Origin of the sequence: Pontibacter sp. HSC-36F09 (assembly GCF_024171605.1) — a bacterium.
Lineage (GTDB): Bacteria > Bacteroidota > Bacteroidia > Cytophagales > Hymenobacteraceae > Pontibacter.
Genome location: NZ_JALKAA010000009.1, coordinates 57,672 through 115,342, shown reverse-complemented (window position 1 = coordinate 115,342; position 57,671 = coordinate 57,672). Strand labels below are relative to the sequence as shown.

General features: G+C 49.0%; 47 protein-coding genes (2 of these 47 cut by a window edge). 27 read left to right on the top strand and 20 right to left on the bottom strand.

The window, feature by feature from the left end:
* Positions 1-611: the 5' end (the start) of a PhoH family protein gene (locus L1278_RS18845; RefSeq protein ID WP_253406575.1), read on the bottom strand. 805 nt of this gene lie to the left of the window's left edge; the window shows 611 of its 1,416 coding nt (coding positions 1-611); it begins with the start codon at positions 609-611; its stop codon lies beyond the left edge, outside the window.
* A gap of 269 nt (positions 612-880) precedes the next feature.
* On the opposite strand from L1278_RS18845, the gene L1278_RS18840 reads away from it, so the two are divergent.
* Positions 881-1,351 carry a hypothetical protein gene (locus tag L1278_RS18840; protein WP_253406574.1) on the top strand — a complete coding sequence of 157 codons (471 nt, stop codon included), beginning with the start codon at positions 881-883 and terminating at the stop codon, positions 1,349-1,351.
* Between the two features lie 548 nt (positions 1,352-1,899).
* On the opposite strand, the gene L1278_RS18835 is transcribed toward L1278_RS18840, so the two are convergent.
* Positions 1,900-2,520 carry an RNA-binding domain-containing protein gene (locus L1278_RS18835; protein ID WP_253406573.1) on the bottom strand — a complete coding sequence of 207 codons (621 nt, stop codon included), beginning with the start codon at positions 2,518-2,520 and terminating at the stop codon, positions 1,900-1,902.
* Positions 2,521-2,673: 153 nt separating this feature from the next.
* Positions 2,674-3,051, bottom strand: a complete 378-nt coding sequence (locus tag L1278_RS18830) for a DUF3127 domain-containing protein (protein WP_116544811.1) — start codon at positions 3,049-3,051, stop codon at positions 2,674-2,676.
* A gap of 169 nt (positions 3,052-3,220) precedes the next feature.
* On the opposite strand from L1278_RS18830, the gene L1278_RS18825 reads away from it, so the two are divergent.
* Positions 3,221-4,147 (top strand): isoaspartyl peptidase/L-asparaginase family protein, encoded by a 927-nt coding sequence (locus L1278_RS18825; protein ID WP_253406572.1) that lies wholly within the window; start codon positions 3,221-3,223, stop codon positions 4,145-4,147.
* Here L1278_RS18825 and L1278_RS18820 read toward each other — a convergent pair.
* Entirely contained in the window at positions 4,144-5,040 is an 897-nt protein-coding gene (locus L1278_RS18820) for a cyanophycinase (RefSeq protein WP_253406571.1), read from the bottom strand. The genes L1278_RS18825 and L1278_RS18820 overlap by 4 nt on opposite strands.
* A 348-nt stretch (positions 5,041-5,388) precedes the next feature.
* Between L1278_RS18820 and L1278_RS18815 the strand changes: the two genes are divergently transcribed.
* Positions 5,389-5,892, top strand: a complete 504-nt coding sequence (locus tag L1278_RS18815) for a ferritin-like domain-containing protein (protein ID WP_253406570.1) — start codon at positions 5,389-5,391, stop codon at positions 5,890-5,892.
* A gap of 144 nt (positions 5,893-6,036) precedes the next feature.
* Here the strand turns inward: L1278_RS18815 and L1278_RS18810 are convergent, their stop codons facing one another.
* The gene (locus L1278_RS18810) at positions 6,037-7,935 is read right to left on the bottom strand and encodes a M1 family metallopeptidase (RefSeq protein ID WP_253406569.1); all 1,899 of its coding nucleotides are present in this window, start codon (positions 7,933-7,935) and stop codon (positions 6,037-6,039) included.
* A gap of 331 nt (positions 7,936-8,266) precedes the next feature.
* Between L1278_RS18810 and L1278_RS18805 the strand changes: the two genes are divergently transcribed.
* The 16 genes from L1278_RS18805 to L1278_RS18730 all read left to right on the top strand — a co-directional run bounded on the left by L1278_RS18805 (position 8,267) and on the right by L1278_RS18730 (position 26,288).
* The gene (locus L1278_RS18805) at positions 8,267-10,006 is read left to right on the top strand and encodes a murein L,D-transpeptidase (RefSeq protein ID WP_253406568.1); all 1,740 of its coding nucleotides are present in this window, start codon (positions 8,267-8,269) and stop codon (positions 10,004-10,006) included.
* Positions 10,007-10,043: 37 nt separating this feature from the next.
* Positions 10,044-10,577, top strand: coding sequence for a plastocyanin/azurin family copper-binding protein (locus L1278_RS18800; RefSeq protein ID WP_253406567.1), 534 nt, complete (start codon positions 10,044-10,046; stop codon positions 10,575-10,577).
* A gap of 170 nt (positions 10,578-10,747) precedes the next feature.
* Positions 10,748-11,452, top strand: a complete 705-nt coding sequence (locus tag L1278_RS18795; protein ID WP_253406566.1) for a Crp/Fnr family transcriptional regulator — start codon at positions 10,748-10,750, stop codon at positions 11,450-11,452.
* A gap of 316 nt (positions 11,453-11,768) precedes the next feature.
* Positions 11,769-14,177: a heavy metal translocating P-type ATPase metal-binding domain-containing protein gene (locus tag L1278_RS18790; protein WP_253406565.1), complete on the top strand. Its 2,409-nt coding sequence runs from the start codon at positions 11,769-11,771 to the stop codon at positions 14,175-14,177.
* A 131-nt stretch (positions 14,178-14,308) separates the two neighbouring features.
* Positions 14,309-14,494: a cbb3-type cytochrome oxidase assembly protein CcoS gene (ccoS, locus tag L1278_RS18785; RefSeq protein ID WP_220627469.1), complete on the top strand. Its 186-nt coding sequence runs from the start codon at positions 14,309-14,311 to the stop codon at positions 14,492-14,494.
* 144 nt (positions 14,495-14,638) lie between these two features.
* Positions 14,639-16,825 carry a cytochrome-c oxidase, cbb3-type subunit I gene (gene ccoN, locus L1278_RS18780; protein WP_253406564.1) on the top strand — a complete coding sequence of 729 codons (2,187 nt, stop codon included), beginning with the start codon at positions 14,639-14,641 and terminating at the stop codon, positions 16,823-16,825.
* A gap of 90 nt (positions 16,826-16,915) precedes the next feature.
* Positions 16,916-17,110 (top strand): hypothetical protein, encoded by a 195-nt coding sequence (locus L1278_RS18775; protein ID WP_220627467.1) that lies wholly within the window; start codon positions 16,916-16,918, stop codon positions 17,108-17,110.
* Between the two features lie 8 nt (positions 17,111-17,118).
* A complete protein-coding gene (locus tag L1278_RS18770) occupies positions 17,119-18,303 on the top strand; it encodes a c-type cytochrome (protein ID WP_253406563.1) in 1,185 nt (394 codons plus the stop codon).
* Between the two features lie 221 nt (positions 18,304-18,524).
* Entirely contained in the window at positions 18,525-19,931 is a 1,407-nt protein-coding gene (gene ccoG / locus L1278_RS18765; protein ID WP_253406562.1) for a cytochrome c oxidase accessory protein CcoG, read from the top strand.
* 41 nt (positions 19,932-19,972) lie between these two features.
* Complete coding sequence (locus L1278_RS18760; protein ID WP_253406561.1) at positions 19,973-20,440, top strand: FixH family protein; 468 nt, start codon at positions 19,973-19,975, stop codon at positions 20,438-20,440.
* A gap of 4 nt (positions 20,441-20,444) precedes the next feature.
* On the top strand, positions 20,445-21,161 hold the full coding sequence (locus L1278_RS18755) for a sulfite exporter TauE/SafE family protein (RefSeq protein ID WP_220627463.1): 717 nt from the start codon (positions 20,445-20,447) through the stop codon (positions 21,159-21,161).
* A gap of 100 nt (positions 21,162-21,261) precedes the next feature.
* Complete coding sequence (locus tag L1278_RS18750; RefSeq protein ID WP_253406559.1) at positions 21,262-22,170, top strand: universal stress protein; 909 nt, start codon at positions 21,262-21,264, stop codon at positions 22,168-22,170.
* Between the two features lie 13 nt (positions 22,171-22,183).
* On the top strand, positions 22,184-22,558 hold the full coding sequence (locus tag L1278_RS18745; protein WP_253406558.1) for a Crp/Fnr family transcriptional regulator: 375 nt from the start codon (positions 22,184-22,186) through the stop codon (positions 22,556-22,558).
* A gap of 113 nt (positions 22,559-22,671) precedes the next feature.
* On the top strand, positions 22,672-24,006 hold the full coding sequence (locus tag L1278_RS18740) for a DUF2254 domain-containing protein (protein ID WP_253406557.1): 1,335 nt from the start codon (positions 22,672-22,674) through the stop codon (positions 24,004-24,006).
* Positions 24,007-24,060: 54 nt separating this feature from the next.
* Positions 24,061-25,449: a TIGR00341 family protein gene (locus L1278_RS18735; RefSeq protein WP_253406556.1), complete on the top strand. Its 1,389-nt coding sequence runs from the start codon at positions 24,061-24,063 to the stop codon at positions 25,447-25,449.
* 8 nt (positions 25,450-25,457) lie between these two features.
* On the top strand, positions 25,458-26,288 hold the full coding sequence (locus L1278_RS18730; RefSeq protein ID WP_253406555.1) for an ion transporter: 831 nt from the start codon (positions 25,458-25,460) through the stop codon (positions 26,286-26,288).
* An 18-nt stretch (positions 26,289-26,306) separates the two neighbouring features.
* Here the strand turns inward: L1278_RS18730 and alr are convergent, their stop codons facing one another.
* From alr to L1278_RS18715, 3 genes are all read right to left on the bottom strand, one after another.
* Entirely contained in the window at positions 26,307-27,458 is a 1,152-nt protein-coding gene (gene alr / locus L1278_RS18725) for an alanine racemase (protein WP_253406554.1), read from the bottom strand.
* 7 nt (positions 27,459-27,465) lie between these two features.
* The gene (locus tag L1278_RS18720; protein WP_253406553.1) at positions 27,466-28,644 is read right to left on the bottom strand and encodes an amidohydrolase; all 1,179 of its coding nucleotides are present in this window, start codon (positions 28,642-28,644) and stop codon (positions 27,466-27,468) included.
* 114 nt (positions 28,645-28,758) lie between these two features.
* The gene (locus tag L1278_RS18715; RefSeq protein ID WP_253406552.1) at positions 28,759-32,721 is read right to left on the bottom strand and encodes a PAS domain-containing hybrid sensor histidine kinase/response regulator; all 3,963 of its coding nucleotides are present in this window, start codon (positions 32,719-32,721) and stop codon (positions 28,759-28,761) included.
* Positions 32,722-33,188: 467 nt separating this feature from the next.
* Between L1278_RS18715 and L1278_RS18710 the strand changes: the two genes are divergently transcribed.
* Positions 33,189-34,286: a PAS domain S-box protein gene (locus L1278_RS18710; RefSeq protein WP_253406551.1), complete on the top strand. Its 1,098-nt coding sequence runs from the start codon at positions 33,189-33,191 to the stop codon at positions 34,284-34,286.
* Positions 34,287-34,346: 60 nt separating this feature from the next.
* Here L1278_RS18710 and L1278_RS18705 read toward each other — a convergent pair whose 3' ends face one another.
* The 3 genes from L1278_RS18705 to L1278_RS18695 form a co-directional block, all read right to left on the bottom strand.
* A complete protein-coding gene (locus tag L1278_RS18705) occupies positions 34,347-35,705 on the bottom strand; it encodes a sigma-54 dependent transcriptional regulator (protein ID WP_253406550.1) in 1,359 nt (452 codons plus the stop codon).
* A 378-nt stretch (positions 35,706-36,083) separates the two neighbouring features.
* On the bottom strand, positions 36,084-36,929 hold the full coding sequence (locus L1278_RS18700) for a DUF1206 domain-containing protein (RefSeq protein WP_253406549.1): 846 nt from the start codon (positions 36,927-36,929) through the stop codon (positions 36,084-36,086).
* A gap of 59 nt (positions 36,930-36,988) precedes the next feature.
* Positions 36,989-38,278: an acetyl-CoA hydrolase/transferase family protein gene (locus L1278_RS18695; RefSeq protein ID WP_253406548.1), complete on the bottom strand. Its 1,290-nt coding sequence runs from the start codon at positions 38,276-38,278 to the stop codon at positions 36,989-36,991.
* A 228-nt stretch (positions 38,279-38,506) separates the two neighbouring features.
* Here L1278_RS18695 and L1278_RS18690 point away from each other — a divergent pair, with 228 nt between their 5' ends.
* A complete protein-coding gene (locus L1278_RS18690; RefSeq protein WP_253406547.1) occupies positions 38,507-39,115 on the top strand; it encodes a DUF4136 domain-containing protein in 609 nt (202 codons plus the stop codon).
* A 40-nt stretch (positions 39,116-39,155) separates the two neighbouring features.
* Here L1278_RS18690 and L1278_RS18685 read toward each other — a convergent pair whose 3' ends face one another.
* Positions 39,156-41,150, bottom strand: a complete 1,995-nt coding sequence (locus L1278_RS18685; protein ID WP_253406546.1) for a monovalent cation:proton antiporter family protein — start codon at positions 41,148-41,150, stop codon at positions 39,156-39,158.
* Between the two features lie 218 nt (positions 41,151-41,368).
* Between L1278_RS18685 and L1278_RS18680 the strand changes: the two genes are divergently transcribed.
* On the top strand, positions 41,369-42,163 hold the full coding sequence (locus L1278_RS18680; RefSeq protein WP_253406545.1) for a thymidylate synthase: 795 nt from the start codon (positions 41,369-41,371) through the stop codon (positions 42,161-42,163).
* Positions 42,164-42,223: 60 nt separating this feature from the next.
* Here the strand turns inward: L1278_RS18680 and L1278_RS18675 are convergent, their stop codons facing one another.
* Both L1278_RS18675 and L1278_RS18670 read right to left on the bottom strand, forming a co-directional pair.
* Complete coding sequence (locus L1278_RS18675; RefSeq protein ID WP_253406544.1) at positions 42,224-42,940, bottom strand: 3-ketoacyl-ACP reductase; 717 nt, start codon at positions 42,938-42,940, stop codon at positions 42,224-42,226.
* A gap of 92 nt (positions 42,941-43,032) precedes the next feature.
* The gene (locus L1278_RS18670) at positions 43,033-44,097 is read right to left on the bottom strand and encodes a Gfo/Idh/MocA family oxidoreductase (protein WP_253406543.1); all 1,065 of its coding nucleotides are present in this window, start codon (positions 44,095-44,097) and stop codon (positions 43,033-43,035) included.
* Positions 44,098-44,223: 126 nt separating this feature from the next.
* Between L1278_RS18670 and L1278_RS18665 the strand changes: the two genes are divergently transcribed.
* Positions 44,224-46,857, top strand: a complete 2,634-nt coding sequence (locus L1278_RS18665; RefSeq protein ID WP_253406542.1) for a SusC/RagA family TonB-linked outer membrane protein — start codon at positions 44,224-44,226, stop codon at positions 46,855-46,857.
* Positions 46,858-46,898: 41 nt separating this feature from the next.
* On the opposite strand, the gene L1278_RS18660 is transcribed toward L1278_RS18665, so the two are convergent.
* From L1278_RS18660 to L1278_RS18650, 3 genes are all read right to left on the bottom strand, one after another.
* The gene (locus tag L1278_RS18660; RefSeq protein WP_253406541.1) at positions 46,899-47,714 is read right to left on the bottom strand and encodes an aminotransferase class IV; all 816 of its coding nucleotides are present in this window, start codon (positions 47,712-47,714) and stop codon (positions 46,899-46,901) included.
* 144 nt (positions 47,715-47,858) lie between these two features.
* Positions 47,859-48,980, bottom strand: coding sequence for a DNA-processing protein DprA (gene dprA, locus L1278_RS18655; protein WP_253406540.1), 1,122 nt, complete (start codon positions 48,978-48,980; stop codon positions 47,859-47,861).
* Positions 48,981-48,998: 18 nt separating this feature from the next.
* Positions 48,999-49,346: a MerR family transcriptional regulator gene (locus tag L1278_RS18650; protein WP_220627447.1), complete on the bottom strand. Its 348-nt coding sequence runs from the start codon at positions 49,344-49,346 to the stop codon at positions 48,999-49,001.
* A gap of 203 nt (positions 49,347-49,549) precedes the next feature.
* Between L1278_RS18650 and alaS the strand changes: the two genes are divergently transcribed.
* The 3 genes from alaS (at position 49,550) to L1278_RS18635 (ending at position 55,304) form a co-directional block, all read left to right on the top strand.
* Positions 49,550-52,183: an alanine--tRNA ligase gene (gene alaS / locus L1278_RS18645; RefSeq protein WP_253406539.1), complete on the top strand. Its 2,634-nt coding sequence runs from the start codon at positions 49,550-49,552 to the stop codon at positions 52,181-52,183.
* 393 nt (positions 52,184-52,576) lie between these two features.
* Positions 52,577-54,034: an Asp-tRNA(Asn)/Glu-tRNA(Gln) amidotransferase subunit GatB gene (gene gatB / locus L1278_RS18640; RefSeq protein ID WP_253406538.1), complete on the top strand. Its 1,458-nt coding sequence runs from the start codon at positions 52,577-52,579 to the stop codon at positions 54,032-54,034.
* A 160-nt stretch (positions 54,035-54,194) separates the two neighbouring features.
* Positions 54,195-55,304, top strand: coding sequence for a TlpA disulfide reductase family protein (locus L1278_RS18635; RefSeq protein WP_253406537.1), 1,110 nt, complete (start codon positions 54,195-54,197; stop codon positions 55,302-55,304).
* Positions 55,305-55,372: 68 nt separating this feature from the next.
* Here L1278_RS18635 and L1278_RS18630 read toward each other — a convergent pair whose 3' ends face one another.
* From L1278_RS18630 to L1278_RS18620, 3 genes are all read right to left on the bottom strand, one after another.
* The gene (locus L1278_RS18630) at positions 55,373-56,032 is read right to left on the bottom strand and encodes a hypothetical protein (protein ID WP_253406536.1); all 660 of its coding nucleotides are present in this window, start codon (positions 56,030-56,032) and stop codon (positions 55,373-55,375) included.
* A gap of 15 nt (positions 56,033-56,047) precedes the next feature.
* Positions 56,048-56,578: an acyl-CoA thioesterase gene (locus L1278_RS18625; protein ID WP_253406535.1), complete on the bottom strand. Its 531-nt coding sequence runs from the start codon at positions 56,576-56,578 to the stop codon at positions 56,048-56,050.
* Positions 56,579-56,664: 86 nt separating this feature from the next.
* The gene (locus L1278_RS18620; protein WP_253406534.1) at positions 56,665-57,327 is read right to left on the bottom strand and encodes a protein-L-isoaspartate(D-aspartate) O-methyltransferase; all 663 of its coding nucleotides are present in this window, start codon (positions 57,325-57,327) and stop codon (positions 56,665-56,667) included.
* A 243-nt stretch (positions 57,328-57,570) separates the two neighbouring features.
* Here L1278_RS18620 and L1278_RS18615 point away from each other — a divergent pair, with 243 nt between their 5' ends.
* Positions 57,571-57,671 carry the 5' end (the start) of a riboflavin synthase gene (locus tag L1278_RS18615; RefSeq protein ID WP_253406533.1) on the top strand. Its footprint extends 487 nt past the window's final position, so the window shows 101 of its 588 coding nt (coding positions 1-101); the start codon lies at positions 57,571-57,573; its stop codon lies beyond the right edge, outside the window.

Genomic DNA, 57,671 nt, shown 5'->3' with positions numbered 1-57,671 from the left:
ATCACGCCCGGGTCAATTTCCTCGAGGGTATCGCTACCGGTATACAAACCCGCCACATCCTGTATCTTGCCGGTTTCATAATCTTCTGAAATCAGGTTGAGAGCACGGGCTTTGAGGCGCAGGTTGATGTCTTTGGTCACCAGCACGACTTTGCTTTTCGGAAAATCCTGCTGCATCTGCAGTGCCGAGTTCAGGATGTGGTGGTCGTTCTTATCCCCGAAAATTTTGGTTGCATCCAGCTTGGAACTGCCGCTCAACATCACCTTAAACTTGCCTTTGGTCTTGCCATTGAGCGGAATCCACTCCTGCAGCATGTGTTCTGAGGAAAGCTTATCGATGAAGCGAATGAACTCACGGGCTTCAAAGTTCTTGATATCGTTGCCTTTCTTGAAGTTGTCGAGTTCCTCCAGCACCGTGATCGGGATAGCCACGTCATGCTCCTGGAAATTCCGCACCGCGCTGTGGTCGTAAAGAATGACCGAGGTGTCGAGCACAAAGATCTTCTTGCCTTTGGAGTCGGGTGATTTAACGTTTACCGGATCTTTTACCTTTTCGGCTGTAGGGGTTATTTTTTCAGATTTGTCCTGGATTGTCTTCGTCTGTTTGGGCATAAGGGAAGGGCTAAAGTGGTAGACATACCCTTTTTACGCAAATACATAGTGCTTAGTCTATCTATAAAAGAAGTGATTTCCTGATACGTACAGTCCCTGTTACCAGTCATGATTTTTTCTGTTTTTTAGTCTTCTGATTCATAACTCTTTACAAATAAAACATGTATAACTAATCAATTAGTTATAAGTAAAAAATATTCTATCTTTGTTTAAGAATTAAGTACAAGTTCTGAATTTCTTTTCGCGGTCTTAATAATCGGATTGAGCAAATGAAAACCAAATCTACCTTCTTTTTGCTGCTGCTTCTTGCTCTACCAATAGCCCTGCAGGCACAGCCGAAGCCTAAAAACGGCATCTGGCCCTTCAAGATCAATCGCTTCGACAAAGAAGGGCGCCATCACGGTCGCTGGAAGCTATACCTGTCAGGCAACACCACACTGCTGCGCAATGGCAGGTTCAAGCACGGGCAGGAGCGGGGCAAGTGGCGCTATTACTACCCCGATGGCAGTATCCGGAAAATCGAGTACCACAAACCAAACTCCAATGAGTTCCTGATCAGGCTATTCCACGACAATGGCGAACTGGAGAAGCAAGGTATGGCCAGAACAGTTGAGACTGAGCTCGTAATCCACTACTACTGGTTCGGCACCTGGCAGGTATACAACCGCGCCGGCCAACTAACCCATACAGAGTATTATGAAAAGGGGAACGAAATCAAGCTGGAGTTGAGCAGGAAATGATGGGAGAAGGATGCTGTCTGAATCAGGATTTGCAGGATTTGAGGATTAACAAGATTATCGTGCACGATAGAAGTAGAATTGCCTCCAATACCCCGAAACAGGAGGGGGATTTTCTGCTACTACTATTCTTTAGGTATAAACGTTGTAGCTTCGGTCTTGTGTCCTCGATTTTCATCCCCCTGCCCCCTTCAAAGGGGGAATTTTCCGCCGCTGCCGATTTATTAGTATAAGTACTGTTGTTGCTGTCACAGACCATTGGCAGGTATAGCAAGACTAACTTGCCCCTTAAGCTATGTAACAGATGCATTAGCCCGGTGCACTATTGACGATTTTGTGTTTGAGCGGTCAGCGAGTTTAAAAGCGTCTTGATTTTTTTGCTTACTTTTTTCATCAAGGAAAAAAGTGAGTGCCCGCCGCACAGGCGAAGCTACAAAGCAATACAAGTTGCTATACCTTATAAGCCTACGATACTCTGCAAAAATCTATACCTGGGCCCGAGGCCCTACTATAGTAATCACGAGCGAGGACGCTCGCGCCATATTATATGACTAACTCAAGGTATAATACTCCTCCTTCTCCTTATCATGCAGACGCACATACCCATGGATAACTAACTTTACCAGCATCCTATAAGCCCTTCTTTCAGAAAGATTCGCAATCTTCATATACTGTCGCAGTGTGACGCGCCGGTTCAATGCGAGGTAATCGAGCACGGCGCGTTCATGGCGGTCGAGGGGGATGCGCTCGAAGGTGGGGGCTTCCGTCTGCAAAGACTTCTCTACCATCTTGCTGGTCTGCACGCTCGTGTCCTTCACCCGAACATAACCCCGCCAGTCGTCCTCTTTCACTTTCGCAAAGTGCGGCTTGGTGGTGCTTTCGGGGACAGATACTTTCAGGATGGTATAGCCGTCCAGTTCCACCTCTTCATAGTGGAGCGCCAGGGGAGGATTGCAGTAAAAGTTGGCGGCCAGCTCCAGGGTGTGCTTCTCTTCCTCCGGATCTATTCCCACCACTTTCCCGTTGTCCTTCACCCCGATCAGGATGGTGCCGCCCTGCGTGTTGGCAAAGGAAACCATAGTGCGGGCTATTTTGTCGGGCTGCGTGACGCGTTGCTTAAAATCTACCCGTTCGTTTTCGCCCTGCCAGATCAGGCGCTGTAAATCGTCCATAGTCAGAGGGGTTCAGGTATACAGGCTATACCTGGTTATAAAGTAACAATCGCTGACAGCCGGTTTTGTTTTGTAAGTTCGACGAAACACTGTGCCAGCGGGCATAAAAAAAGCGAGCCTGTCGGGGCTCGCTCTGTTTATACGCAATATGTATTAGAATGGCAGATCGTTGTCTGCATCGCTGCTGTAGAAAGAAGGAGCCGCTGATTCCTGCGCGGGAGCACCAGCAGGAGCGCCAAAACCACCTGAAGCGGCAGCACCCTCAACGCGCCATGCCTGTAGGTTGGTGAAATACATGGTCTGGCCATTCTTCGTGAAAGGCTTACCTGTCAGGTTAAACGTCACTTTCACCTCGTCACCCGGCTTGTAGTTGTCGATCAGGTTGCACTTGTCTTGCGTCAGTTGGAACTTGCAGTACTGCGTGAACGAACCGTCCGGGATCTCCAGCACAAACTCACGCTTTCTGAATTTTTCACTTACCTGCTGCTCCTCAAACACTTCGTACAGCTTTCCTTGAATATCAAACGACATAAAATAAACTTTATAATGAATAGATTGATCTAAGGACAAATATACAAAATCTTTGGTTTCGGCGGGACGGAAAAATAGTAGCTTTTTTAATTTTATGGCATAAAAGCAGCCCGATAAAACAGGCAGGGCCCTATAGGCGTAGGAGCCTACTATAACGCACCTATTACTTATGCAGAACATAGCCATTGCCATACACGGAGGAGCCGGTACCATCACACCCGCATCCATGACGCCCGAATTAGAAGAAGCTTATAAGCAGGCACTCTTGCACGCCCTTGAGCAGGGGTACCAGGTGCTCGAAAAAGGGGGCTCAGCTCTGGATGCCGTGGAAATTGCCGTCGTGCTACTCGAAGATTCCCCTTTATTTAATGCCGGACGTGGCTCGGTGTTCACGAAAGAAGGCAAGCATGAAATGGACGCGGCCATCATGTGTGGCAAAACAATGGAAGCTGGCGCAGTGGCAGGCGTACGAAGCATACGCAACCCGGTGCGCCTTACCCGTGCTATTATGGAACACTCTGACCATGTGTTTCTGAGTGGGTATGGGGCTGAGGAGTTCGCCCGCAAGTACAAAATCGATTTTGCTCCTGAAGAATATTTTTATGATAAGCACCGCTACCAGCAATGGCGCGAGGTGAGGGATACAGACCTCTTTATACTCGATCACAGCAAGGAACGGAAATTCGGCACAGTGGGCGCCGTCGCCCGCGATGCAAATGGCGACCTGGCAGCGGCAACCTCCACAGGCGGCATGACTAACAAGAACTACAACCGCATCGGCGACAGTCCTTTAATTGGCTCGGGCACTTATGCTAACAATAAAACCTGTGCCATCTCCTGTACCGGGCATGGGGAGTTCTTTATCCGGGCAGTGGTAGCCTATGATATATCGTGCCTGATCGAATACAAAGGCTATACCTTGCAGGAGGCCTGCGACGAAGTGGTCATGGACAAACTCGTAAAATTTGGAGGAGAGGGCGGCCTGATCGCTGTTGATAGCAAAGGAAATCTGGCCCTGCCTTTTAATTCCGAGGGAATGTACCGGGCTCACCGCAGCGGCGGCCAGAAGGGCAGGGTATCGATCTATAAAGACTAGCTGCGCGACTCTGAGGCGAGTTCGTTTTTCTCCACGTCGGCCATGTCCTTGTAAAAAGACCGTGAATTGATGTTGAACACATTTCCCTTGGCCAGCACATGCATCATCATGCCGGCAATGGCTACAGGGCGACCGGGTTCAATGTTGTTGATATTCGTGTAACTCACACTATGCCCGTCCACGATCACCACCAGGTTAGAGCCAATAGTTTCGATCATGTGTCCGTCCGTGATCAGCACACCGGTATCTTCGCCCAGACCGATACCGACGGTTTTAGGGTGCGTCGCCACAGCTTCCATCAGCCGACCGAAACGACCCCTGATCACAAAGTGGGAGTCGATGATCACGCCGCTGATCAGGCCGAATCCCTGTCCCATCTTGACAGAACCCTTCAGCAATGATTCCGTGGAGCTGCCGCTCTTGATCATGATCTCTGACATGGCCATGGCCCCTGCGCTTGTTCCGGCCACTACAAAATCCTCGTGCCAGTACCTGTCCCGCACGATTTGCAGAAACTCAGTATCACCAAAAATGCGGGTCAGCCGGGACTGGTCGCCTCCGCTGAACATCACCCCATCGGCTTTGCGGATGCGCTCCAGGTACTCTGGTTTCAAGGCATCTTCCTCTTCCCGGATATGCATCATGTTCGCGTTCTCACAGCCTAAAATACCGAAAGCACTTTCATACCGCTCTCCCACTTCTTCTGGTATGAGCGAGGCTGTCGTAACTACCTCTATGGCAGGCTTGGAGGAAGGGATCTCACTTAGAAAGCGCTTGAGTATACCCAATTCAAAAAAATCGAGGTAATATTTTTTTTTGTGTTTTGGGTTCGGGTATGAGCCTTTGTCTTCATTTCCGCCAATGGCTATGAGCTTTCCTTTTGGTCTATCCACGGGTGCTTCTTTTATATGCTAATTGTATGCTTACACTAAAGGTATGATGTTTTACGCTGGCATCACCCTCCCTAAGATTACCTGTATTTTCAAAAATCGTTACGGGAAGGGTGCCTTTATTACGTTTTCAGGCCAGATTAATTTGTTTGTATGAATTGCACTCTCCTGAACAAAGACAGTCAAAACAACATAAGCATCATAAAAATCATATATTTTACTTAACTGTGATCTTACTATATATATTTTATCTAATTAAATTTATATTTTTAAACCTCCACCATATCCTCCCGTATAGTAATCTCACAAGCTTAGGCTTATTTTTTTTACGACGCTAAACCTTTCCAAGCTATGAAACTAAACAACCTGAATGACTTATTCGTCCACGAACTAAAGGATATCTACAACGCTGAAAAGCAGATTACGAAGGCACTTCCAAAAATGATGAAGGAGGCTTCCTCCACTCAGTTGAAAAAGGCTTTTGAGATGCACCTCAGCGAAACAGAGACACAAATAGAGCGGCTTGAGCAAGTCTTCGATTTACTGGGTATGAAGGCCTCCGGAGAAAAGTGCAAAGCGATGGAAGGCATCATCAAGGAAGCGCAGGACATGATGTCAGAAAACGCGGACTCTGATGTGATGGATGCCGCTCTGATCGCTTCGGCCCAACGCGTTGAGCACTACGAAATTGCCGGTTATGGCACTCTTTGCACCTACGCCAAGCAGCTAGGCCACAAAGAGATACTGAAGCTGTTGCTTATGACGCTGGAAGAAGAGAAGGCCACTGACCTGAAATTAACCGATCTGGCTGAAAGCAAGATCAACGTAAAAGCTGAACACAAAGGAGCAAAGTAAGCTCTAAACGATATACCGAAAAAAATCTGTCCTTTCCCCATGCTAACCAAGCTGGCCAGAAGGAGACAGATTTTTTTGTTTATACCTGTTCTCATCAAAAAAGCCCCGCATTGCTGCAGTGCTTTTTTTCTTGGGTGGCTATACCTATTTGAGCATGGTATCCAGTGTGTTGGTGGACACGGCATGGTAGTTAGGCTTCGCTCGGCTGTAGATCTCCCGGGCTTTTTTCTTACCTTCCGGAGTTGCAGCAAGTGCTTTATAGATTGGCACCAGGAATTTACGGCGTCCCACATTGGTCAGGAAGTTGTCGAGCGCCTGGTCCGCGGCCGTGTAGTTGTTGCGGATGGTATGGATGAACCAGGCGGCCAGTACCTCGGAGTTGCCCGAGTTGGTGAAGCCAAAGGCCTTGTCCAGGTCCGCCATCTGCTGCTGGCTCATCTGCTCAGGCAGCATGCGGATGAAGTGCAGCCATTCGTGGCTCGACCAGTCTTTGGTCTGCAGCTGGCTGGCTGGTTTGCCGCTCTGCCAGGCCTTGAATGATTCCTCCACTTGTGCGAATCGTTTGGAGGTTGGCTTCACATGGTCTTCCGGAAGGCCTGGCGTATACACCCAGCCTTCAATGTTGATTTGCTCCGCTACTTTCGCATCGCCCTGTATCAGCTCTTTGCGCAAGAAATCCAGGAAAAGGTCGGTGTTCGTACTCTGGAAAGCGAATGTTTGGAAGTACTTGTTCAGGAACTGGTCGAAGCGCTCACGGCCCACAACACGCTCCATGTTCTGTAAGAAGAAGTTGCCTTTCTCATAGGCGATGTCCGTCAGACCCTCGTCCGGATCGCGGCCTTCCAGGTCCAGCTTAAGGCGGGTGTCATCACTGTTCGGACCCAGTTCTTCCAAAGTGTTCTGCAGATCCTGGTAGCCTAGCACGTTCAGCATGTCGGCATAGTCTTTTCCGTAGATCTCTTCCATGATGCGGCGCTCGAAGTAAACCGTGAAGCCTTCGTTCAACCAGAAATCATCCCAGGTGCCGTTGGTCACCAGGTTGCCGCTCCAGCTGTGCGCCAGCTCGTGCGCGATCAGGCTGGTGAGCGAGCGGTCTTTGGCCAGCACGGTTGGCGTCACGAAGGTCAGGCGCGGGTTTTCCATACCTCCGAAAGGGAAGGAAGGAGGGAGCACGAGCAAGTCGTAGCGGTCCCAGCGATACTTGCCGTACAGTTTTTCAGCGGCCACCAACATCTTGTCCATCTCGGCAAACTCGTACACAGCAGCATCAATCGTGGCCGGCTCGGCATATATACCTGTCTGCTGCCCGATCGGCTTGAACACCATATCACCCACAGAGAGGGCCATCAGGTAAGAAGGTATAGCCTGGCGCATTTCGAAGGTATAGCCGCCCGTATTGTTCTTCTGCTGCGGGTTTTCAGCGCTCATCACGGCCATCAACTCTTTTGGCACTTGCACTTTGGCGCTGTAAGTGATGCGTATACCTGGGCTATCCTGAATCGGAATCCAGGTGCGGGCCAGGATCGCCTGCGACTGCGTGAACAGGAAGGGGTGCTTCTTACCGGCCGTCTGCTGCGGATTGAGCCACTGCAGCGCATCCGCGTTGGCGGTAGTACGGTACTGGATGGTCACGTAATCCGTTTCAGGCTGTATCGCAATAATCAGCGGCCGACCCAGAAATTCTTTTTCATCGCCGAGTTTAAACGTGGTAGGGGTCTGCTCTTTGCCCAAGTATACCTGCTCAATCTCAAGGCCGCGTGTATCGAAAATAATTTCGTTGCCTTTCGCCACGTTCTCGATCTGGTAAGAGGCTTTGCCAGAGATCACCTTTTCATCAAAGTTCACGGCAATGTCCAGATCCAGGTGGCGGGCCACGGCCTCGGCAGGCCTGGCGAAGCTGTGTACGTCGGCAGGTGCCTGTGCCATGCCTAGCTGTTCTGCTGTCATAGTTTCATCGTTAGTAGTGGTTTGGGTAGAGCAGGCGCCTAACTGCAGACTACCGGCCAAACCCAGTCCGAGTAAAAATTTACGGTATGGAGTCATTGTATACTTTGGTTATGGGGTGGTAAGATACATTTTTTGCCATGAACTGTAAAGTACCGTCGTCTAAATGCATCGGCACGCGCATGGGGTGCGTACTATGTTACAGAGGTATTTGTATTAGTTACAGGTGCAAAGCCACTCCAGTTCAAGTTTCGTACCAATGCAGCAGGTATGCTTTACTGTCATATATAGAACATTTTGTACCTGTTTAAAGTAAACAAAGCAAAATCGAAGTGAAAAGGCACCAAAGCAGAGAAATAGCACAATTTTAAGCGCATATTTATTATTCGCGTCTAACCCGCCTCTCGCCTAAGCCATTAAACCAACAACCATGAACCCTTTCATCCTACAGAAATTTAAACCAATCGGCCTGGTCGTCCTTTGCCTGTTCACCCTGGCCTCCTGCAATAAAAGCGGCGACAAAAAAGAAGAAGGCGGCGTAAAAGAAATGCTCGGCCTCAACACCGTGGCCGCCACCGAAACAGACAGCCTCTACATCAAAGACTACATTGGGCAGCACAAGCAATTTAAAGAACACGAGGACCTGATCTACCAGTTTTATGGTGACCGCGAATATCGTCTGGGCTGGTTCAAGGGCTCTGACCTGGTGCCCGAATCAGAGAAACTGCTGACTACCCTCAACAATGCAGCACAGGAAGGCCTGGACCCCAAGGAGTATAAAGTAGTTGCCATCGACGAGATGATCAGCCAGTACAACGAGTTGGGTCGTAAGGACTCCACCAGGTTGGCACTGCAGCAGCAGATCGACATAGCCCTGACCGCTACTTACTTTAATTATGCCTCTGACTTTTACAAAGGCCGCATCGACCCACGCAATGTGAAACAGGTTCAATGGGGCGTGCGCAATAACAAAATAAAACTGCACAAAGCGTTGCAAACCATTTTGAAGGAGCGAGAAAGCACTTACCCGTACTACGAGTTTGAAGCACTGCACAAAGGCTATACCGACCTGCGTGATGCCCTGCAAAAGTACCGCGAACTGGAAGAAAAAGGAGGCTGGGCCAAGGTAGAGCTGGGTAACAAAAAGATGCTGACAAAAGGGGATACCGCCGCTGCCGTTGTATCGCTTCGCCAACGCCTTAACCCAGGAACACAGATCAACGCCAACGACCCTGCCATGCGCAAGTATGACGACAAACTGGAGGCGCAGGTAAAAGCATTCCAGGAACTGCACGGCATTGTGCCTGATGGCAAAGTGGGTGGCAACACGCTGCGCACAATGAATGTGCCCGTAGAGGATCGTATTCAGCAAATTATGATGAACATGGAACGCTGGCGCTGGATTCCCAAGCGTCTGGTACCAAAGAGCTTGGACCAAAAGTATATCTGGGTGAACATACCTGAGTACAAGCTCTATGTCTACGAAGACCCGAATAACAGCCCCGAAGCAGAGCGCGCTTACAAAAAGACCATGGAGATGAACGTGATCGTGGGCAAAACCATGCACTCGACTCCAATCTTCAGCGACAGAATGGAATATGTGGTGCTGGCCCCTTACTGGAATGTGCCCAACAGCATTGTGGAAAAAGAGATTGCGCCAGGTATACTGCGCGAACCCGGCTACCTGGACAGGCAGAACATGGAAGTGGTAACCAAGGAGCGTGAGCCGAAGCAGATTGATCCGTCTTCCATCGATTGGTCATCTGTCACTGAAAAGAATTTTCCCTATATGGTACGCCAACGTCCGGGCCCTAAAAACTCGCTCGGCACCATGAAGTTCCTGTTTCCGAACGAGCACGCCGTATACCTGCACGACACGCCATCGGGCGCCTTATTCAGCCAGACCCAGCGCGGTTTCAGCCATGGCTGCGTCAGACTGGAACGGCCCATGGACTTAGCTCAATATGTGTTGAAAGACATGCCTGAGTGGAACGAAAGCCGCATACACGAGACCATCAATGGAGGCGAAGAGGAGTGGATCACCTTACCGAAAAAAATTCAGGTATACCTGGTATACTTCACCAGTTGGGTAGATGAAGATGGAAACGTACACTTTAGGGATGATATATACGGCCACGACAAGCGGCTGGAGCAGGAGCTTTTCAGCTAATCAGAAGCTGCAAGCATCGACTCTTAACATATGACCCATGAGACAGTTAGGAATAACAAGCCTGCTTTTCGGACTCTTGCTACTTGCCTCTTGTGGCGGGGAGCAGAGGCCGGTTGACAAGCCGGAGACTATAACAGAAAAAGCCCTGACACTACAGACAGGGGAGCAGGATACCACGCTGCAGGAGATAGCAGAAATAGATATTCGGGCCACCGGGGGCGAGGCACTCGAAAGCATGACCTTTGACCAGGATACCATTGAGGTGAAGGCCGGTACGCTCGTAAAACTGACTTTCACAAACGAAGGAAAGGATCCTAAGATGATCTATAACATCGTATTTACGAAAGAAGGCTACTCGGCGCAGGTCGCTCAAAATGGCAGCAAGGCCGGTGCATCTGGCAATTACCTGCCCGACAGCTCACTGCTTTTGGCAGCATCGCCGCTCGCATTGCCCGGCCAGATGGTAAAGATGGAGTTTGCAGTACCTGACACATCCGGAGTATTTGAGTATGTGAACACCTACCCAAGCGAAACACCGTTGATGAAAGGAAAGCTGATTATCAAGGAGTAACCACCCTGATTCGGATGTCTTATAGGAAAGCCCCTGCATATGTGCAGGGGCTTTCTTTTTGATTTTTAAATACTTACCAGGTATAACTCGAGAACGAATTGCAAAAAAAACATGTTAGAAGGCTGACGATATTAGCGGGATTGCATACTTTTGCAATATCCTGATAGCTTATGAAATTCACCAACCCTGACTGTCTGAACTGTTCGAGCCGAGCGAGCTCCCTGCTGAGCTGCTGCAGAGCATCTGAGTTGTCGCACCTTTCTGAAACGAAGTCGTGTTTCGCTTATAAGAAAGGGCAACTGATCTTTCATGAGGGAGGCAAGCCGTCAGGACTTTACTGCATCAACACCGGCAAAATCAAAATCGCCAAACTCGGCAGCGATGGCAAAGAACAGATCGTGCGCCTGGCCAAACCGGGCGACCTGATCGGATACCGTGCCCTGATGGCTGACTCAAATTATTCTGCCTCGGCAGTTGCTCTCGAAGATGCCGTGATCTGCTTTATACCTCGTTCGCAGTTCCTAGAGCTGATCAGTCAGAATGTGGAATTTGCCGGCGGCCTGATGAAACTGATCTCTAATGCCTTGGGTGAGGCGGAAGAACGCATGGTGCAGATGGCTTACAAGCCGGTGCGCGAGCGGTTGGCAGAGGCCTTGCTGTTGCTTCAGAAAACTTACCAGGAGCGCGGAGAAGGCGATCAGTTCACCATTTCCATTTCCCGCGAAGACCTGGCATCCATTGTCGGTACCGCCAAAGAAACTACCATCCGACTTCTTTCTGAGTTCAAAGAAGAAGGGCTCATCACTGCCAAAGGCAGTTCTATTACCATTCTGGACCACGAAAAACTGTACAAAATCAGCCACATGTACGACTAGGCAGTTTGCTGCAAGGTATAAGGTATAGACAATAAAAAACGGCAGCCGTAGAACGCCTGCCGTTATTGTAGCTCAGTCTCTCCTCTAAGCTAAAATCACCTTATACTATAGACTAAACTTTAATCACAAAACATTATCTTGAAAGGCTTTCAACATTCCTGCGCCAGCCTTTTATTGTCATTCTTGATGTTACAAAGGTCGGGCATCCGGCCAGGCTATGCACTGAGGTATATCAGTTCAGAAAGTGACATACATCATCTTTTAGGCTTTACGATCCAATTACCTTTGTCACAGACATTAATAAAGGATAATTGTGATGGAAGCCGCACTCCAAACCAATATTCAGAACTGCTACCACTGCGGGGATTCCTGTGGTGACGAGCCCATTGTAGCGCACGAAAAAGCTTTCTGCTGCGATGGGTGTAAAGCCGTTTATGAACTTCTCGAAGAAAACAACCTCTGCACTTACTATAACCTGGAAGAAAGCCCGGGCCTGACCGGCAAAAAACCTGTTTCAGAAGCTCGCTTTGCGTATCTGGACGATCCAGGTGTGGAGGCCCAGCTGATCAACTTCCGCAGCGATAAAATCTGCAAACTGACGTTTTACATACCTCAGATGCACTGCAGCTCCTGTATCTGGCTGCTGGAGAACCTGTTTAAGCTGAACCCAGGTATAGCCGAAACAACAGTGAACTTCATGCGCAAGGAGGTGGCCCTTACATACCTTCACGAAAAGACCTCTTTGCGTGAAGTAGTAGAGCTGCTGACCCGCATCGGGTACGAGCCTGCCATCACACTCGCTGACACCGACGGCAAGAAAACCACCAAGAGAAGCCGCGCCCTTATCTATAAACTAGGTATAGCTGGTTTCGCGTTCGGTAACGTGATGCTACTAGCCTTCCCTGATTACCTGGACTTTACTAAGGGCCTGCAAAATAACTTCGGCTCCTTCTTCGGGTACCTGAGCATCATCCTGTCTATACCTGTGTTCTTCTACAGCGCCCGTGGTTTCTTTACGTCGGCGTGGGAAGGCATCAGGCAGCGCATGGTCAACATCGACCTGCCTATCTCCACCGGTCTGCTGGCGCTCTTCTTTGTATCCCTGTTTGATATCCTTACCGGTCGCGGTCCAGGCTACCTTGATTCGTTCACGGGTCTGGTATTCTTTATGCTGATCGGTAAATACTTTCAGCAACGCACCTACGACACCCTCGCATTTGACCGGGACTATACCTCTTATTTCCCGGTATCGATTACGGTGCTGAAAGAAGACGGGGAAGAATCCTCTACAGCTGTACGAAACCTTCAGGTAGGAGACCGTATCCGGATTAGAAACCAGGAACTTATACCTGCCGATGCCATCCTGCTGCACGGACGCGCCATGATCGACTACAGCTTTGTGTCTGGTGAGTCGGAGCCGGTAGAAAAAGTGGTAGGCGAGGTGATCTATGCCGGTGGGCGCCAGGTAGGTGAAAGCATCGAGCTGGAGGTCGTAAAAGAGGTGTCGCAAGGCTACCTGACACAACTGTGGAACGACACTGTATTCTCCAAAAACGAAGCACAGTACCTCCATACCTACTCCAACATTGCGGGCAAATACTTTATCATTGTGACCCTGCTGGTGGCAGCCGGAGCGCTCATTTACTGGGTGCCGCGCGACATGGACATCGCCATGAAGGCCTTTACATCTGTGCTGATCATTGCCTGCCCTTGTGCCTTGTCGCTGGCCACGCCTTTTGTGCATGGCCATACCATGCGTGTGTTCGGACGAAACAAATTCTACCTCAAAAACACTGGCGTTGTAGAAAGGCTGGCCAAAATCGACACCGTGGTGTTTGACAAAACCGGCACACTGACAGAACCAAGCGAAGCTGAGGTAACATACACAGGTAAAGCCCTTTCTCAAGATCAATCACAAGCTATACTTTCAGTACTACGTCACTCGACGCACCCGCTCAGCCAGCGCATCAGCGAGGCCATGAAGGGAAGCACAGCTACGGTTACAGGCTTTCAGGAATATACTGGCAAAGGACTGGTAGGCGAAGTAAATGGTATGCTGGTGCGCGTAGGTTCTGCCGCATACCTAGGCGTACCTGCCGATAAGCAAAACGACACGCTCAAAACAACTGTTTATGTGTCTATAGACGGCGTGTTGCTGGGTTACTATACCTTCTTTAATGTGTACCGCGACGGCCTTAACAAAGTGCTAGGGGATCTGAAAGACAAGAAAATCGCGGTACTCTCGGGCGACAACGACCACGAGGCGGCAAGGCTGCGTGAATTGCTTGGGAACGAAGCCGAACTAAACTTCAACCAGTCGCCTGTTCAGAAACTGGAGTACATTCAGAAATTGAAAGAGCAGGGCCAACACCAGGTACTAATGGTGGGAGATGGCCTGAACGATGCCGGCGCACTGAAGCAGAGTGATGCAGGTATAGCCCTGAGCAACAGCGTCACCAACTTCTCACCGTCCTGCGACGCTATTCTGGATGCAGAGTCATTCGATAAACTGAGCACTTTCTTGAACTTCTCTAAAAAGACCATGTCGCTGATCCTGCTGACTTTCGCAGTGTCGCTGGTTTACAACGTGGTGGGCCTCACCATGGCTGTGATGGGGCTGTTCACACCTATTGTTTCAGCTATTCTGATGCCGATCAGTACGCTTAGCGTGATGACTTTTGCAACGCTCTCTGTCAGGTATGCTGCTAAGAAAGCGGGACTTTAATAATTGAGTGAGTTAATGGTTGAGCGAATGAGTGAATAATATTCTCATGTATAAACAGTCACTCAATCACTCATTCACACATTCGCTAATTCACTCACTCAATCACCAACACTCTAAAACCAAAAAACGCCATGTATATCATTTTCATTCTCATATCCATCAGTGTGCTAGTAGCAGCTGCTTTTCTGGCCGCTTTCCTGTGGGCCGTGCGCTCCGGTCAGTACGACGATGACTATACGCCAGCCGTTCGCATGCTTTTCGAGAACGAGGTGGGCGGCGCACCTAAAAACGACAAAATAGCCCAGAAACAGCAGTAAGTCGCTCTGATTACTGATGACAATCACCTGGAAGAGTGACATTAGTCATCTTTTCGGAGAGGCTGATTTATCAATTTTGCACATGATTAACAAGCAAACAAACAGTAATTCACAACACACCTTAACCAATGGAGGACACCGCACATGTCAACTAATGTAGGAACCGTCTTAGAGCCGAACCCGAAGCGGGTAGGCGAGGACACCGGGGGTTCAGAATCCTTCTTCTACGACAACAAGATCGTTCGCGACTTTGGTATTGCTACCGTGTTTTGGGGCGTAGCCGGTATGATTATCGGTACCCTGATCGCGTTCCAGCTTGCCAACCCCGATGTGAACATGGGTAACCAATACACAACTTTCGGCCGTATCAGGCCACTGCACACCAATGCGGTCATTTTTGCCTTCGTGGGTAATGCCATCTTTATGGGTGTGTACTACTCATTGCAGCGCCTCTGTAAGTCGCGCATGTACAGCGATGTACTAAGTAGACTGAATTTCTGGGGCTGGCAGCTGATTATTGTCGCCGCTGTTATCACGCTTCCGCTGGGCATGACAACCTCAAAAGAGTATGCCGAGCTGGAGTGGCCGATCGATATTGCTATTACATTAATATGGGTGGTATTCGGCTGGAACATGTTCGGTACCCTTGCCAAACGTCGCGAAAAGCACATGTACGTAGCCATCTGGTTTTACATTGCCACTTTTCTGACTGTAGCGGTACTGCACATTGTTAACTCTTACGAACTGCCAGTTACCATGTGGAAAAGCTACTCTGGCTACGCCGGGGTGCAGGATGCGCTGGTGCAGTGGTGGTATGGCCACAACGCGGTTGCGTTCTTCCTGACAACACCGTTCCTGGGCCTGATGTACTACTTCCTGCCAAAGGCTGCGAACCGTCCGTTATATTCATACCGACTTTCTATCATCCACTTCTGGTCGCTGATCTTCATCTACATCTGGGCTGGTCCTCACCACTTGCTCTATACCTCATTGCCTGACTGGGCACAGTCACTGGGTGTTGTATTCTCCATCATGCTGCTCGCTCCAAGCTGGGGTGGTATGATCAACGGTCTGCTAACATTACGTGGTGCCTGGGACAAGGTGCGTGAAGAGCCGGTATTGAAGTTCATGGTAGTAGCGATCACCGCTTACGGTATGGCTACTTTCGAAGGACCGATGCTGTCGCTGAAGAACGTAAATGCCATTGCCCACTTTACTGACTGGATCGTAGCACACGTGCACGTAGGTGCCCTGGGCTGGAACGGCTTCCTGACATTCGCGATGCTGTACTGGTTGTTCCCACGCCTGTACAAAACAAAACTACACTCTAAGAAGCTTGCCAACGCGCACTTCTGGCTGGGCACACTCGGTATCCTGTTCTACGCTATACCTATGTACTGGGCTGGTTTCACCCAGGGTCTGATGTGGAAACAGTTCACTCCGGAAGGCACTTTGCAGTACTCTAACTTCCTGGAGACTGTTCTTCAGATCGTTCCGATGTACTACCTGCGTGGTGTAGGCGGATTGCTATACCTGAGCGGCGTATTCCTGATGATCTATAACCTGTACAAGACAGCGAAGTCTGGTGCTTTGGAGGCAAACGAGGCTGCAGTAGCTCCTCCTATTGTGAAAGAAGTGAGCCACAACGCTGGTCACTGGCACAGCTGGATCGAAAAACGTCCGATGCAAATGGCGATATGGGCAACTATAGCCATCCTGATCGGCGGTCTGGTAGAGTTTATACCTGCCTTCGTGATCAAGTCCAACGTACCGACCATTGCCAGCGTGAAGCCTTATACCTCACTGGAATTACAGGGGCGTGACCTCTACATCAAAGAAGGTTGTGTGAACTGCCATACACAAATGGTTCGTCCGTTCAGATCGGAAACTGAACGCTACGGTGAGTACTCTAAAGCAGGTGAATTCGTGTATGATCACAACTTCCTGTGGGGCTCCAAGCGTACCGGTCCGGATCTTCATAGGGTCGGCGGTAAGTATCCGCACAGCTGGCACTACCACCACATGCTCGACCCAACTTCCATGTCGCCAGGCTCTATTATGCCGGCTTACCCATGGCTGTTTGAGCAGGATGTGGACCTGACCACAACACAGAAGAAACTTGAAGTGCTGAAGCAACTGGGCGTGCCTTACGAGGACGAGTACATTGCCAACGCGAACGAGGAACTGATGAAGCAGGCCCGCGAGATTAGCGCCGACTTGGCTAAAGAAGGTCTGGAAGTGCGTCCTGAAACCGAAATTGTGGCCGTGATCGCCTACCTGCAGCGTCTGGGTACCGACATTAAGGTGAAAGCTGAAGAAGTAGAAGAATAGTAAACCTGACATAAGGCTCTATGGCAAAGGACAGAAGAGCAACTCGGAAGTCCTTTGTCACAAAGTCTGACGTCGAAAAAGCCTAAGACAATGTACAAGAACGTGTTACAAGCCATAGAAGGCATTGAAATATACCCGCTCATTTCATTTACTATCTTCTTTTTGTTCTTCCTGGGGCTGCTGATCTATGTAGCCTTGATGGACAAGAAGTATGTGAGCAACATGAGTAGCTTCGCCTGCTCAGATGATGATCAAGACGAAACAATAGGAGGGAACAGACAATGAAATCTCCCATGCTAAAACTGAAACAACTGGCCCTGGCGGCCGGCTTTGTTCTGATGACGGGCGCCCCGGCGTTTGCGCAGGACGCGGTGCAGGGCAAGACTATCTTTGATGGAAACTGCGCCGTCTGCCATAGCATAGATGCTGACGTGGTAGGACCAGCCCTGAAAGATGTGCATGAGCGCCGTGGCGATGAATGGCTGCATAAGTTCATCAAAAACTCGCAGGAACTCGTTCAGTCAGGTGATGCGGATGCCGTAGCTGTGTTCGAGAAGTTCAACAAAATGCCGATGCCGGCTTTTGAGGGATCCCTCTCAGACGACGACATCAACCATGTGGTAGCCTACATAAAAGAAGCCAGTGCCGCAGCACCTGCCGTAGCAGAAGAACCAGTAGCCACGAGCACGGCTGAAGCGGCTGCACCGGCTGCAGTGCAGGATGTTGCTTTCATGGACCTGCCACCAATCGTACACTTTATCTACGGTCTGGTTGGTCTGATCATCCTGCTGATTGTTATCGTGCTGATTATGCTCTTCCGAGTGATCGTTCCGATGATGGGCGATTCACTAAAGGATGAAGAATTCCATTCTACTTTCTCAGGTCGTGTATACGCGCTAATGAGTGGTGATGCCTCTGTTATGACGGGTAAGGCAAAAGATGAGATTCACTCTACCCACGATTTCGACGGTATACAAGAGTACGACAACGACCTGCCGCCTTGGTGGAAGTATATGTTCTACGCATCCATTTTGTTTGCTGTGGGTTATATGCTACACTACCACGTGTTCCGCACCGGTGCGCTGCAGCTAGAGGAGTATGAAACTGAAATGGCCCAAGCAGCTCTTATTGCCGCCCAGAACGTGGAAGACCCGAATGCAGTGACTGATTACGAAGTGCTGACAGATGCCGCTGCACTGGAGTCAGGCAAGGCACTCTACATACAGAACTGCGCCGCCTGCCACGGCCAGGCCGGTGAAGGTACCGTTGGTCCTAACCTGACAGACGAATACTGGCTGCACGGCGGTGATGTGAACGATATTTTCAAAACCGTGAAATTTGGTGTGCCAAGCAAAGGTATGGTGCCTTGGCAAGGCAAACTGACCAAAGATCAGATGCTGGAAGTGAGTAGCTACATCCTGTCATTGCAAGGCAGCAACCCGCCTAATGGCAAAGAGGCACAAGGCGAGAAAGAATAAACTTTAACCCTCCCTATATGAGAGGCAGGCATTCGAAAGAATGTCTGCCTTTTGTGTTTTAAGGTATTACTGATGACAATCACCTGGAAGAATGACATTGGTCATCTTTTTACAGTCCGCAAATAAGGAATTTTGTATCAGCAAAGAGCAGCACAAAGCAGTTTCTGGCTACCAATTTTATCTTTAGAGGCAGGATTAATATCCGCACAAATTAAACTGCCATGGCAATTAAATCACACACCGCTCCGGACGAATTCCGCGATCACATCTCGACTATTGACGAGCATGGAAAAAGGGTATGGGTATACCCTAAAAAACCAAAAGGCAAACTCTACGACTACAGGAAATGGGTGAGCTATGGCTTGCTGACACTGCTGTTTATAGGGCCTTTCATCAAAATCAATGGGCTGCCGCTGCTGATGCTCAACATCGTGGAGCGCAAGTTTGTTATCTTCGGCATCCTCTTCTGGCCTCAGGACTTCTTTATTCTGGTACTGGCTTTCCTGGCAATGGTGGTCTTCATCATCCTGTTTACCGTGATATACGGCAGGCTATTTTGTGGCTGGGTTTGTCCGCAGACTATCTTCCTTGAAATGGTTTTCCGTCGCATCGAGTACCTGATTGAGGGTGATTATACCAAGCAACGGGCACTGAACAAAATGCCCTGGAACACAGAAAAGATCCTGAAGAAGAGCTCCAAGACAGCCATTTTCCTGTTGATCTCTTTTCTGATCTCCAACTTGTTCTTGGCCTATATAATAGGTATAGATGAACTGAAGAAAATAATTGCAGAAGGCCCTATCAACCATATGGCCGGCTTTGGCTCTCTGGTGGCTTTCACAGGCGTATTCTACTGGGTATTTGCTTACTTCCGTGAGCAGGTATGTACGATCGTTTGCCCTTATGGCCGTCTGCAAGGGGTGATGCTCGACAAGAAAAGTCTGACAGTAGCTTATGACTATGGTCGTGGGGAGCCGCGTGGTAAGCTGCGCAAGGGGCAGGAGCGTACCGATGGTGACTGCATCGACTGTCATCAGTGCGTGCAGGTTTGCCCGACAGGTATAGACATCCGCAACGGCGCGCAGCAACTGGAATGTATCAACTGCACAGCCTGTATCGATGCCTGCAACGACATCATGCGCATGATCGACAAGCCGGAAGGCCTGATTCGCTACGATTCCGAAGAAGCCATTGCAGAGGGTCGTCAGTGGAAGCTTTTCACGCCACGTGTTATGGGTTACAGTGCCGTGCTGATGCTCCTTTTGGTTGCCCTCACAACGCTGCTATTAACAAGAGACGATGCCCAGGCCACCATACTGCGCACACCAGGACAGCTCTATCAGAAAACTGAGCAGGGCACAGTGAAGAACCTCTACAACATTTCGGTGATCAACAAGACCAACACCGATATGCCGCTAACCCTGAAACTGCACAATACAGATGGAACAATCCAGATGGTGGGCAGCGAGCTGGTACTACCGGCGCAGGGCAAGGCAGATGGGGTGTTCTTCGCAGAGATACCGCAAAATCAGTTAACAGGTATGAACGCCGAAATAGAGATCGGAGTGTACCACGATGATGAACTCATCACGACACAGGACACAAAGTTTCTGGCCCCTGCCAAGTAAAGACAGCTTATATTAGAAGCAACCAATCAAGCACATTCATCATGAAAACTGATAAAAATAAAAAATTTACCTTCTGGCCTTATGCCATCCTCATTGGGCTGGCCTCCTTCATGGCCTACATCATCTATTTTGTGGTACAGGCCATGAACCAGGATGTAGACCTCGTGAGTAAAGACTATTACGCCCAGGAGATCGCCTACCAGGATCAGATCGACCGGGTGCGCCGCACACAGGCCCTGGGCGATGTGATGCTGCAATACAACGAAGAAGCAGGCAATATCCTGCTGCAGGTACCGGCTACTTATCAGGATAAAAACCTGAGCGGCACGATCACCCTGTTCCGACCATCGGACGATAAACTGGACAAGCAGTTGCCTTTACAACTTGGCCGGGACAAGAGCCAGCTTATTGACGTGGGGGACCTGGAAAAAGGTCTCTGGAAAGTTCGTGTGAACTTCAGCGATGGGGCAGAGGCATATTATTCAGAGAAAACAGTTCAAATAAAATAAGGCCATGATCTGGGCAGGATTCTTATTTGGCTTATTAGGCAGTTTCCATTGTGTCGGGATGTGCGGCCCTATAGCAATGGCGCTACCATTTGTCGGGAGTACCGGCTGGCGTTACTACGTCGGCCGGCTCCTGTACAATGGTGGTCGCATCGTTACCTACGCATCGTTGGGCGCAATCGCAGGCGCCTTTGGCCAGTCACTTGAAATGGCGGGTCTGCAACAAACCGTTTCCATTGTATCTGGTGTGCTGATCCTTTTATTGCTGGTTTTGCCGGCAGCTTTTAAAGGTAAGGCTTCCAACATGCTGGGAACCGACAAAGTAATGGGTTGGGTACGCAAAAAACTGGGCTATTACTTTCAGAAAAACTCCATGGGTTCACTTTTCATGGTAGGCATGCTCAACGGTCTGCTTCCCTGCGGATTCGTTTACATTGCGCTGGCCGGCGCCATCAGTGCGCCAGGTATAGGCGGTGCCATGCTGTACATGGCGCTCTTCGGGCTGGGTACTTTCCCGCTTATGTATATTGTCTCGCTTTCGGGCAAGCTCATCAGCCTAAAGGTGCGGGGCATGTTTAACCGGGCTGTGCCTTATGTGGGCATGGCACTGGCAGTGTTGTTCATTATGCGCGGACTTGGCCTGGGTATACCTTACCTGAGCCCCAAAGTAGTACATACGGCACAGCATACAACCGAAATGAGCTGCTGCTCGAAGCCGGAATAAACCAAAAGGCAATACTGTTAAAAGTCACTTTTTCAGGTGATGCAGCTCACTGCAGCCTGACCAGTATACCTATACCTTTACGATACTAACCATGACTACTATGACAACGCCATCGCAGATTAAACGCATCCTGGTTCCGCTCGATCTGAATGAAACGGGTGAGGACCTGCTGTACTATGCCGGGCAGCTGGCCCAGGCGCTGGGTGCGGAGCTATACCTGTTCCATGCCTGCAAAACGGCCGACCTGACTTTTACACAGCAAAGTAGCTGCATTCAGAAGCTTCGCTCTTTTGCTGAACGTGTTTTTAGCCGCGAATATAAGGCCGCTCAGGTAGCCGCGCCTTTCGATTGTGTAGTACGCCCGGGTCAGATTCATGATAGCATCCAGAGTGTGGTGCAGGATTATCAGATCGACTTGGTGTTAATGGATGCTGGTGCACGCGCCAACACAGGCCTAACGGGTGAAGCAGCAGAGCTGGCCGCAGTCATCATGGGCCTCGTTTCTTGCCCGGTGATGGTGCTACCAGCCAATGTCAGGTATAGAAAACTAAAAAACCTGGTATTTGCAACTGACTTCACAGATCAGGACCAACGGGTACTTTTCCAGATAGCGGATCTGGCGCATCAGCTGAAAACTAAGTTAACGCTCGTGCAGGTATACAGTGAAGAGAAACGATCTGAATTGTGTGCTTACAAAGCGGCTATGCTGGAACTTGAAAAGCAGTTGAAAGGACGGAAAGTAGCCTTCAGATTGCTGGAAGAAGAAGATATGCTGGAGGGAATCAGTGAGTTTTCGGAAGAAGCTTCGGCAGATCTGCTGATACTGGCCACGCAGGACAACTACCTGCTGGAGCGCCTCTTCAGCACCAACTACATGAAAACTATGGCCTTCCACACACGCATACCGCTGTTGACTTACAGGCAGATCAAGAAAAAGCCATGCTCCGGCTGTTGTGCAAACTGCAAAAGCAAACAGGCGCAGGTGCAACTGCAGGTTACCATCCAATAATTTACTTTCAGGTATGGCAGTAAGGGATTTTATAAACAGAGGCATGATCGAGGGAGAGGCGGAGAGCCTGGAGCCTGGGCAATGCATTTTCAGACAAGGGGAGGAAGTTGCATATTTATACCTGGTTACGCAGGGTAGCGTAGCCGTTTCGCATAACACGACAGGTATAGACGAGCAGATAGTTGCCCCTCCCGACTTCCTGCTAGGAATCACCGACCTGCTGCATGATACCTACAGTTTCACGGCCTTTACGCTGGAACCAACACAATTGATCAAAATAAAGAAGGAAGCAGTACGAAAAGCACTTCATGAGACGCCGGTGCTGCGGCTATACCTGCTCAAAATGATGAGTTGGGAAGCAAGCCTCACTAAGATGGCATTCGAATAGTTCAACCAATTTATGATCAGGAGCCGGTAGCCCATAGCTGCCGGCTTTTTGTTTTTACAACCTATACCTGAAGCTGCCAGTAAACAGAAGCAGTTTGATCACGCCCCTATTTTATGAAGAGAATTATAAGCCGGCTGAAGCTTGTTATTCAGTTCGTCTATACCAGCATTGGCTTTTACCCCACATTAATTTCTCTACTCTTTTTCGGTATTGCGGTTTTAATGATCTATTTCGAGACCAGGGGCATCAGTAAAGCACTCGAAGACGAACTCCCTTTTTTCATCATCAGTCATGGCGAAACCGCCAACATGATCCTGAGCTCGATTGCCACAGGGGTGTTCTCGCTGATCGTTTTCAGTTTTACGATGGTAATGTTGGTGCTCAACCAGGCCAGCGCCAACTTCTCGCCCCGGGTTATTCCGGGTCTCATAACATCTAAGTCAAACCAGAAAGTGCTGGGCTTATTCCTGGGAACCTTGATCTATACCTTGGTGGTGATGGTGAATGTGCGCTCTGAACACTATGACACCGACCTGCCGGGGCTGGCTGTGTTCATGGCGATGTGCTTCACGATCCTTTGCCTGGCCTTTTTTGTTTATTTTATTCATTCCATTTCAACTGCAATCCAAATTGGCAGCATGCTCGAGGGTATCTATAAACTGACACTGAACAAGCTGCACAAAGAACTGGAACAGGACGAAGGGAAAGAGCTACCGGCCATTTTTGAAATCGGCAACTGGCAACTACTCGACAGCAGCAGAAGCGGTTACCTGCAAAAAGTAAACAAAAACGCTGTCGTCGAACTTTGCAGGGAGCATGATGTGGTGCTGGAGTTCTTGCAGCCACTCGGCTATTTCGTGATCAAAGGCCTGCCATTTGCCAAGGTGGCCGGGCAATTAAAAGATAAGGAGGCTTTTTGCGATGAGCTTAACACCCAGGTGAGCTATTATCAGGAAGAAATGGCGGAGATAAATTACCTCTATGGCTTTAAGCAAATCACCGAAAGCGCGGTGAAGGCGCTTAGTCCCAGCATTAACGACCCCGGCACCGCCATAAAAGCAATAGACTATCTGACTGATCTTTTGATTGTCCGGATGCGGCTCACCGACGAGAAAATATTTCATGACAAGGAAAATGTGCTGCGTCTGCGTCTGGACGAAGTTAGCTTTACGGAACTGCTCAGCCTGTGTTTGGGGCCAATCAGGGTATACGGCAGGGAGGATCCTGTTATTTTGCTGCGCCTGTTAAACCTGCTCAAAAACCTATGCCTGGCAGCAAAGTCACATCCCAAAAGATTGCAGTCGATAACTTCGGAGGCACTCTTAATTATAGCTGATGCAGATGATACCGTGCAGAATGTGGGAGACCGGGAGAAGATAAACCACATGATAGATACTCTGAACAAGAGCATCTTGCTGCCCCGATCACTGCCGAAGCTCAGCTTATAATTGGGGACTTAAGCTGGAAAAAGTTATTTTTACAGGAATTGCTAATTCCTGTTTATGATTTTTGATTCGATTAAGAGGGTTCTGGGCAGTGTGTTCAATATCATCCATGAAACCGATGAGCCAGGCACGATACGCGAAATCTACGATAAGATTCCGGTGCGTGGCAACAACACCTGGATGCTGATCTGCTCTGCCATGTTGGCCTCAATCGGTCTGGATACAGGCTCAGGAGCCGTCATTATCGGAGCCATGCTTATTTCGCCACTCATGTCACCTATTCTGGGACTAGGGTTGGCGGTGGGTATCAACGACCGTGAAATGTTGTGGGCATCCGTCAAAAACCTGTCTATCGCAGCAGCAGCTGGCCTGATTGTGAGTACGTTTTACTTCATGATCACACCGCTCGGTGAGCCTACAAATGAACTGTTGGCCCGTACCAAACCAACCTTGCTCGACGTGATGGTGGCTTTCTTTGGAGGTGTGGCAGGTATCGTCTCTATCTCGAGGTCCGATAAATCGAACGCTATACCTGGTGTGGCCATCGCCACCGCGCTGATGCCGCCGCTGTGCACGGCGGGCTACGGGCTCGCACTGGGGCGTTTTGATTTCTTTTTCGGTGGCTTCTACCTCTTCTTTATCAACGCCGTCTTTATAAGTCTGGCAACTTTCCTGATCGTAAAGTACCTGAAGTTTGACACCAAGCATTACGTTGACAAAGCCACAGAGCGGCGTGTGGCGCGTATCATGGCGGTCGTGCTATTCATCGTGGTATCACCGAGCGCCTATTTCCTCTACAACATTTACCAGAGCGTACAGACCAAAAAGAAAATCGAGAACCTGATTGTGCGCGATTTCGCTAATCGAAATAATGAGATCATAAAATGGGAAGTGACGGATACCGATTCGCTCAGCACAATCAAGATCTACAGCGTCGGAAATCCTGTGAATGACAGCCTCATTGCGCACTACAACACACTCCTAATCAACAATTCACTTCCCAAACACCAGGTTAAGCTGGTGCAGCTCGACGTGTCAGCCGAGGATGTGCGCCGCATGGCTTCTGATCTTACCAATAACCTGACCCAGGATTTTCTGAGAACGATCGAGATTCAGAAGCTGCAAAGCCAACGTGCCGACAGTTTGATGCGACTTGCCAATTCCTACACGCCCGTCAGCGCCAGCCGTGAACTCAAGCTGATTTTCCCTGAAATAGAGAAGGTGGAAGTAGGAGAGATCGTATCGGTTGCTGAAAATAAAGTGAAGCTAGATACAGTGATGTTAGTTATGATTGGGTGGAAAAAGCCTCAGGCTGCCAATCCCACGAAAAGTAACAGTGCCGTATTTGTAGACCCGGCTAAGGTAAAAGAGTATGAGCAGCGTATACGGCAGTATATGGCCAGCCGGTTCCGCCGCGATTCGGTAAGAGTTTCATCTTCTTTATAAAGGACAGTATGGCAAGTCAGGATGGTGACCGTTTGAAGCGAAAACTACACAGCATCATATTTGAAGCTGAAACGCCGGCCGGACAAGCTTTTGACATTTCACTGCTTATTCTGATCTTGGCGAGCGTGATTGTCGTATCGCTGGAAAGCGTTGTTTCTTTGAGAAGGGACTACCTGCACTTATTTCAGGCACTTGAATGGTCATTTACCATTCTTTTTACAATAGAGTATTTTCTTCGAATCTACAGTTCGCAAAGGCCTTTTAAATATATCTTCTCCTTTTTCGGGATCATCGACTTTTTGGCCATCATACCAACTTACATGAGTTTATTTGTTATTGGATCGCAATACCTGCTGGTGATCAGGGTGTTCCGATTGCTACGGGTTGCCCGTATTTTCAGGCTGACCAACTTTGTCAACGAGGGGCAGGTGCTCACAAAAGCCCTTCGCGCCAGTTTAACGAAGATCTCGGTTTTTCTGGGCGTGGTATTGATGATGGTGGTCGTGATGGGAGCATTGATGTATGTGGTGGAGGGGCGTGCCAGTGGCTTCACGAGTATACCGATGAGCATTTACTGGGCCATCGTTACACTTACGACTGTGGGTTTTGGCGACATTACACCTGCTACTCCCTTGGGGCAGTTACTGGCCAGTTGCCTGATGATCATGGGTTATGGCATTATTGCGGTGCCCACCGGCATCGTATCAGTGGAGCTGTCAAGGGCTGACAAGCTGGATGCGACGTCACGTGTCTGCCCGAATTGCCACAAGGAAGGGCACAGTTCCGACGCCAAATACTGCGATAACTGCGGCTATCCGCTGAGAGAAAAAGCATCGTGACAGTTTGGAGTGTGGCAATCAGTCGACGATAATCCGGGGTATGTTCATCGGGAGTCTCGTCAGCAGTTCGTAGTTGAGTTGCGTGCTGAGTTCGGAGAAAGAGGCAACCGTAATATGTTCGTTTCCCTGCTTGCCAAGCAGCACTACTTCGTCCTGAAGCGCTACATCCGGTATACCTGTCACGTCTACCATCAGCACATTCATGTTCACGATGCCCACAACCGGTGCCCGGTGCGATCTGACCAGCACCTGGCCCTGGTTACTCAGGCTACGACTATAGCCCCAGGCATAGCCTACAGGTATAGCGGCGATCAGCATTTCACTGCTGGCCTGAAAGCTTTTGCCATACCCTATAAACTCACCTGCCGGTACAAGCTTCAGGCTCATCACGCGGCTCTTCCAATTTATAACCCGCTTCAACGGATCAATTCGATCGGTACTAACGCCCATATAACGCTGGTAGATCTCAGGACTCGGCCAGAAACCATACTGCATGATGCCCACACGCACCATATCCAGGTGTGTTTCAGGATATGCCATAACGGCGGCTGAACAGGCCGTGTGCAGCGTTCTGAACTTAAGTCCTTTTTGCTGCAGCGAGCGCACGGCCAGGCGGTATCGGTCTAACTGGCCAGCTACACGATCATGGTTCTCGTTGCTCTCGGCACCTGCAAAGTGTGTGGAGACACCCATCACTTCAAAAGCATCGGATTGCTTCAAAATCAGATCGGCAGCGTATTCTACTTCGTTTGCTTCTAATCCGATACGGTTCATACCTGTTTCCAGGTCAAGATGGATCCGGGCAGGTTTCTGTAAAGATCGGGCAGCCTTTGCTGCTTGTTCCAATCGGTCGATTGAAAAAACATAGAACTCAATATTGTTGGCTATGGCCCAGATCAGCTCCTCGTCGTCAATGTAGCCCATGATCAGGATGGTAGCCTTGTGTGGCAGGACCTGGTGCAGACGATAGGCTTCGTCAGCGCTGAAGACAGAGAAATGGTCAACCCCGCAGGTATAGGCCAACTGTCCGAATTCCTCTATACCGTGCCCATAAGCGTTCCCTTTTACCACCGAAGAAAAACGGGTGCCCGATTTGAGTTGCGCTTTAATAAACCGGATGTTATGTGCTAAAGCAGAACGGCTTATTTCTATAGAGGAGCTGTAAAACATGAAAGTGTTAGGGATTTAGAATGGATTCCGCGATGCGGTAAAACAAAGCGGCGCCCACAGGTATAAGCTCGTCAGGAAAGTCGTAGTCCGCATGATGCAACTGCGGCCGGTCCGGTCCGGACCCTAATCCAAAATAGGCACCGTTATACCTGTGCGTGAAATGTCCAAAATCCTCGGACCATCGTACGGGCTTAGCCGCCCGAATCACATCCATACCCAAATCCTGGGCAGCTTGCTCTACAAATGCCGTTGCTTCAGCGCTATTCCTGGTGGCTGGGAATTCTTCTACCCATTCAAAATCGTACTTTAAGTCGTACTTGTGCGCAACTAACTTAACCGCCTCTATGGCAAGTGATTTTAGTTTATTCAGATCATCCTGCTCAAATGCACGCAGCGTAGCCATAACCGTCGCAAAACCCGGATTGGTGCCAAAAGCGACATCGCCAAGACGAGCATGTACAACATTGAGCAGGGTCAGATCCTGAAAGTGGTGCTGATCGCGCACCAATGCGTTAAAAGCCTGTATCAACTCACTCATACCTTCTCCTGGGTTCAGACCATTCTCAGGCTCCGCAGCATGTGACTCTTTTCCATGTAGCTGAACTTTGAGTCCCACCGACGCAGCCGCAAATGCGTCAGAACGCACAAGCACTTGCCCCATTGGTAAAGGTGGTAAATTGTGAAGCGCAAATACATAATCCGGTGCTATTTTCTGGAAGGCTGGTGTCTGGAGTACTGCCCAGGCGCCAGCGCCGTTTTCCTCTGCCGGTTGATACAGTAATACTACCTGGCCTTGCGTCAAGGGTTGCTGGTGCAATATGCTGGCCAGCCCGACTAACGTGGCCATGTGTCCGTCGTGCCCGCACTTGTGGCTGACACCTTTCTGAATGGAGGTATAGGCAAACTCGTTTTGCTCCAGTATCGGGAGCGCGTCAAGCTCTGCGCGGAACAGCACAGTAGGTCCAGCCTTTGGCTCTTTTCCTTGGAAGATGGCCGCGAAGCCGGTACCGCCAAGCTCTTTCACTATTTCATCAGGCTGATAACGCTGCAAAAAGCTTTGAAGGGTTTGGCTTGTTTCGTTTTCCAACCCGGAAAGTTCGGGATTCTGGTGCAGATGGTGACGCAACGCGACGATCTCTTCCAGATCAGGTATAGAAACGGGAAGGGTAGGGGATATAGGTAGCATAGGCAAAGCTGTTTGTAAGGCTTACGATTGTTTGACCCATAAATTTACAAAAAAGCCTGCCCCGCAACATTATCTTGTCAGCAGGACAGGCTGTATTCTTATACAGACGTCTATTTACGAAGTGATTTCAGCACATATCTCATCTACTACCTGCAGCAGCACTTGCCCTAGCTTACTGACGCCAACACGTACTTCATTCAGGTTGGTCTCCTGTCTGGCGTTCAACTCTACAAAGCGCACCACTTCTTTTATAGACTCTATCTTCATGGTGTCGATGGTGGACTTTACCTTGTGCGCCATGGCACTGACCATTTTCCAGTCTCCCAGCTCCATGGCCTTCTGCATTTCTCGCACAGTAACAGGTATGGTATCAGCAAACAGCTGGCGGGCACGGTTCATAAAGGCCTCATTGTTGTGCGACATTTTCTGAATGATTTCCATGCTATAAAGCGGTGCAGCCGCTAATTTCTGTTCCTGCGCCTGGTGTGCTGAAGTCCTGTCCTTTTCCTCGCCACTGTTTTGCTTCTTAGGCACCAGGCTGGAGATTTTTGTATACAGTACTTCGGCTTCAAAAGGCTTCGAGAGATAAGCATTCATACCTGCACTCAGGTATTTTTCGGCATCACCTTTCAGTGCATTCGCGGTCAGAGCAATGATCGGAATAGCAGCCTTTTGCGGGTCGCTCATGGCCCTTATCTGCATCGTCGCATCAATTCCACTCAATTCCGGCATCTGGATGTCCATCAAGACGATATCATAGTCGGACAGCTTCACCATCTCGACAGCCTCCAGGCCGTTGTAGGCAACGTCCAGTTGGAAACCCCATTCCTCCATGATCGCCTGCGCCAGGAAGACGTTTACTTCGTTGTCCTCTGCCAGCAACACCTTCACGGCACCCAGACTGGTAAAGTCAACAACAACGGCTTCACTTTCAGGCAAATGCACGTCCTCGCTTTTCGGATATGTGATCATAAAGCGAAAAATACTTCCTCCCTCCGGATTGTCTTCCACCCAGATATCGCCTCCCTGGCGCTCTACCAGGTTTTTGCAGATACTGAGTCCAAGCCCGGTGCCACCGTATTTGCGCGTAATACTGGAGTAAGCCTGCGTGAAGCCTTCGAAAATCAGATCCTTTTTATCCCCAGGCACACCTATACCTGTATCGATTACCGAAATCTCAATGGTAAGCGTAGTAGGTGTTTCTTCCAGTGTTCTGCCGTTCAGGACAACGCTTCCTTCTTCTGTAAACTTGAGGGCATTGTTTAACAGGTTCAACAAAATCTGGTTCAGGCGGTATGGATCTCCCTGCAACAGGGTGTGTGGTAGGTCCAGCTCACCAAGTTGAAAGGCAATCTCTTTCTCTTCGGCCTTGTACTTCAATGTCTGATAAGCAGCCTGCACCGTTTCTTCTATTCTGAATGGTATGGATTCGAGTTCCAGCTTGCCGGCTTCTATCTTGGCCACGTCCAAAATATCGTTGATGACTACCAGCAGGTTGTCGGCCGACTGGTTGATGATCTTGAGATAATTGAGTTGCGTTTCATCCAGCTGGGTTTTGTGCAGCAGACCACTCATGCCCAGTATACCGTTGAGCGGTGTCCTGATCTCGTGGCTCATGTTGGCCAGGAAGTTCTCCTTCACACGGGCTGATTCTTCTGCTGCCTCTTTCGCATTTTTAAGTTCTCGCTCGGTCTGTATACGGTCAGTCACATCCTGCGCAAAACCGATTACATACGGCTCCTGTCCATCCTCACTTACCTTATAGTTCTGGTAGCTGAGGAAGCGTTCTTCTTTGTCTTTGCGCAACACGCTCAGTACGCCTTTTACCACCGTTTGGCTCTCAAACTGCTTCAGGTAATCCGGGAAATTCTGGCGGTGCAGCAGCGGGAAGAACTGCTTCAGGGATTTGCCCACAATCTCCTCTTCTTTATAGCCCAGCATTTCGACCAGGTATGGGTTGACGGAAAGGATAACGCCCTCCGAATCGTGCGTACACATGTAGGCCTGGCTGTACTTGATCAGGTCACGGTATTTTTTTTCACTCTTCCTGAGTGCTTCATCAGCCAAGCGACGCTCGCTGATATCACGAGAAGAAGACTGAAACTTGATCACGTTGCCGGCACTGTCCATAATGGGCTTAATGCTGGTTTCCACCCAGATATAATAGCCATTACGGTGCCTTTGACGGTGCTGAACTGTAATGTTGCTTCGCTGCTTCAGGGAAACCTGATCGCTCATGCTCTGTACCTTCAGGACATCATCCGGGTGTATAAAATCAGAGGCAAAAAAGCCGATCAGCTCCTCAGGCTTGTAGCCAAACATTTCTTCAACGGCATTCGACACATAGGTATAATGGCCCTCCTCATCATACAGGCACACCAAATCGCGTGAGTTTTCTGACAGCAGCCTGTGTAGTTCCTCGCTTTCCTCCAGTCTTTTATTGGCGTTGTATTGCTCTGTTACATTGGCGGAAATACCAAGCACGTGTACTTCCCCGTCTTTCGTGACGAGTGGCTTTTTAATGGTGTTGAACCATTCCACACGACCATCTGGCAAGGTAAATTTTTCCTGAACGCGTAACTCCTGACCTGTCTGAATGACTAACTGATCGTTATGGTTGAAATGGTCGAGCTCCTGCTCGACCCCATGCAGATCGCGGTTGTTCTGCTCAATCACATTGTCAGGTGTAAGTCCGAACAGGGCAGCGAATTCCTGGTTAGCAAGTTTGAAGTTGCCTTCTCCGTCCTTCACATATATGAGCGAAGGGCTCGTGTTGAGCACCAGTCTGATAAAGTCATTCTTCTCTTTAACCTCAAGCGCAGCCATACGCTCTTCCGTCACATCCCGCACAATGGTAAGCACCTGTTCGCTATTGTACTTTACAATACGCCCTTCGTAGTAGCGCTCGTCTAACTCATAATCAATCGACTGCATTTCCCCGGTTGCCAGCACATCCTGTATGAGGTCAAATGCTTTCTGGCTTAGTGGGGCTGGGAGTAGGTCGAAGAGTGTTTTGCCAATTACCTCAGGGGATTGTATCACTTCGTACTGCAAGTGCTCGTTGTGCATCTCCAGGTACACACCGTGCTTGTCAATGATGAACATTTGATCAGGTATGGCATCCAGAATAGCCCGTATTTTGGCTTCTCTGTCACTGATCTCCTGTTGTGCGTGATGCAGGTCGGTAATATTGAGTCCGTGCCCGATCACAAGTCTCACTTCGCCCTGCTCGTCCAGCACCGGGTTCAGCTTGCGGATATGGTAACTGGCATTGCCCTGTCTATCCACGAGCTTTTCTTCAAACGATACCTGGCGGCGCTCCTCTAGGGCCTTCGTCAAATATTTACCACGGTTTTCGATGCGGTGCAGCGGCACATTGCGGTAGGCGCAATACTCCTCATTCGTTTTGTTAATGATCCATTCCTGCAGGTGGGGATCTGATACGGCTGCCGGGTTAACGAAAATATAGCGAAGCTTGCTGTCGTAAACGGCTACGTCGGAGGGAAGATTATTCAGGATGGCCTCGTAAAACCCTTTCTGCTCGGCAAGTTCCTGGTTCTTCTGGCGTAACCTGGTTACGTCTTCAGCAGAACCGATGATCTGACTTACCCGGCCATCGGCATTGCGTTTATAGACGGCCTCTCTGCAAAAAAGGATTCTGCTGGAACCATCGCTGGCACGTACACTGTACGTAATCTTGCGTACCTCACCATCCCGGGCACTTAACATGCCGGAAGAGTGCTGCAGCAGGATGGGCTTGTCTGCATCATGCACGACAGACATAAAAAAGTGCCCATCCATCGCATCCAGTTCCCCCTGCGAATATCCCAGAATTGTTTTAATGCAGTTGTTAAGGTAGATGCTTTTGTTTTGATCCAGATCGTAAATGTAGACGATGCTCGGCACCATGTGCATGACGTTCTGTACCAGCTCTGCTGTGGTATCAGACGGATTTGTACGGAGTAGCTGTAGCTCGCTGGCAAGTGTTTCGGCCTTTTGTTCAGCCTCTTGGCGTGCTTTTCTTTCTTTTTCGAGCTCCTGTTGCAGCAGCTGCAGCTCGTATGAAGTTTCCATCATGCAATCAATAAAACCCGAGTAAAAGAGAAGCGGATTTCCTTGCAAATTATCTCTTTTCAGTGAGGTAACAATCGAATCAGGTAGATAATTTTATGCGAAATCGAATATTTTATTTCACACATGGATAAATATCTTAATCGGCACACACTACAGAACTAAACTTATCTGGTTTAAACGCTGCTTTGCAAATGGTACTTTTCAATAGCTGACACCTTATGTTATAGTGTGGTAAAACCCATTGTAGGACTAGCTTAAAATCGCTCTAAAATTTAATTTAGTGTAAAACCCCGGCGGCACTACTGTGACAAAGAAAACACTGTACATATCACTAGAATTCCGGGAAGTTGAATTGGAAAGCGACTTGAAGAAAAAAAACTGTGCAGGCAAGCCAACAAAATAAGTCGGTTCCTGTTGCCAACCGTAGATATTAGAACGCCCCCTTAACTACTGAAGCTAGCCCATTTCCAATGGATGCAAATAAAGAACTAGAATTGTTTCAGTTCGAAAAACTTACCCAGACGCTCTTTCTCAATCATCCGGATGCCATCTTTCTACTGGATCTGGAGGGGAATTTTATGATGGTAAACGAAGAAGTGTGCCGCATAACCGGGTATGATCGGGAAACGCTGATTGGCCAGAGTTTTGAGTCACTCATCGAGGAAAGCATCAAAGATTTTACAAGGAAGCGCTTTCTGGAATCTACGCGGGATATACCACAGCGCTACGAAACCACCATTGTCACCAAAAGCGGAGCCAGGCACCTGGATGTCACCAATTTCCCACTCAAAAACGAAAGCCGCATTATTGCAGTTTTCGGTATCGCCAAAGACATCACCGACAAGAAACAGAAAGAGGCTGAACTTGAGCAATACACAGCGCTATTGAAGGTACACAACGACGAGCTGGAAATATTCCGTAAGATACTGGCCCATGATATGCGGAAGCCCGTTGCCAACGCCCTCGGTTTTGCAAGGCTCCTGCAGTGCAAGCTCTCAGAAAGCAAAGAAAACGAAGTGAAGCGCTACTTACTGCATACCGTAGAGTCTGTGGATGTGATGCTGCGCGATCTAAATGAGTTAATCGCCTTGCAGTCAACAGGTAAGGAAAGCAAGGAAGAAATTGACGTTAACAAAACATTAAAGCGATTGGTCAACTTCTTTCAGGAAGAGATCAGGCAGACGGGTGCGGTTCTGGAGATCGACATTGCTGAAAATACCCAAATCCAAACCATTAAGGCTTATTTCAACAGCATTCTCCGCAACCTGATCTCCAATGCGCTGAAGTACCACAGCCCGAACCGAAAACCAATCATCAGGTTATCCGCTTCCGTGCAGGATGAGTTCATCACCATTCAGGTAGCGGATAACGGCATAGGTATGGACTTGGTCAAGATTGGTCCGGAAATGTTTCAGATGCACCGGCGTTTTGCTCCTAAGGTGGCGGAGGGAAACGGGCTCGGTTTGTACATCGTGAACCAGCAAGTCAGGTTGATGGGAGGTCAGATCAAAGTTGAAAGTGAAGTCGATAAAGGCTCCACGTTTACGATCATATTACCCACGAATTAAACCAGTAGCTATACCTGAAGCGCACACGGAAAATAAGGATTTACAGGGCAAGGCTATACCTTACTTCACTGTGAGTTCGTGGCTCTGGATCATGCGGTAGATTGTGGATTTGCCGATGTCAAGTTTATCAGCTACCAACAGCACATTGTAATCATACCTGTCCAGGAAGCGCTGAATGATGGCAGTCGTATATTCCTTTAGACTGCGCTCCTCGGCCAGAAAGTCCTTTTCAGTGTGACTGGCGGAAAAATTAATATCCTGTTCCTGTATCGCATCCTCATCCGCCAGCACGACGGCCAGTTCTGCCAGCGCCTTCAGTTCGCGCACGTTACCCGGAAAAGTATAAGAGAGGAGCTTCTGCTGTGCCGCCGGTGATAAATATTTTCGCCCGAGGCCATTCTCTTTGGCAAAGGCATCAATAAAAAACTTGGCCAGCACCAGTATGTCACTGCCTCTTTCTCGCAAGGGCGGCAACTGAATAGGCAAGCCCAACAAGCGGTAATACAAGTCTTCTCTGAACCGGCCTTTTTTTACTTCTTCAGCCAGGTTTTTGTGCGTGGCCACGATGATGCGTACATCTACCGGCACGACAGCGTTTCCGCCTACCCGTGTAATTTCCTTTTCCTGGAGCACGCGCAATAATTTGGACTGCAGACTAATGTCCAGTTCACCGATCTCGTCCAGAAAAATGGTACCCTTGTTTGCTTCTTCAAACTTGCCCAGGCGGCGTGAGACGGCTCCGGTAAAGGCGCCCTTTTCATGCCCGAACAATTCGCTCTCAATCAGTTCACGAGGTATAGCCGCCACGTTTACCGCCACATAGGGGGCCTTTTTGCGGGTGCTGTTGTAATGGATCGCTTTAGCCACAAGTTCCTTGCCTGTACCTGTCTCGCCATGAATGGAAACGGTGATGTTGGTTTTCGTGGCTTTGTCCATCAGGTTAAACACCTTTTTGATGGCATCGCTGTTGCCGATGATCACTTTGCCAAAGTCGTACTTCTGCCCGATCTCCTCCTTGAGGTGGTCGATCTCTTCACGCAACGACACATTCTCCCGTATCTTGTTGATCGTGTTCCAGAGCCGCTCCGGGGTGTCTTCGTCCTTTACGATGTAATCATAGGCACCCAGCTTAAGCAGATCCACAGCGGTAGCCACGTCCTCCTGGCCTGAAATCACTACGACCTGCACATCCGGGTTGAGTTCTTTAATGCGTTTGAGTACCTCAGAGCCGTTTTTGTCTGGCAGCGAATAGTCTAGCGTCACCACATTGGGGCGCAGGTGCATGTTGGCAAGGCAATCGTTGGCTGAATGAAACTTACGGATTTCGTAGTCCGGATTCAGAGAAAGGTGGTATTCGAGCAGTTCGCTATACCAGACGTCATCATCCAGTATAAATATTTTAAAAGAACCGTTTGTCATCAGGCGTCGTGTGGTTGCAAAGTTCGGGTCAAATATAACTGAAAAGTTATATCCTGATAACAGTTTCCGGCCCAATTTTGGTTTAACAGCAGGGCTTTATTAACATTTCAAAATAATGTTATAGTCCGCCACGGTTCAGTACTTTACCCTCAGTAAAAATACGTGTTAGCTCTCCTTTCCTGCTTTAATTCAAAACCAGGAAAGGAGGGTCGAAATCGTTGCTAAGGGAATTCGTTTCAAAAACGCATCCGGTAGGGTAGGCACTCCACCATTATATGCCCTCTACAGGTATAGCGACTAGCTCATTAGGCACTATCGTGAAGCTGTCAGCACTCATAATCACAGGTACAGACCGTACACGGGAAGTGATCAGCGCGCCTATACCTTCGCGCTAATCACCTCACACTTGGCGCGTACAAACATGAAAACACCGTAGCAAATGAGGCCTAAAGCCAGTATCCCGAGCAGGTAGGAGCCATAAGAAGCCTCCTCCAGGAATTGGAAGGCCTCAGAACTACTGCCAGCCTCACGGGAGTTCGAAGTCATTGCGGCACGCAGGAGCAGATAGCCGATGATCAGCCAGACCACGCCACGGGCAATGTAACCTACCATTCCGGCCCGCACAAGCGAGGTTCTGAGTTCCGGCTTCAGCTGTTGCGACTGAACTTTGTTCATGTACTTACCGGAGTAGGCGCGGTAAAACTGATAAATTCCCATGATCATAGTGCCAACCGCCACTGCGCCAAGCAACCACTGCCCAAAAGGCTGGGACAACAACTCACGCGCCAGTGTCTGACGCGAGTCTGAGCCATTGCCTCCGCCGCCATTGCCTAAAAGTAGCTGCGCGGCTGTAAATGCAAGCACGCCGTAAACAGCACCGCTAAATGCGTAGCCAATGCGCTTTCCTATACCTTTCGCATCAGTTCCTTTCTCCTCAGTATCGCGGAAAGCCTGTATAAAACGCCACAAGGTATAGCACAGCATACCTGCCGTCACGATGCCTAATAGCACTTTGCCATAAGGCTGCTCCAGTATGAACTGGAAAACACCGGTCTTGCCGGCCTCTTCTGTGCTCTGACCGCCCAGTTCGAAGGCCGCCATAAAGGCGAGCGCCCCAACCAGGCAATACACGACTCCTTTAGCGATCAGACCAACGCGGGCGAAGCGCACGACCCATTCAGGACGGGGTGTAGGTATACGGGAAGGTGAAATAGATATGTCCATATAGTGAGTATTTAACCTTCCCATTCACGAAAACCCGCAGCTAAAGTTTAGTATCGTGGTTATAAGTTTTTGAACCGCTTATATGCTTCTTCCTCCAGTCGGGCCCGGTGGTCTGGGTGCGCAATCTCGATCAAGGCCTTGGCACGTTGCCTCAGGTTTTTCCCGTACAGGTAGGCCACTCCGTATTCCGTCACCACATAATGCACGTGGGCGCGCGTTGTCACCACGCCTGCACCCTGGTTGATGTAGGGCGTGATCCTGGAAATGCCTTTGTTGGTCACGGAAGGCAGTGCAATGATCGGCTTCCCGCCGTCGGAGAGGGCCGCGCCCCGGATAAAGTCCATCTGGCCGCCTATACCTGAAAACTGGTACGTACCGATGGAGTCGGATACTACCTGGCCTGTCAGGTCAATCTCGATGGCGCTGTTAATGGCGGTCACTTTCGGGTTGGAGCGGATGACGGTCACATCATTCACATAGTCAGAGCTGAGCATCGTGATCAGCGGATTATCGTCCACAAAATCATAAAGCTCCCGGTTGCCCACGATAAAGCCCGTCGCTATACGACCCCGGTGCCTTTTCTTGAACTCATTTGTGACGATCCCTTGCTCTATCAGTGGCAGTACCCCATTTGAGAACATTTCGGTATGGATGCCGAGTCCTTTGTGGTTGGTCAGGCTCCGGAGAGTCGCGTCAGGTATAGCGCCTATACCCATTTGCAGGGTAGCACCGTCTTCAACCATTTCGGCAATGTAGCGGCCAATAGTCTCCTCAGTTTGAGTGATGCGCGGGCCGTAGTCCACTTCCGGAAGCGGTTCGTTCACCTCCACCAGCGCATCAAAGCGACGGATATTGATCAGGGCATCGCCGTGGGTACGGGGCATCTGGGGGTTTACCTGTGCAATGACGTGTTTCGCACTGATAACGGCTTGGCGGGCAATGTCTACAGACACTCCCAGTGAGCAGAAACCGTGGCGGTCGGGTGGCGAAACATGCACAATGGCCACATCGAGCGGCATGATGCCGGAGCGAAACAAATTCGGGATTTCGCTCAGGAAAATGGGCACATAGTCGCCGCGGCCACTGTTAACAGCCTCCCGCACGTTAGCCGACACAAAAAGGGAGTTGATATAAAAAGCGTCGCTGCAGCGTTCCTCAGCGCAGGGCATGTCGCCAAATGTGGAGATACTCACCAGCTCCACATTACGAAGTTCGTCAGCGCGCTCGGCCAGTTTATGCAGCAGGTACTGTGGCGTGGCGGCACTGCCATGCACAAACACACGATCTCCGGATTTGATAGCAGAAAGGGCTTCTTCGGCTGAGGTGTACTTCAATTGGGCTTGATTCATGGTTTCTTGGTTTTTGAGTGTAAGCTTTGGGCGTATCGCTTAACTTACGGCTTGTCATACACTCGGTTTGAAATGCCTCCGAAATCGGGGCAGACTATTTATTTATTCGCAAAAGAATATATAAATTTGACAGCAAGCGATGATATTTGTCACCCTTAAAAATAAGCACGCGTAAGGAGGGGAAGAAAGAAGCCCCATACCACCGTCGACCACACACCAACAACACCTATGAAAAGCTTTAAAAATCAACTATTTTCAGCGCTATACCTCTTTCTGTGCGCGATTTTCCTCAGCTCATGTGTAGCCACTTCAGGCATCGACCACACCAATACGATCAGTTCATCGGAAGGCGTACTGGCTAAAAAAACCACGTATGCCTGGTATAAGCCTACGCCAGCCGCGCAGCCTGCCTACGGTCCGGACTTTGATGCCGACCTGCACAAGCACCTGCTGAAAGCAGTAGAAGAAGAAATGCAACGCAAAGGCTACACCAAAACCACTGTAAACCCGGATATGCTGGTGGCCTACGATGTAAGCGTTTCGGTGCCGGACGCCATGGACAAGCCAGAGCTATATGGTCCCGGCTTCGGGTATAGCTACGCCTATATGAGTGGCTACCGGTATACTTATGGCAACGCAGAGCTGCCCGGTTACCGCGCTGTAGACCTTTTCAAGCAAGGAACGCTGATTTTAGACGTGATCGACCCGAAAACGAAACAGCTGCTCTGGCGTGGCTGGACCGAAGGAGCGATCAAGGACTTCGGCGCAGGCTATGGCGCTGTGAAAAGCCAGATACAGCGGATTGTGAACCGGATGCCGACTGCTACACAACCTTAATAAGAAGCCCCCGCCTGAATAGAGGGGGCTTTTTTTATACTTAATCAGACCTGACAAGATTATTGAAGCGCATCACGTCGGCGGGTTTACCTACCACATAGACCACATCGCCCCGCTTCAATTTTGTCTGCGCATTGATCTCCAGTAATGTTGCGCCCTCACGCTTTATAGCTACCACAGTTATACCAAAGCGATTGCGCACATCCAGTTCTATCAGCGATTTACCTACCAGCGTGTCATCTTTTGTAAAGATTCGCAAGGAAGCTACCTCAATATCAGGCAGTTCTGCCGAAATATTGCCGCCCTTGGTTTTGCTGCCCGTCATGCTGCGGAGCATCTCATAGTTGTCAGCCCGGATACTGAAAGTGAAATTATCGATCTCATCGCGGGGCATCAGGTATTTAGAAAGCACCCGAGTGAAAATCTCTATCGAAGTCTCAAACTCCTCAGGTATAACCTCATCCGCTCCCAATCGGTAACTCTCTTCCATTTCCTTCACAAAGCGGGTCCTGACGATAATGTGTACTTTATCGCTAACCTCACTGATGCTGGAGATGATACGATTGGTCGCCTCCTGGTCTGAAATGGCGATGACCACCACCCGTGCCTTGTGTACGTTTACATGTGCCAAAATAACACCGTGCACTGCGTCCCCGAAGATGATGTTTTCTCCCCGCGCCCGTTCCTCTCGTACAGTTACAGCATTAAGCTCCACGATCACATAAGGTATGCTGGCATGACGTGCCGCTTTGGCTACATTGCGCCCATTGATGCCATAACCCACGATTATGATATGGTCTTCCAGACGATGCATGTCGTCTATGGACTCAAAGTTGACAGGGGCATTCGGTATATGGTTTTTGCCGGTCATCCAAAGAGCGCTCAGTTTATTGGCAATGGTATGGAAAGAACCGATCACAAAAGGTGTGATCGCGATGGTCAGCAATGAAACAGAGAGAAAGAACTGATACACCTCCAGCGAAAGCAGACCATTTTTTATACCTGTTTTGGAAAGAATGAAAGCGAACTCACCTACCTGAAAAAGGGAAAGGCCAACCAGTATGGACGTTCGTAACGGGTATTGCAAAATCCGGGCAGCCATAGCCGCGATCACTCCCTTCAGGATAAAGGTGCAGACAGTCAACAACAGGATCAGCGGCAGGTGCTGCAGCATGAAGCCAAAGTCAAGCAGCATCCCGACCGAAACGAAAAAGAAGCTGGTGAAGATCTCACGAAATGGAAGGATGTTACTGGTAGCCTGGTAGCTGTAATGTGATTCTGAGATAATTAATCCGGCCAGAAATGCACCCAGCGCCAAAGATAGGCCAAGGCTCTGCGTCAGCCAGGCCACCGCAAAACAGATAACCACAATACTGAGAATGAAGAGCTCTCTGCTTTTCGTCCTGGCGACTACAAACAGGAGCTTAGGCACCAGATAGCGGGCACTGATTAATACAAAGACAATGACAAAGGCGCCTTTCAGCACCATAAGCAGCAGTTCGACCACGATGTTCTCAGACCCGCCCGCCATGAGCGGTACCACCAGCATCATGGGTACTACCACAATATCCTGAAAGATCAGAATACCGAGCGCTATCTTTCCGTGCGGGCTGCTGATCTCCCCATTGTCCTGCAACAGTTTAAGCACTATGGCGGTACTGCTGAGCGAAATCAGGAAACCGACAAAGAAACCTTCGGCTGCTGAGAAGTTGAACATCATCAGGACAAGGCCGACCAGCAATATCGTAACCAGCACCTGGGTAGCGCCACCCAACAATACAGTTCGCTTTATCAGGGCCAGATTGCGCAGCGAAAACTCTATTCCGATGATAAACAGGAGCAGTATTACACCAATTTCGGCCAGTATCTCGATGTCGTGTACGTCTTTGACCAGGCTCAAGCCATAGGGCCCGGCGATTACACCAGTTATCAGGAAGCCCAGGATGGTAGGTAGCCTGAAACGCTGAAAGAGCAAAATCACAACTACGGCCAATCCCAGGATGATCACGACATCAGACAGGAAAGGAACTTCCATTCGATTTTATATCCTAAAGGTTTTTGTTATTCGAGTTTGAGCACTCCTAAGTTGAATTTTGGTGAAATATAATGAAGATTTAAGAGGTATAGCATAACAGAAAAAAAGGGTAGGGGCATTTAATAAATGTTTTCATAAAACAGGCATCAGGTTTTTTGCCGGATAATTTTTGCGCTATATTTAAGGTTCACAACCATACCTTCAATTTACAATCCCTTATGAAACAGTACCTGGACCTGATGCAGCACATCCTTGACAAAGGGGTGAAAAAAGAAGACCGTACCGGCACCGGTACCCTGAGCGTATTCGGTTACCAGATGCGTTTCGATCTTTCAGAAGGCTTTCCGCTGGTGACGACCAAAAAAGTGCACCTGAAATCTATCATCCACGAATTGCTGTGGTTTTTGAAAGGAGACACCAATATCGCCTACCTCAAGGAGAATGGCGTGACGATCTGGGATGAGTGGGCAGATGAAAACGGTAACTTAGGTCCGGTATACGGTTCGCAGTGGCGCAGCTGGCCTACGCCCGATGGTCGTTATATCGACCAGATCACCCAAGTGGTGAATCAGTTGAAGAATAACCCTGATTCCCGCCGTATTATTGTGAGTGCCTGGAACGTGGCCGAAATCGAAAACATGAAGCTGCCGCCTTGCCATGCCTTCTACCAGTTTTATGTAGCCGAGGGCAAACTGAGCTGCCAGCTATACCAGCGCTCTGCCGATGTATTTCTGGGCGTGCCCTTCAATATTGCCTCGTATGCCTTGCTGGTACTTATGATTGCGCAGGTGACCGGTCTGGAACCGGGAGAGTTTATCTGGACTGGAGGCGATACGCACCTATACCTGAATCACCTGGAGCAGGCACAGCTGCAGCTGACACGTGAGCCGCACACATTACCTACCATGCGTGTGAACCCCGACGTGAAGAATATCTTCGACTTTACATTCGATGATTTTAAACTTGAGAATTACGTTTCGCACCCAGGTATCAAGGCGCCTGTTGCTGTATAAACGCTTAAGGTATAAATCTATAAACTAAAATGCCCGAAGCTAAACTTCGGGCATTTTTCGTTAGGGATTGGTAGACCAGATGCCGGCCTCTTTGATGAACACACGGCGGTTTAGTTTAAGCTGCGCCACAATCAACTCGGCAAAATCCTCTGGCTGCATCACACGCTCCGGGTTGCCATCAGTCAGCTTTAGGTCAATGGCCATGTCAGTGGCCACGGTGCTCGGCGTCAGCGTGCTCACGCGGATGTTATGCTTGCGCACTTCCTGCATCAGCGACTCCGACAAGCCAATAAGCGCAAACTTGGATGCACTATAAGCACTGGTAACCGCAGCGCCTCTTTGTCCGGCAGTGGAGGAGATGTTGATGATATCACCTGTCTGACGCTCGATCATCTCCGGCAGCACGGCACGGGTGACGTAGTACGCGCCCATCAGATTAACCCGGATGATGTTTTCCCACTCAGTCGGCTCCAGCTCCAGAAACTTGCCAAACTTACCTATACCTGCGTTATTGATCAGGATATCAATCGGGCCAAGTTCGGCGCCAATCTTCTTCACCGCTTCGTTTACTGAATTTATATCGGTCACATCGGCTGGCGCAACCGCCGCTTTTACCCCATGCGCTTTCAGCTCATTGGCGACCTCTTCTAACTGTGACTTGGTGCGTGCCAGCAAGCCTACGTTTACGCCTTCTTTTGCCAAAGCGATCGCAATGGCCTTGCCTATACCTTTACCAGCGCCCGTGATCAGGGCACTTTTTCCTTTTAATGATTCCATGTTGTCAGCAAATATTGTTTGTAGCTACAAATATACAACAGAAACGTATGAAAGTTTAACGCAATCAGAAAAGGGGACACCTGGGGAATGACTCAATGGAAAGCAACCACGCGCTTTTCCTTGCTGCTCTGCATGGCCAGTTCGATGATGCGGATGGTATTTCGGGCCTGTTCTGGTTTCACCTCCAGTTCCGCTATACCTAAGATGGTATCCCGCACATTTTCATAAAAGCCGCGGTAATCACCCGCTTCACTCTGGATCTTGCCTACGACCCTTTGTCCATACACTTCTGTATCTAGTCTGCCCCAGATCTCTTCCTGCTCCATGCCCCAGTCTGGTTCCTTAGGAGAGCGGCCTGCTTTCAGAGCAGCTTCCTGCACATCTAGTCCGTATTTCACAAAAGACCCTTTGTCGCCGGAGAGGATGAAGCGAGGCCCGGGCTGCTTCACCAGCATACCTGCTTTCAGAATCGCTTTCAGGCCACTGGCATAGTAGAGCGTCAGGTCAAAGCTATCGGTTATTTTCCCGCCACTCCGTTGCGTCCGCAAATCGGCGTATACCTCGTGCGGGGGCCCGAAAAGCACGAGTGCCTGGTCGATGAGGTGCGCGCCCAAATCATAGAGAATGCCCGAACCAAGCAGTTCTTCCTCTTTCCAGGTCTCCGCAGCAGGTATAGGCCTGAACCGATCGAAATGGGCCTCATACTCCACCAAACGCCCCAGCATTAGGTTCTCAAGAAGCTTCTTCACCGTTCTGAAATCACTATCCCAGCGGCGGTTTTGGTAGACGGTCAGCAGCTTTCGCTCTGCACGGGCTAATTCTATGAGCTCAGTGGCCTCTTTTGACGTTACTGTAAAAGGCTTCTCGACAACCACATGCTTGCCGGCTTGCAAGGCAGCTTTTGCCAGTTCGAAATGAGTAGCGTTGGTCGTGGCAACTATCACCAAGTCAATCTCAGGGTCTTGCAAGACGGTCGATGTATCTCCAACAACGGTTGTATCAGGGTATAGCTTTTTTGCCAGGGCAATGCTTTCGGGTCGGTTTGCTTTTATTTTGCTGAGCTTCAAGCCGCCGACGGCTGATACAATGGGTGCATGAAAGACCCGTCCGGCCATTCCGAAGCCCAGAAGGGCTGTGTTTATTGGTTTATTCGTCATCACAGAGTCTTTTTTCTTGATTTTATTATCACTGCTTTCACATGCCTAAGATAAAATTCTATTTGTTGTATAATTATATGTAATCTACTATGTTTAGTCTTTATTTCTATTAACCGAGCCTGCAACTTGAAACAAATTTTACCCTATCAAACTAAGTTCTTTAGGTATAGCTGTGTCTCTTTTGGCTTATTTATTATAAGCTTCTCTTCTGGCTTCGGTCAAAGTCACCCATTTGCCGACTCTACCAGGTTGGCCGCCGATACTATACAGTCCAAATACAAAACCTACCAATTAAGCACATCCGAATTTAATAAGGGACTTGTCACCTCTGTGGAACAGGCTATCAACGGCAGGTTTGCGGGTTTACGGGTAGTGCCCGTCGGTGGTGCGCCAGGTACAGGAGCGGAGATGGTGTTGCGGTCGGGTACTTCCTTATTTGGAAACAACAGTCCGCTGGTGGTTATTGATGGCGTCTTGCTCGATGCTTTCAGTCATTCGTTACACACAAGTAACCTGAGTTGGTTGAATGCTGATGATATTGCCTCGGTTTCATTACTGAAAGATGCTTCTGCAACTGCCCTTTATGGGGGTGCTGCCGCGAACGGCGTGCTGCTCATCACGACGAAGTCAGGGAAAGTAGGAGACAAAATTCGGCTGCAATACAATGCTACAGGTGCGGTGTCTAACCTTCGTAAAAAAGCTGATATCTTTTCTGCAGAGGAATTCAGAAACCTGATTCGCGAGCGATATCCGGACCAGCAGCATCTCCTGGGCACCTATAGCACGGACTGGCAGGATGAAATATACCGAACGGGATTCGGATTGACCAACAATCTAAGTCTTAGCGGCGCGATGGGGCCAGTACCTTACCGTGTGTCTGTTGGACAGCTGATGCAAAACGGAATCCTGGAAACTTCCGGGTATAAGCGCAACACGCTGGCCGTCAACCTTCAGCCCAGTCTGTTTCAGAAACACTTGACTTTCAATCTGTCCATGCATAACACCCGCCAGGAATTGCAGCTGGCAGATGAGCGGGCCATACCTGCCGCCATGGCTTTTGACCCTACGCAGCCTGTGCATTCTGATAACAAATTTGGAGGCTATTTTGCTCACACTAGGCCGGATGGCTCGTTGCTGAGTAGCCAGATCAACCCGGTGAGTCTGCTGGAGCAAAAGGAGAATCAAGAGAACATAAGAACTCTCTCCGGCCAGGCACATGTGCAATACAAGCTTCACTTTCTGCCTGCCCTGACAGCTAACTACAGGTATGCTTACTTCAAATCCGAGGGGGATTACAGAAGTAATATATCCTCTGACATGGCTTCCCGCCAGTATAGTCCGATTAATTTTATCACACATGACCTAGAATCAAAGATCGTGCATTCAGAGGCATTCTTTGCGCTGGATCAGGCTATACCTGGCTTAAACAGCAAGCTGGACCTGATTGCAGGTGCTATGAAAACAAAACGGGAAACCGGGTCAGAATCTTCAGAAAATGATAGAGACGACTTACTGTACACAAGAGGTAGAGGATACTGGTCTACGCACGAAATCCTGAGCTACTATGGCAGCCTTGGCTATACCTTGCTCGACCGCTATACCTTAAAAGGCTCTTTCAGAAACCTGTCTGATTTGACCAATGAGGGGTATGCGTTCAGACAACAGTCCTTCGCAGTAGGTATAGGCTGGGACCTCAGGAGAGAAGCATTTCTGACTAACGCGGAATTGATATCTCATCTGAAAATCAGGGCTGATGTGGGCAGTTTCAGCAGGCTGGATGAACCCAATAGGTATAGGACAGTGGTATGGGCGCCTGTTCAAGGCAACCCATTTGACTATGTCTTTATAGGTTCTCTAGCCCATGTTGATGCAGAGAAAACATTAGAAAAGAGTTTAGGAATTGAGTTCGGACTAATGCAGAACAGATTTACTGGAAGCTTGGGTTACTTTCAAAATAAGTCAAGCGACCTGCTTATACGTTACAGGTATGGAAGTAATTCAGTGGGATATGCGAGTGTGGGAAGCCTAAGTGTGTCCGGATTAGAAACGGCATTGAACTATACTTTTATTCAGCAAGAGAGCGCATATTTAAGGTTGGGAATGCATGCCACAGTTGTCAAAAACCGGTTAACCAGTCTAGGAGAATTGCAGGTCTATACTTTCTCGGAAAATGATTATGGCCTTAGATTAGCCGTTGGAGAACCTGCACAGGTATTCAATCTTTTAAATCAGTTGTATGATAAAAACGGAAAGCCCATTCAAGGAGGGTATGAAAAAAACGAACATGGCTATTTCGAAAGAAAGCCGATGGGATCGACGCAGCCTAACACGTATTTTGGCCTTACTTCCAGTGGCAGTTACAGAAAGTGGGAAATGTCTTTTCTCTTGCGGGGTGCTGCAGGGCAGGATGTATTCAATCAAGCGGACGCTCAGCGCAGCTGGCTGAATGCCAAAAATGAAGATTGGTACATTTCCAACGCGAATCGCAGTTACCTTGAAACTGGTTTTATAAGCTCACATCTGGAGTCGAGCCACTTCCTGGAGAGCGCCTCCTTTCTCCGCCTGGAGTATCTGCAACTGGGTTATAACGTTGGGAAACTGTTAGGCAGTAAAATCGAGATGCGGGTTAATGCCACGGCACAAAATGCCTTTGTGCTGACTCGGTATAGCGGGCAAGATCCGGAAGTCGCCAACGGCATCGACAGAGGCCAGTATCCGCAACCCCGCACATTCTCTTTGGGATTAAATCTGAGCATTTGACAGGTATAGAAGCGGCTGCCTTTAAACCATGCCAGCCATTGCTATACCTGCAACCCGCATTTTATGTTCTGTAGCCAGTTGCTTTCAGTCGCTAAGGCAGTTTGTTCCATTTGGATTATATTCCTTATACCTGTCACATTCGAAGCAAACACACAATCAGCTTGAGCCAACTCTGCTGGTTTAGCTAGAATCTGCTGCACGGCTATACTTTGTTGTTCACACCAGCGCAGGATATTTCTCCGCAAAATACCGTTCACACACCCTGTATCCAGCGGAGGGGTCATCAGCACTTCATCCCTTATCCAGAAGATATTAGAAGAAATCAGTTCTGCTACATTACCTTCCGGATCTAATAAAAGCATGTCATCAAAACTGCTGGTTTGCTTTTCTATACCTGCCAGCACATAAAGCGGCGCTTGAGGTCCTTTAAAATGGGAGAGGGGAGAAAAAACGGTATTCACTGACTTGCAGATACCGATCCGTATACCTGCATCAGGTATAGGCTGTGCAACCTGGGCCGTCGCCAGCCACTCCACTTCATTTGATTGTGGGGAGTAAAGACCGCCACCAGTTCGCCATACCTTTAATTTGATGCGGCCATACTTCAAGGCTTTACGCTGTTTGGCCAACTGCAACAGGTTATCTTTCAACTCACCATCCCAAAAGCTGTCAGGTATAGCTAAGCTCAAAGCGTCAGAAGCTTCCCGCATACGCGCCTGATGGTCGCGCCAATAACATAACTTGCCACCTACCACCATCATTGTATCAAAAAACCCATCATTGTACTGAAAAGCACGGTTTGTAACAGAGAGCTTCAGGTCTTGCAATGGTAGAAAGGCGTTGTTGTAGAGAAGCAAGATTTCTTTAGTTAAGAGTTCAAAGTTAAAAATTATATGCTGATTTCACGAAGAGAATAAAAAGCCTTAATGTATAATATACACTTAAAATGAGGAATTCGAGCTCACACTTTTTGGCAAACCAACAGTTTAATCTACTTCAATCTATCGAATCAGGGCAAATCGCTTCCCCGGCATGGCTTTCACCATTCCTTTAAACTCAAGCGATAACAGCACGGAGGCCAATTGAGTAACCGGTACCTGCGACTTCCATCCCAAGTTGTCCATCTGCTCTTCACCGGACTGTATCAGCACCTGCAGTACCTGCATTTCTTCGGGTGTAAAGTCCGCCGGATCAAGCGCAGGTATAGATTTCGCCCGTTTTGCTGCCAGGTTGTCTTCCACATCCCAGTTTAGTAGTTCTATCAGGTCTTGGGTGGAGGTCAGCACGGCAGCTTTGTGCGATTTTATAAGCCAGTTCGTGCCTTCCGACATAGGCGAGTTGATATTTCCAGGCACAGCCATTACTTCTTTATCATAGCTGTGGGCGATATCGGCGGTGATCAAAGTGCCACTTTTAAAAGCTGCCTCTACCACAATCGTGCAGTCGGACATACCTGCTATAATGCGGTTGCGTGCTGGAAAACGTGGAGCGTCAGGTTTGGTGCCAAAGGTGTTCTCGGTAATCACACCACCTTGCTCGAGCATCTTCTCCGCATACTTCTTATGTACCCCGGGATAAATAGTGTCAGGACCAGAAGCCATTACGCCAATAGTAGGCAAGCCCGCTTGCAAAGCGGCCCGGTGTGAGGCAATGTCAATGCCGTATGCCAGCCCGCTGATAATCATCACATTATAGGGCTTCAACTCTTCTACTATCCGCTCGGTTATACCTTGACCATAACTTGTTGGTTTACGCGTACCTACAATGCTGATGATGCGGCGATGGTTTAAGTCAGTATTGCCCCTGAAATAGAGGAGAGGCGGAGCATCCGGAAGTTGCTTGAGTCGGTTGGGGTATTTAGGTGAGGTATAGAAAAGGAGCTCCACATTTTTTTCTGAAGCTTTCTTTAGCACATCCTCTGCTTCCAACAAAGCATGACGGCCGTTGTCACGAATACTTTTGGCAGCCTTTTCACCTATACCCGGCACTTTCATCAGTTTGGCAACAGGCGCATCAAAGACGGCTTTGGCGGAGCCGCAATAACTCACCAGCACCTTAGTCAGCTGGTCGCCGATGGAGGGCAAAAACGAAAGGGCAACTTCAAATTGTGCTTCGTGTGACATGCACCAAAGTACGAAGGCTTAGCTTTTTGTGTTCAGCTGCTCTTTTATACCTACCAGGAAAGAGCGCACCTTCTCCAGCGAGTTGATGATTTCGATCTTGTCCTTGGTTTGCACCGATTTGTTCTTGAGTACTTCCTTGGCGCCCTGAATCGTAAAGCCGCGCTCTTTCACCAGATGATAAACCGAGCGTAGTTCTTCAATGTCTTTGGCGGTATACTGGCGGTTGCCTTTCTTGTTTTTCTTCGGCTTGAGTTGGTCAAACTCGGTCTCCCAGAAGCGGATAAGCGAAGGGGCAACGTCAAAAATGGCAGCTACTTCCCCGATGGTGTAGTACTGCTTTTCGATTTCTTTCTCTTTATAAGGCATAGTGTCGGTTTCAAGGTATAGGGTCACAGCACAAGTTTTCGGGTATAGCACGCACAATTACAGCTAAAATTGCTACTTTTGCCCTATTGCAGGCCCACGTAAGCATTGCCCGAAAGGGTTGTTTCTATAAGGCAAAAATTCTATATTTTTTGTTATTAAACAACAAGTATAGCAGATTGTATCTAAAGGCTTAATAATCATAGATGAACTCAGCTGAGATTAGACAAAAGTTTCTTGACTTCTTCGCGCAGCGACAGCACCAGATCGTGCCGTCAGCACCTCTTGTGGTAAAAGATGACCCCACCCTGATGTTTATCAACTCAGGTATGGCGCCCTTCAAGGATTACTTCCTGGGCAATAAACCAGCCCCGTCCAAGCGCATTGCCGACACCCAGAAGTGTCTGCGCGTATCGGGCAAGCATAACGACCTGGAGGAAGTTGGTTACGACACCTACCACCACACCATGTTCGAGATGCTGGGCAACTGGTCATTCGGCGATTACTTCAAGAAAGAAGCCCTGGCCTGGTCATGGGAGCTTTTGACGGAGGTATACCAACTTCCGAAAGACAGGCTATACGTGTCGGTTTTTCAGGGAGATAACTCTGAAAACCTGCCGATGGACCAGGAAGCGTTTGATATCTGGAAGTCTATGATTGCGGAAGACCGCATTCTGATGGGCAACAAGAAGGACAACTTCTGGGAAATGGGCGATACCGGTCCCTGCGGTCCGTGCTCGGAGATACACGTGGACTTGCGTACCGACGAAGAGCGTGCGCAGGTAGACGGCAAGACGCTCGTGAATGCCGACCACCCACAAGTAGTGGAGATCTGGAACAATGTATTCATGGAGTTCAACCGCCTGGCCGATGGCTCGCTGGTGAAACTGCCTGCGCAGCACGTGGATACAGGTATGGGCTTCGAGCGTTTGTGCATGGCCATCCAGGGCAAGCGCTCCAACTACGACACTGATGTATTCCAGCCGCTCATCCAGTTCATCGCTAAAGAAGCCGGTGTAATTTATGGTGAGAACGAGCAGGTAGACATTGCCATCCGCGTGATGGCCGACCACATTCGTGCTATTGCCTTTGCAATTTCGGACGGACAGCTGCCGTCTAACAACAAGGCAGGTTACGTGATTCGCCGTATTCTGCGCCGTGCCGTTAGGTATAGCTTCACTTTCCTTGACTTCAAAAAACCATTCCTGTACAAACTGGCTGCCGTGCTGGCCGACCAGATGGAAACTATTTTCCCTGAACTGAAAGCACAGCTAAGCTTCGTGCAACGCGTGATTGAGGAAGAGGAAAATGCTTTCCTGCGTACACTGGAGAACGGCCTGAAGCGCCTTGACGCACTGGAAGGCAGATTCAAAGAGAACAACAATACCATCGACGGCAAAACTGCCTTCGAACTATATGATACCTTCGGTTTCCCGCTGGACCTGACCGCCCTGATTGCCCGTGAAAAAGGCCTGAAGGTGGACGAGGCTGGTTTCGGTATAGAAATGGAGCAACAGAAAAACCGCTCCCGCAACGCTTCGGCACAGGAGCAAAGCGACTGGCTGATTATTCAGCCGGATGTAGAAACCGAGTTTTTGGGTTACGAGCACGACGTGGCAGATTCACATATTGTGCGTTACCGTCAGGTAAAAACCAAGAATAAGAGCGAGTACCACCTGGTGCTGGACCGCACCCCGTTCTATGCTGAAAGTGGTGGACAGGTAGGCGATACCGGCTATCTGATTTCAGCGACCGAACAAATCGAGGTGCTGGACACCAAGAAAGAAAACGACCTGATTCTGCACATCACGGCAAAGTTGCCGCAAAATATTGAGGCTACTTTCAGAAGTGAAGTGGACTTTGAGCGCCGCAACCTGATACGTAAGAACCACTCTGCTACGCACTTATTGCACGCCGCTTTACGTAAAGTTTTAGGTGAGCACGTACAACAGAAAGGCTCTTTAGTGAACGAGAAAGTACTGCGTTTCGACTTCTCGCACTTCGCTAAAGTAACCGACGAGCAGCTGCGCGAGGTAGAGACTATTGTCAACCAGCGTGTGCGCCAGGCTATACTTTTAGAAGAGCAGCGCAATGTGCCGATTGCCCAAGCCAAGGAAATGGGTGCGATGGCGCTCTTTGGTGAGAAATACGGCGAGTTTGTGCGTGTGATTGCCTTCGACCGCGACCACTCGGTTGAGCTTTGCGGCGGTACGCACGTGCACAACACCGGCGAAATCGGCTACTTCAAGATTCTGTCAGAAAGCTCCGTAGCCGCAGGTGTGCGTCGTATAGAAGCCACTACGGCAGCATCGGCTGAAGAACATATGCAGCAGCAACTGAACGAACTGAATGCGGTTCGCGAAGTACTGGGTACGCATAGCAATATTTCAGGTGCCGTACAGAAGCTGCAGGAAGACAACAAAGCCCTGCAAAAGCAACTCGAGCAATTTGAGCTGAAGCAACTCACCACGCTCAAAGAAAGTCTTGTACAGAAAGCGCAGTCAATCGACGGCGTAAACTTCGTAGCTGAAAAGGTAGATGTAAGCACAGCTGATTACCTCAAGAAACTGGCTTTTGATATGCGTCAGGCAGTTGACAATCTGGTACTGGTGCTGGCCGCTGAGATTGACGGCAAACCACAGATTGCGGTGATGCTTTCAGACAATTTGGTTTCGGACCGAAAGCTAAACGCCAGCCAAATGGTGCGCGAGCTCGCCAAAGAAATCAAAGGTGGCGGTGGCGGACAACCGTTCTATGCAACAGCGGGTGGTAAAGACACTTCTGGATTACAAGCTGTACCAGCCAAGGCGGAAGAATTGGTTAAGAGTTTGATAGCATAAGTCGGTCAAGTGTGGAAGCTCCTTATTTATACAAAGCGAAGAAGCTATACAAAGTAATCTGGTATTCCTTAGGTGCATCTATTCTTGTGTCTATTGCTTTAAGGGTCCTGGATCTCCAAGGGTATTACCTAACTGACTTATTAGTGGGGTTACCCACTTTGATGGCCTTTGCCATTTCACCATTGGGGCTGGTTTATATTTTAAAGAGTTACCTGAAAAAGGAGAGATATAAGAAACAGAAACTTTTATACCTGTTCGGTATGATATTCTTTAACCTTATAGTCGTGGCCATGGTTTTCGTTATCATTTCAGACATAAGTAAAATTTTCGCCTAATTTTAGCGGAAGGGAATCATCATATTCATCAGAAATAAGTGTTCTTGCTATAAGAATCATGGATAAAGCAATAAGAGACAAATACCAGGCGATTATCGGTCTAGAGGTTCACGCCCAGCTGCTGACAGAGAGCAAGGCCTACTCGTCTGACTCAACCGAATATGGCGTACTGCCAAACACAAACCTGAGCGTGATTACACTGGGTCATCCAGGTACGCTGCCACGCATTAATAAGTCTGTGGTAGAAATGGCTGTGAAAATGGGGTTGGCAACGAACTGCGACATCAGACGCTACAACATTTACGCCCGCAAAAACTATTTCTACCCGGATCTTCCGAAAGGCTACCAGATCACGCAGGACAAGACGCCTATCTGTACGGCTGGCTATCTGGACGTAAAAGATGCTGAAGGAAATGACAAACGCATCGGCATTACGCGGATTCACATGGAAGAGGATGCTGGTAAATCTATGCACTTGGCCGGCGAAACCGAAACGCTGATCGACCTAAACCGTGCCGGCGTACCGTTGATTGAGATCGTGTCGGAACCGGATATCCGTGATTCAGAAGAAGCTTATAACTACCTGACGGAGATTCGCCGATTGGTGCGCTACCTAGAGATTTGCGACGGCAACATGGAAGAAGGTTCGCTGCGTTGCGACGCCAACATATCGGTGATGTTGAAAGATTCACCACTTTGGGGGACCAAGGTAGAGGTGAAAAACATGAACTCATTCCGCAATGTGCAGCGTGCCATCGAGCATGAAATCGAGCGCCAGATCATGGTGATCGAGAACGGCGGCACGATTGATTCTGAAACCCGTAACTTCGATGCGAACACCGGCACGACCACGGCCATGCGTTCAAAAGAAACACTGAACGACTACCGCTATTTTCCGGAGCCGGACCTACCAGCTTTGGTGATCGAGCAGGAGTGGCTGGAGCGCATCAAAGCCACCATGCCAAGTCTGCCGCAGGAACTGTACAAGCGCTTCACAGAAGAGTTTGGCTTGTCTGAATATGACTCAGGTGTTTTGACAGACGCGAAAGAAATAGCGTTGTATTACGAAGAACTTTGCAAGCACACTCAAAACTACAAGGGGGCAGCCAACTGGGTAACTGGTCCGGTGAAGTCCTACCTGAACGAGCTACAGCTGCACATTAAGGACTTCCCACTGCAGCCGCATGCCATCGCGGAGATCATCACGCTGGTGGACGAGAACAAGGTGAGCCACTCGGTAGCTGCCAAAAAGATTTTCCCTTATATGCTGGAGAATCCAGGTATACCTGCACACCAGGTGGCCGAAGAGCAGAATCTGTTACAGGATTCGGACTCTGAGTCATTGAAAGCGATCGTGGCTGAAGTATTGGCTGCCAATCCGCAGAAAGTGGAGGAGTATAAGGCAGGCAAACAATCACTGATTGGTATGTTCATGGGTGAGATCATGAAGAAAACCAAAGGTAAAGCCGATCCGAAAGTGGCAAACAAATTGCTGCAAGAAGGACTTAATGCTTAACAATATTGGACAAAGGAGGTTTTGACAAAGGAAGCTTGTTCTTATTGCTTCTTCCAAAGTTGTCAAAACTCAAGGTCTTCTGCTCTTGATACGAGAGCCTGCATGATGATATTTTCCTTTGTCAAATAGTCTTTTGTCAAACAGTCAACAAAGAATAAATATGAACCTTAGAAACTATGTCGTACTGGCTTCGACGGCTGCATTGATGGCCAGCTGTCAGGGCAACAAAACAGCAACCAACGGCAGCGCCTATTCCATAGAAGGTAAATTGCAAAATGCCACGCCAGGTCAGATTTTTTTGTTTGAACTGGGAGAGCAGCAATTCATTGCGCGCGACACTGCTGATATTAGTCAGGATGGCACGTTTACTTTTCAGGGCGAGGTGACGGAACCCACACTGTACCGCCTTGGCCTTGACCAGCAAAACGCAATGATGATGGTGCTGGAGAATAAGGCAATCAAGGTAGAGGCTGATGCACGCGACCTGAACAATACCGCCAAATTCGAAAACTCAGATGATTCGGAGCTCTTCCAACAGCTGAACAAGATGGTGAATGAAAACCGTCAGAAGGAAATGGCCCTGAGCGAACAGTTTAACCGTGCCATGTCGGAAGGTAAAACGGAGGAAGCCGAAGGGTATCGACAGCAGTATCTGAATTTGCAAAAAGAGGTTAAGAAATTCATTGCCAGTCACCCTAACTCCATTGTATCCGCTTTTGGTACACTGAGCCTGGTAAACCCACAGCTGGATTTTGCTTTTGCCGATAGCATGCTTACGCTTTATACCCAGCACCTACCGGAGTCGAAGTATACGAAAACATTGACGGAGCGACTAGGATCCTTGCGCACGACGGCCATTGGCTCTGCTGCGCCGGACTTTAAGCTCCCGACACCAGAAGGCGGAGAAATTGCCTTGTCTTCACTCAGAGGTAAATATGTACTGATCGACTTCTGGGCTAGCTGGTGCGCACCATGCCGCAAAGAGAATCCGAACGTGGTAAAAATGTACAACAAGTATAAAGACAAAGGTTTCGAGATTTTTGGAGTATCGCTGGACCAGTCACGTGAAAAATGGCTGAAGGCGATCGCAGATGACAAATTAACCTGGCCGCAGGTTTCTGACCTGAAAGGATGGGAAAGTTCTGCGGCTCAACTTTACCAGGTAGATGCCATCCCACAGACCATCCTGCTTGATAAAGAAGGAAACATTATCGCCAAAGGTTTAAGAGGAGAAGAACTGGAAGCTAAAATTGCTTCGCTCGTTCAATAAGGTATAGCTATACCTCTAAAACGAGAAAAGCCCTTCCGTGTAGGAGGGGCTTTTCTCGTTTATAAGCATTATTTTTTAAACACGCGTTGCAGCGCTCCCCAAAGCAATTTTTTCTGCTCTTGATCACCATCGAGCACGGCTAAGGATTGCGAAAACACTACAGGTACACTGCCAACCTGCACCGGATTGTAGAGTGTGAATTTATCGTGTGGCAGCTCAGTATCCAGGCGGCTGGCAAAGCTGAGGATATAATTGGTTTGAAGTGCATCACAAAGTGCCTCAAACCTGGTCGTGGCACCGGATACGTTATTTACAAAAGCGACATCTGCAGGTCCAAAACCAATTGCAGCCAGAATCTTGATCAGGAAATCGGACTGCGGCAAAGCTTTAAATGCTGGCTCAGGCAACGTGACCAAAACGACTAGCCCCTTACGGTTTTCACCGATCACCTCAATAGACTTCGGCTGTTGCGTCTTTTCAACTTTTGGTATTTTAGGTATAGCTGCAGCAGGAACTGAGGGAACTGAGGCTGTAGTTGTCTGACTGTTAGACTCGGCTGGTTGTTCGGAACTTGCTGAGACGGAATAATCTGCTGCGCTCCCTGCTTCAGGCGCTACAGCAGACACATCGCGCCCAGCTACTTGATCTTCTGCAATCAGGTATAGCGTTTCCGGCATAAAATGTCGGAGAAACTCGCTGTTTAGTTGCTCTGGCGTGAGTGCGGTCATTTTTATAGGTATAAATTAATCCTGATCTTCCTTCAGATCGAAAATGGAGCGCAATTCGTTTGCTTCACTCGGCTTCATACGGCCAGCCAGCACCAGGCGTAGCTGGCGACGACGCAGTGCACCTTCATAAAGCTTGATTTCTTCTTCTGTTTCAGGTATAGCCTCTGGCACATCGATTGCTTTGCCAGACTGATCAACTGCCACAAAAGTAAAGAATGCCTGATTTGACATCACTTTTCTTCCGGAAGGTATGTCCTCGGCATACACCACGATGTGCACCTCCATGGAAGAAGAGAAAGCGCGGGTTACTTTGGCTTCGAGGGTGATTACGTTGCCCAGTTTTATACTCTCAGCAAATGACACGTTGTCCACCGAAGCCGTTACCACAATACGGTTGGAATGGCGCTGAGCAGCGATGGCCGACACGATGTCCATCCAATGCATCATTTTGCCACCCATCAGATTATTCAGGGTGTTGGTATCGTTAGGCAACACCAGCTCAGTCATGATCACGTAGGATTCGCTTACTTTTTTCTGTTTACGCATGTCTCTTCTATAAATTCTGCCGCAAAGATAGGTGACGGAGGGCCAAACAAAAAGCCGGGTATAAATTAAGAGAGTTTTACATTATCTTAAAATGAAGGCTTGTCCCAGCCGGATTTACCGAGCAATGGCACGAATTTGAAATCAGTGAAAGCCTCCTGTGAAAATTCACTTTCGCTGGTACGGGTAATGCGCAGCATTTTCTGGCTCGACTCGCCTCCGACAGGAATGACCAGAATGCCGCCAATGTTCAGCTGACTGACCAGTGTTTTCGGTATACCTGGCGCACCTGCCGTCACAATGATCTTATCGTAAGGAGCATGAGCTGGCAGTCCTTGAGAACCATCGCCATGGAAGGTATGCGGGAATAAACCATACGTTTTGAAAAACTTCACCGCTTTATCATAGAGGGGCTTGTTGTACTCGATGGTGTATACCTTGGGCGTGATCTGCAGCAGCACACAGCATTGGTAACCGGAACCGGTTCCGATCTCGAGCACTTTGTCGGTTGGCTGCAGCCTTAAAAGCTCCGTCTGAAAGGCCACGGTATAAGGTTGCGAGATGGTCTGGCCCTCGCCAATTGGGAAGGCTTTATCCTGGTAGGCTTGCTCGAGGAACGCTTTCTCAAAGAAAAAATGCCGTGGTACAGTTTCAATTGCCGCTAACACCCGTTCATCGCGTATACCTTTGTCTCTCAACTGTTTTACCAAGGCGCGGCGCATGCCTTTGTGCTTGTACAAATCTGTCTGCATTTCCCTCTGAGTCTTTTAAAATTTAAAAAACAAGCAAGCTGAACAGTTTCAGGTATAGGAATTATGCTATACCTTGTTTGCAATCAGCCTGAAGCTCGTGTATTGCGAAAATAAGCATACCTGCCCACAGTTACCTAACCCGATCGCAATTTAATCTTGCCAGCGCACGGTTTTGCAGGGTATGACCGTGCATTTGAGTGAAAACATGGTTAATTTTGAGTTCAGATAACAACCTAGAAAACCATGTTCACAGGTATAATAGAAGGCATGGGCCAGGTACAGGCCATTCAGGAAGAAGGTACCAACAAGCATTTCACGCTGTCGTCTCCCTTTACGCACGAGTT

Excerpts from the sequence above, each read along its gene's own strand:
- L1278_RS18705 (WP_253406550.1), bottom strand. The coding sequence starts at position 35,705 with ATGACAAACGGTTCTTTTAAAATATTTATACTGGATGATGACGTCTGG.
- L1278_RS18805 (WP_253406568.1), top strand. The coding sequence starts at position 8,267 with ATGAACCCTTTCATCCTACAGAAATTTAAACCAATCGGCCTGGTCGTC.
- L1278_RS18620 (WP_253406534.1), bottom strand. The coding sequence starts at position 57,327 with ATGCAGACAGATTTGTACAAGCACAAAGGCATGCGCCGCGCCTTGGTA.
- L1278_RS18835 (WP_253406573.1), bottom strand. The coding sequence starts at position 2,520 with ATGGACGATTTACAGCGCCTGATCTGGCAGGGCGAAAACGAACGGGTA.
- L1278_RS18690 (WP_253406547.1), top strand. The coding sequence starts at position 38,507 with ATGAAAAGCTTTAAAAATCAACTATTTTCAGCGCTATACCTCTTTCTG.
- L1278_RS18635 (WP_253406537.1), top strand. The coding sequence starts at position 54,195 with ATGAACCTTAGAAACTATGTCGTACTGGCTTCGACGGCTGCATTGATG.
- L1278_RS18730 (WP_253406555.1), top strand. The coding sequence starts at position 25,458 with ATGGCAAGTCAGGATGGTGACCGTTTGAAGCGAAAACTACACAGCATC.
- L1278_RS18830 (WP_116544811.1), bottom strand. The coding sequence starts at position 3,051 with ATGTCGTTTGATATTCAAGGAAAGCTGTACGAAGTGTTTGAGGAGCAG.
- alaS (WP_253406539.1), top strand. The coding sequence starts at position 49,550 with ATGAACTCAGCTGAGATTAGACAAAAGTTTCTTGACTTCTTCGCGCAG.
- L1278_RS18695 (WP_253406548.1), bottom strand. The coding sequence starts at position 38,278 with ATGAATCAAGCCCAATTGAAGTACACCTCAGCCGAAGAAGCCCTTTCT.
- L1278_RS18630 (WP_253406536.1), bottom strand. The coding sequence starts at position 56,032 with ATGACCGCACTCACGCCAGAGCAACTAAACAGCGAGTTTCTCCGACAT.
- L1278_RS18740 (WP_253406557.1), top strand. The coding sequence starts at position 22,672 with ATGAAGAGAATTATAAGCCGGCTGAAGCTTGTTATTCAGTTCGTCTAT.
- L1278_RS18815 (WP_253406570.1), top strand. The coding sequence starts at position 5,389 with ATGAAACTAAACAACCTGAATGACTTATTCGTCCACGAACTAAAGGAT.
- ccoN (WP_253406564.1), top strand. The coding sequence starts at position 14,639 with ATGTCAACTAATGTAGGAACCGTCTTAGAGCCGAACCCGAAGCGGGTA.
- L1278_RS18750 (WP_253406559.1), top strand. The coding sequence starts at position 21,262 with ATGACAACGCCATCGCAGATTAAACGCATCCTGGTTCCGCTCGATCTG.
- L1278_RS18800 (WP_253406567.1), top strand. The coding sequence starts at position 10,044 with ATGAGACAGTTAGGAATAACAAGCCTGCTTTTCGGACTCTTGCTACTT.
- L1278_RS18670 (WP_253406543.1), bottom strand. The coding sequence starts at position 44,097 with ATGACGAATAAACCAATAAACACAGCCCTTCTGGGCTTCGGAATGGCC.
- L1278_RS18735 (WP_253406556.1), top strand. The coding sequence starts at position 24,061 with ATGATTTTTGATTCGATTAAGAGGGTTCTGGGCAGTGTGTTCAATATC.
- L1278_RS18755 (WP_220627463.1), top strand. The coding sequence starts at position 20,445 with ATGATCTGGGCAGGATTCTTATTTGGCTTATTAGGCAGTTTCCATTGT.
- L1278_RS18840 (WP_253406574.1), top strand. The coding sequence starts at position 881 with ATGAAAACCAAATCTACCTTCTTTTTGCTGCTGCTTCTTGCTCTACCA.
- L1278_RS18790 (WP_253406565.1), top strand. The coding sequence starts at position 11,769 with ATGGAAGCCGCACTCCAAACCAATATTCAGAACTGCTACCACTGCGGG.
- L1278_RS18675 (WP_253406544.1), bottom strand. The coding sequence starts at position 42,940 with ATGGAATCATTAAAAGGAAAAAGTGCCCTGATCACGGGCGCTGGTAAA.
- L1278_RS18680 (WP_253406545.1), top strand. The coding sequence starts at position 41,369 with ATGAAACAGTACCTGGACCTGATGCAGCACATCCTTGACAAAGGGGTG.
- L1278_RS18825 (WP_253406572.1), top strand. The coding sequence starts at position 3,221 with ATGCAGAACATAGCCATTGCCATACACGGAGGAGCCGGTACCATCACA.
- L1278_RS18720 (WP_253406553.1), bottom strand. The coding sequence starts at position 28,644 with ATGCTACCTATATCCCCTACCCTTCCCGTTTCTATACCTGATCTGGAA.
- L1278_RS18775 (WP_220627467.1), top strand. The coding sequence starts at position 16,916 with ATGTACAAGAACGTGTTACAAGCCATAGAAGGCATTGAAATATACCCG.
- dprA (WP_253406540.1), bottom strand. The coding sequence starts at position 48,980 with ATGTCACACGAAGCACAATTTGAAGTTGCCCTTTCGTTTTTGCCCTCC.
- alr (WP_253406554.1), bottom strand. The coding sequence starts at position 27,458 with ATGTTTTACAGCTCCTCTATAGAAATAAGCCGTTCTGCTTTAGCACAT.
- L1278_RS18715 (WP_253406552.1), bottom strand. The coding sequence starts at position 32,721 with ATGATGGAAACTTCATACGAGCTGCAGCTGCTGCAACAGGAGCTCGAA.
- ccoS (WP_220627469.1), top strand. The coding sequence starts at position 14,309 with ATGTATATCATTTTCATTCTCATATCCATCAGTGTGCTAGTAGCAGCT.
- L1278_RS18650 (WP_220627447.1), bottom strand. The coding sequence starts at position 49,346 with ATGCCTTATAAAGAGAAAGAAATCGAAAAGCAGTACTACACCATCGGG.
- L1278_RS18710 (WP_253406551.1), top strand. The coding sequence starts at position 33,189 with ATGGATGCAAATAAAGAACTAGAATTGTTTCAGTTCGAAAAACTTACC.
- L1278_RS18745 (WP_253406558.1), top strand. The coding sequence starts at position 22,184 with ATGGCAGTAAGGGATTTTATAAACAGAGGCATGATCGAGGGAGAGGCG.
- gatB (WP_253406538.1), top strand. The coding sequence starts at position 52,577 with ATGGATAAAGCAATAAGAGACAAATACCAGGCGATTATCGGTCTAGAG.
- L1278_RS18810 (WP_253406569.1), bottom strand. The coding sequence starts at position 7,935 with ATGACTCCATACCGTAAATTTTTACTCGGACTGGGTTTGGCCGGTAGT.
- ccoG (WP_253406562.1), top strand. The coding sequence starts at position 18,525 with ATGGCAATTAAATCACACACCGCTCCGGACGAATTCCGCGATCACATC.
- L1278_RS18685 (WP_253406546.1), bottom strand. The coding sequence starts at position 41,150 with ATGGAAGTTCCTTTCCTGTCTGATGTCGTGATCATCCTGGGATTGGCC.
- L1278_RS18770 (WP_253406563.1), top strand. The coding sequence starts at position 17,119 with ATGCTAAAACTGAAACAACTGGCCCTGGCGGCCGGCTTTGTTCTGATG.
- L1278_RS18760 (WP_253406561.1), top strand. The coding sequence starts at position 19,973 with ATGAAAACTGATAAAAATAAAAAATTTACCTTCTGGCCTTATGCCATC.
- L1278_RS18795 (WP_253406566.1), top strand. The coding sequence starts at position 10,748 with ATGAAATTCACCAACCCTGACTGTCTGAACTGTTCGAGCCGAGCGAGC.
- L1278_RS18700 (WP_253406549.1), bottom strand. The coding sequence starts at position 36,929 with ATGGACATATCTATTTCACCTTCCCGTATACCTACACCCCGTCCTGAA.
- L1278_RS18625 (WP_253406535.1), bottom strand. The coding sequence starts at position 56,578 with ATGCGTAAACAGAAAAAAGTAAGCGAATCCTACGTGATCATGACTGAG.